This window comes from Arthrobacter sp. alpha11c (assembly GCF_054149985.1).
Genome location: NZ_CP196747.1, coordinates 57,672 through 115,342, shown reverse-complemented (window position 1 = coordinate 115,342; position 57,671 = coordinate 57,672). Strand labels below are relative to the sequence as shown.

42 protein-coding genes, 2 tRNA genes and 6 pseudogenes (2 of these 50 cut by a window edge) are annotated in these 57,671 nt (G+C 61.9%); 17 read left to right on the top strand and 33 right to left on the bottom strand.

The genetic code is table 11. The features are described 5' to 3' along the window. Nucleotides 1-366: the beginning of an ABC transporter substrate-binding protein gene (locus tag ACTAQJ_RS00540; protein ID WP_498699994.1), read on the bottom strand. 1,263 nt of this gene lie to the left of the window's left edge; 366 of the gene's 1,629 nt are visible here — the first part of the coding sequence; its start codon is at nt 364-366; its stop codon lies beyond the left edge, outside the window. Between the two features lie 319 nt (nt 367-685). Between ACTAQJ_RS00540 and ACTAQJ_RS00535 the strand changes: the two genes are divergently transcribed. Next, nucleotides 686-1,513 (top strand): caspase family protein, encoded by an 828-nt coding sequence (locus tag ACTAQJ_RS00535; protein WP_498699992.1) that lies wholly within the window; start codon nt 686-688, stop codon nt 1,511-1,513. 58 nt (nt 1,514-1,571) lie between these two features. On the opposite strand, the gene ACTAQJ_RS00530 is transcribed toward ACTAQJ_RS00535, so the two are convergent. Continuing rightward, nucleotides 1,572-3,203: a gluzincin family metallopeptidase gene (locus tag ACTAQJ_RS00530; RefSeq protein WP_431115740.1), complete on the bottom strand. Its 1,632-nt coding sequence runs from the start codon at nt 3,201-3,203 to the stop codon at nt 1,572-1,574. A 96-nt stretch (nt 3,204-3,299) separates the two neighbouring features. Then, on the bottom strand, nt 3,300-4,421 hold the full coding sequence (gene mnmA, locus ACTAQJ_RS00525) for a tRNA 2-thiouridine(34) synthase MnmA (protein ID WP_498702128.1): 1,122 nt from the start codon (nt 4,419-4,421) through the stop codon (nt 3,300-3,302). 196 nt (nt 4,422-4,617) lie between these two features. Between mnmA and ACTAQJ_RS00520 the strand changes: the two genes are divergently transcribed. Further along, complete coding sequence (locus tag ACTAQJ_RS00520; protein ID WP_498699990.1) at nt 4,618-5,871, top strand: NAD(P)/FAD-dependent oxidoreductase; 1,254 nt, start codon at nt 4,618-4,620, stop codon at nt 5,869-5,871. 52 nt (nt 5,872-5,923) lie between these two features. Here the strand turns inward: ACTAQJ_RS00520 and ACTAQJ_RS00515 are convergent, their stop codons facing one another. Both ACTAQJ_RS00515 and ACTAQJ_RS00510 read right to left on the bottom strand, forming a co-directional pair. Next, complete coding sequence (locus tag ACTAQJ_RS00515; RefSeq protein WP_498699989.1) at nt 5,924-7,153, bottom strand: cysteine desulfurase family protein; 1,230 nt, start codon at nt 7,151-7,153, stop codon at nt 5,924-5,926. 82 nt (nt 7,154-7,235) lie between these two features. Further along, a complete protein-coding gene (locus ACTAQJ_RS00510) occupies nt 7,236-7,919 on the bottom strand; it encodes a helix-turn-helix transcriptional regulator (RefSeq protein WP_498699985.1) in 684 nt (227 codons plus the stop codon). Nucleotides 7,920-8,010: 91 nt separating this feature from the next. Between ACTAQJ_RS00510 and ACTAQJ_RS00505 the strand changes: the two genes are divergently transcribed. Then, nucleotides 8,011-8,430: a hypothetical protein gene (locus ACTAQJ_RS00505; RefSeq protein WP_498699983.1), complete on the top strand. Its 420-nt coding sequence runs from the start codon at nt 8,011-8,013 to the stop codon at nt 8,428-8,430. A gap of 22 nt (nt 8,431-8,452) precedes the next feature. Here the strand turns inward: ACTAQJ_RS00505 and ACTAQJ_RS00500 are convergent, their stop codons facing one another. Both ACTAQJ_RS00500 and ACTAQJ_RS00495 read right to left on the bottom strand, forming a co-directional pair. Beyond that, nucleotides 8,453-9,151 (bottom strand): hypothetical protein, encoded by a 699-nt coding sequence (locus ACTAQJ_RS00500; protein WP_498699981.1) that lies wholly within the window; start codon nt 9,149-9,151, stop codon nt 8,453-8,455. A gap of 87 nt (nt 9,152-9,238) precedes the next feature. Further along, nucleotides 9,239-10,165, bottom strand: coding sequence for a diacylglycerol/lipid kinase family protein (locus tag ACTAQJ_RS00495; RefSeq protein WP_431115752.1), 927 nt, complete (start codon nt 10,163-10,165; stop codon nt 9,239-9,241). Between the two features lie 122 nt (nt 10,166-10,287). Between ACTAQJ_RS00495 and ACTAQJ_RS00490 the strand changes: the two genes are divergently transcribed. From ACTAQJ_RS00490 to ACTAQJ_RS00475, 4 genes are all read left to right on the top strand, one after another. Further along, nucleotides 10,288-11,232 carry a J domain-containing protein gene (locus ACTAQJ_RS00490; RefSeq protein WP_498699978.1) on the top strand — a complete coding sequence of 315 codons (945 nt, stop codon included), beginning with the start codon at nt 10,288-10,290 and terminating at the stop codon, nt 11,230-11,232. 85 nt (nt 11,233-11,317) lie between these two features. Then, nucleotides 11,318-11,785: a tRNA (cytidine(34)-2'-O)-methyltransferase gene (locus tag ACTAQJ_RS00485; protein ID WP_224088121.1), complete on the top strand. Its 468-nt coding sequence runs from the start codon at nt 11,318-11,320 to the stop codon at nt 11,783-11,785. Between the two features lie 189 nt (nt 11,786-11,974). Continuing rightward, nucleotides 11,975-12,580 (top strand): ECF RNA polymerase sigma factor SigK, encoded by a 606-nt coding sequence (gene sigK / locus ACTAQJ_RS00480; protein WP_431120277.1) that lies wholly within the window; start codon nt 11,975-11,977, stop codon nt 12,578-12,580. A 1-nt stretch (nt 12,581) separates the two neighbouring features. Then, nucleotides 12,582-13,415 carry an anti-sigma factor gene (locus tag ACTAQJ_RS00475; RefSeq protein ID WP_431115756.1) on the top strand — a complete coding sequence of 278 codons (834 nt, stop codon included), beginning with the start codon at nt 12,582-12,584 and terminating at the stop codon, nt 13,413-13,415. Nucleotides 13,416-13,519: 104 nt separating this feature from the next. On the opposite strand, the gene ACTAQJ_RS00470 is transcribed toward ACTAQJ_RS00475, so the two are convergent. The 6 genes and pseudogenes from ACTAQJ_RS00470 to ACTAQJ_RS00445 form a co-directional block, all read right to left on the bottom strand. Next, entirely contained in the window at nt 13,520-14,923 is a 1,404-nt protein-coding gene (locus tag ACTAQJ_RS00470) for a GntT/GntP/DsdX family permease (protein WP_498699976.1), read from the bottom strand. Further along, nucleotides 14,920-15,465: a gluconokinase gene (locus ACTAQJ_RS00465; RefSeq protein WP_431115759.1), complete on the bottom strand. Its 546-nt coding sequence runs from the start codon at nt 15,463-15,465 to the stop codon at nt 14,920-14,922. Before ACTAQJ_RS00465 ends, ACTAQJ_RS00470 begins: the two co-directional genes overlap by 4 nt. A 74-nt stretch (nt 15,466-15,539) precedes the next feature. Further along, nucleotides 15,540-16,319, bottom strand: a pseudogene (locus tag ACTAQJ_RS00460) (PIG-L deacetylase family protein). A gap of 5 nt (nt 16,320-16,324) precedes the next feature. Further along, on the bottom strand, nt 16,325-17,278 hold the full coding sequence (locus ACTAQJ_RS00455; protein WP_431115763.1) for an electron transfer flavoprotein subunit alpha/FixB family protein: 954 nt from the start codon (nt 17,276-17,278) through the stop codon (nt 16,325-16,327). A 12-nt stretch (nt 17,279-17,290) separates the two neighbouring features. Continuing rightward, nucleotides 17,291-18,095 (bottom strand): annotated as a pseudogene (locus tag ACTAQJ_RS00450) (electron transfer flavoprotein subunit beta/FixA family protein). A 273-nt stretch (nt 18,096-18,368) separates the two neighbouring features. Beyond that, nucleotides 18,369-20,030, bottom strand: coding sequence for a S1C family serine protease (locus tag ACTAQJ_RS00445; protein WP_431115765.1), 1,662 nt, complete (start codon nt 20,028-20,030; stop codon nt 18,369-18,371). Nucleotides 20,031-20,375: 345 nt separating this feature from the next. Here ACTAQJ_RS00445 and ACTAQJ_RS00440 point away from each other — a divergent pair, with 345 nt between their 5' ends. Both ACTAQJ_RS00440 and ACTAQJ_RS00435 read left to right on the top strand, forming a co-directional pair. Further along, nucleotides 20,376-22,430 carry a TPM domain-containing protein gene (locus tag ACTAQJ_RS00440; protein WP_498699971.1) on the top strand — a complete coding sequence of 685 codons (2,055 nt, stop codon included), beginning with the start codon at nt 20,376-20,378 and terminating at the stop codon, nt 22,428-22,430. Between the two features lie 99 nt (nt 22,431-22,529). Further along, nucleotides 22,530-23,318 (top strand): PspA/IM30 family protein, encoded by a 789-nt coding sequence (locus ACTAQJ_RS00435; RefSeq protein WP_498699969.1) that lies wholly within the window; start codon nt 22,530-22,532, stop codon nt 23,316-23,318. 117 nt (nt 23,319-23,435) lie between these two features. Here ACTAQJ_RS00435 and ACTAQJ_RS00430 read toward each other — a convergent pair whose 3' ends face one another. Together ACTAQJ_RS00430 and ACTAQJ_RS00425 are read right to left on the bottom strand one after the other, a co-directional pair. Then, complete coding sequence (locus tag ACTAQJ_RS00430) at nt 23,436-24,233, bottom strand: GntR family transcriptional regulator (protein ID WP_498699967.1); 798 nt, start codon at nt 24,231-24,233, stop codon at nt 23,436-23,438. A 131-nt stretch (nt 24,234-24,364) separates the two neighbouring features. After that, nucleotides 24,365-24,438: transfer RNA gene (locus tag ACTAQJ_RS00425), tRNA-Met, on the bottom strand. A 418-nt stretch (nt 24,439-24,856) separates the two neighbouring features. Between ACTAQJ_RS00425 and ACTAQJ_RS00420 the strand changes: the two are divergent. Both ACTAQJ_RS00420 and ACTAQJ_RS00415 read left to right on the top strand, forming a co-directional pair. After that, a pseudogene (locus ACTAQJ_RS00420) lies at nt 24,857-25,450 on the top strand (IS1/IS1595 family N-terminal zinc-binding domain-containing protein); the annotation flags it as partial. Nucleotides 25,451-25,584: 134 nt separating this feature from the next. Beyond that, on the top strand, nt 25,585-26,022 hold the full coding sequence (locus ACTAQJ_RS00415; RefSeq protein ID WP_498702254.1) for a hypothetical protein: 438 nt from the start codon (nt 25,585-25,587) through the stop codon (nt 26,020-26,022). Nucleotides 26,023-26,116: 94 nt separating this feature from the next. Here ACTAQJ_RS00415 and ACTAQJ_RS00410 read toward each other — a convergent pair. The 3 genes from ACTAQJ_RS00410 to ACTAQJ_RS00400 form a co-directional block, all read right to left on the bottom strand. Then, nucleotides 26,117-26,190 (bottom strand) — tRNA-Met (locus ACTAQJ_RS00410). 204 nt (nt 26,191-26,394) lie between these two features. After that, nucleotides 26,395-29,391, bottom strand: a complete 2,997-nt coding sequence (locus ACTAQJ_RS00405; protein WP_431115768.1) for a UPF0182 family membrane protein — start codon at nt 29,389-29,391, stop codon at nt 26,395-26,397. Nucleotides 29,392-29,521: 130 nt separating this feature from the next. Further along, entirely contained in the window at nt 29,522-30,658 is a 1,137-nt protein-coding gene (locus tag ACTAQJ_RS00400; protein WP_498699964.1) for a YlbL family protein, read from the bottom strand. Between the two features lie 211 nt (nt 30,659-30,869). Here ACTAQJ_RS00400 and ACTAQJ_RS00395 point away from each other — a divergent pair, with 211 nt between their 5' ends. Beyond that, the gene (locus ACTAQJ_RS00395) at nt 30,870-32,321 is read left to right on the top strand and encodes a zinc-dependent metalloprotease (protein ID WP_431115770.1); all 1,452 of its coding nucleotides are present in this window, start codon (nt 30,870-30,872) and stop codon (nt 32,319-32,321) included. 46 nt (nt 32,322-32,367) lie between these two features. On the opposite strand, the gene ACTAQJ_RS00390 is transcribed toward ACTAQJ_RS00395, so the two are convergent. The 3 genes and pseudogenes from ACTAQJ_RS00390 to nudC all read right to left on the bottom strand — a co-directional run bounded on the left by ACTAQJ_RS00390 (nt 32,368) and on the right by nudC (nt 36,116). After that, nucleotides 32,368-32,997, bottom strand: a complete 630-nt coding sequence (locus ACTAQJ_RS00390) for a M48 metallopeptidase family protein (RefSeq protein ID WP_498699962.1) — start codon at nt 32,995-32,997, stop codon at nt 32,368-32,370. Next, a pseudogene (locus tag ACTAQJ_RS00385) lies at nt 32,997-35,130 on the bottom strand (ATP-dependent DNA helicase UvrD2). The gene ACTAQJ_RS00390 and the pseudogene ACTAQJ_RS00385 overlap by 1 nt, the downstream one beginning before the upstream one ends. Beyond that, nucleotides 35,127-36,116 (bottom strand): NAD(+) diphosphatase, encoded by a 990-nt coding sequence (nudC, locus tag ACTAQJ_RS00380; RefSeq protein WP_431115773.1) that lies wholly within the window; start codon nt 36,114-36,116, stop codon nt 35,127-35,129. Before nudC ends, ACTAQJ_RS00385 begins: the two are co-directional and overlap by 4 nt. Nucleotides 36,117-36,295: 179 nt before the next feature. Between nudC and ACTAQJ_RS00375 the strand changes: the two genes are divergently transcribed. Then, nucleotides 36,296-37,597, top strand: a complete 1,302-nt coding sequence (locus ACTAQJ_RS00375; RefSeq protein WP_498699960.1) for a macrolide 2'-phosphotransferase — start codon at nt 36,296-36,298, stop codon at nt 37,595-37,597. A gap of 48 nt (nt 37,598-37,645) precedes the next feature. Here the strand turns inward: ACTAQJ_RS00375 and ACTAQJ_RS00370 are convergent, their stop codons facing one another. Genes ACTAQJ_RS00370 through ACTAQJ_RS00360 form a run of 3 tightly spaced genes read right to left on the bottom strand, consistent with a single transcriptional unit; the run spans nt 37,646 to nt 44,903 of the window. Continuing rightward, complete coding sequence (locus tag ACTAQJ_RS00370; protein WP_498699958.1) at nt 37,646-41,176, bottom strand: ATP-dependent helicase; 3,531 nt, start codon at nt 41,174-41,176, stop codon at nt 37,646-37,648. Beyond that, nucleotides 41,173-44,490 (bottom strand): ATP-dependent helicase, encoded by a 3,318-nt coding sequence (locus ACTAQJ_RS00365; RefSeq protein WP_498699956.1) that lies wholly within the window; start codon nt 44,488-44,490, stop codon nt 41,173-41,175. Before ACTAQJ_RS00365 ends, ACTAQJ_RS00370 begins: the two co-directional genes overlap by 4 nt. Next, a complete protein-coding gene (locus tag ACTAQJ_RS00360) occupies nt 44,487-44,903 on the bottom strand; it encodes an MGMT family protein (RefSeq protein ID WP_431115778.1) in 417 nt (138 codons plus the stop codon). The genes ACTAQJ_RS00365 and ACTAQJ_RS00360 overlap by 4 nt, the downstream gene beginning before the upstream one ends. 66 nt (nt 44,904-44,969) lie before the next feature. Here ACTAQJ_RS00360 and ACTAQJ_RS00355 point away from each other — a divergent pair. The 4 genes and pseudogenes from ACTAQJ_RS00355 (at nt 44,970) to ACTAQJ_RS00340 (ending at nt 48,463) form a co-directional block, all read left to right on the top strand. Then, nucleotides 44,970-45,679: pseudogene (locus ACTAQJ_RS00355) on the top strand (3'-5' exonuclease). Nucleotides 45,680-46,001: 322 nt separating this feature from the next. Next, nucleotides 46,002-46,952 carry an ABC transporter substrate-binding protein gene (locus ACTAQJ_RS00350; protein WP_431115780.1) on the top strand — a complete coding sequence of 317 codons (951 nt, stop codon included), beginning with the start codon at nt 46,002-46,004 and terminating at the stop codon, nt 46,950-46,952. A 12-nt stretch (nt 46,953-46,964) separates the two neighbouring features. Next, nucleotides 46,965-47,729 carry an amino acid ABC transporter permease gene (locus ACTAQJ_RS00345; protein ID WP_431115781.1) on the top strand — a complete coding sequence of 255 codons (765 nt, stop codon included), beginning with the start codon at nt 46,965-46,967 and terminating at the stop codon, nt 47,727-47,729. Continuing rightward, complete coding sequence (locus ACTAQJ_RS00340) at nt 47,726-48,463, top strand: amino acid ABC transporter ATP-binding protein (protein ID WP_431115782.1); 738 nt, start codon at nt 47,726-47,728, stop codon at nt 48,461-48,463. The genes ACTAQJ_RS00345 and ACTAQJ_RS00340 overlap by 4 nt, the downstream gene beginning before the upstream one ends. Nucleotides 48,464-48,605: 142 nt before the next feature. Here ACTAQJ_RS00340 and ACTAQJ_RS00335 read toward each other — a convergent pair whose 3' ends face one another. From ACTAQJ_RS00335 to hemG, 9 genes and pseudogenes are all read right to left on the bottom strand, one after another. Further along, a complete protein-coding gene (locus ACTAQJ_RS00335) occupies nt 48,606-49,886 on the bottom strand; it encodes a glycoside hydrolase family 3 N-terminal domain-containing protein (protein ID WP_498699953.1) in 1,281 nt (426 codons plus the stop codon). A gap of 145 nt (nt 49,887-50,031) precedes the next feature. Next, entirely contained in the window at nt 50,032-51,351 is a 1,320-nt protein-coding gene (hemL, locus tag ACTAQJ_RS00330) for a glutamate-1-semialdehyde 2,1-aminomutase (RefSeq protein ID WP_498699951.1), read from the bottom strand. A 53-nt stretch (nt 51,352-51,404) separates the two neighbouring features. Beyond that, nucleotides 51,405-52,532 carry an LLM class flavin-dependent oxidoreductase gene (locus tag ACTAQJ_RS00325; RefSeq protein WP_498699949.1) on the bottom strand — a complete coding sequence of 376 codons (1,128 nt, stop codon included), beginning with the start codon at nt 52,530-52,532 and terminating at the stop codon, nt 51,405-51,407. Further along, nucleotides 52,532-53,509 (bottom strand): porphobilinogen synthase, encoded by a 978-nt coding sequence (gene hemB / locus ACTAQJ_RS00320; RefSeq protein WP_498699945.1) that lies wholly within the window; start codon nt 53,507-53,509, stop codon nt 52,532-52,534. Before hemB ends, ACTAQJ_RS00325 begins: the two co-directional genes overlap by 1 nt. Then, nucleotides 53,506-54,291 carry a uroporphyrinogen-III synthase gene (locus ACTAQJ_RS00315; protein WP_498699942.1) on the bottom strand — a complete coding sequence of 262 codons (786 nt, stop codon included), beginning with the start codon at nt 54,289-54,291 and terminating at the stop codon, nt 53,506-53,508. Before ACTAQJ_RS00315 ends, hemB begins: the two co-directional genes overlap by 4 nt. A gap of 110 nt (nt 54,292-54,401) precedes the next feature. Beyond that, nucleotides 54,402-55,389: pseudogene (gene hemC / locus ACTAQJ_RS00310) on the bottom strand (hydroxymethylbilane synthase). After that, nucleotides 55,386-56,609: a ferrochelatase gene (locus tag ACTAQJ_RS00305; RefSeq protein ID WP_498699941.1), complete on the bottom strand. Its 1,224-nt coding sequence runs from the start codon at nt 56,607-56,609 to the stop codon at nt 55,386-55,388. Before ACTAQJ_RS00305 ends, hemC begins: the two are co-directional and overlap by 4 nt. Then, nucleotides 56,606-57,307, bottom strand: coding sequence for a hydrogen peroxide-dependent heme synthase (hemQ, locus tag ACTAQJ_RS00300; RefSeq protein WP_216924089.1), 702 nt, complete (start codon nt 57,305-57,307; stop codon nt 56,606-56,608). The genes ACTAQJ_RS00305 and hemQ overlap by 4 nt, the downstream gene beginning before the upstream one ends. 72 nt (nt 57,308-57,379) lie before the next feature. Beyond that, nucleotides 57,380-57,671: the 3' end of a protoporphyrinogen oxidase gene (hemG, locus tag ACTAQJ_RS00295; RefSeq protein WP_498699939.1), read on the bottom strand. Its footprint extends 1,202 nt past the window's final position; the window shows 292 of its 1,494 coding nt (coding positions 1,203-1,494); its start codon lies off the right edge, out of view; the stop codon is at nt 57,380-57,382.

The following is a 57,671-nucleotide window of genomic DNA, read 5'->3' as shown; positions in this document are numbered from 1 at the left end:
GACGTCCTTGGAGTCCAGCGTGTGTCCATTGGCCCATTTCAGGCCCGCCTTGAGTTTGACGGTGTATTCCGAAGGTGCCGTGAACGAGGACGACTCCGCAAGGTCCGGGACCGGTTCAGCACCCCCAGGCTTGGAGTTCAACAGGAACGAGTAGATCTGGTTCATCACCATGAATGAACCATTGTCATAGGATCCGGCCGGGTCCAATGACGTGACTTTGTCTGTGGTGCCGTAGGCGATCGGGCCGGCGGCAGCCGGGGCGGAGGAGGAACCGCCGCCGGAGGGCCCGGTGCATGCAGTCAAAGCGAGGGCGGAAACGCCCGCCAGCGCGATAACGCCATGCAGGGCCTTCTTCTTCAGTGCCATCTGTGAACCTTCTGTTCGATGGATTAGGCGCGCCGCCGTGGGATATTTGTGACGGAGCGCACTCTTGATTCCACGATTCAATCAGACTTCAGCGCCCCCGGGCCCTTGATTTTATGATTCGAGACACAATATTTACCTACGAGTAGGTTTTCCAGGGGACGCCAAAGCATTGCCCCCGAAGGATCGCCGGAATATCTTTATTCCGAGTTGATAAGCGCTGATCACGGACAGGCGGAACGCAGCCGTGGACAGCATCCAGGCGGCGGTTCCGGGGGCCGCCGAGGTAATGGGTGCAAGGACCAGTCCTAAGGACAGGAACATGAGCAAGGCAGCCCTCTGCGTGGGGATCAACAAGTTCAAGTATTTACCCGAATCGAGCTGGCTTCACGGTTGCGCTAATGACGCTGAAGACCTGGCCGCCCTCCTTGAGGCGCAGTATGGTTTCGCCTCCTCCAGCATCAAGGTCCTGAGGGATGCCAAGGCCACCAAAAAGTCCGTGATGGCCGAACTCAACAAGTTGGTCGATAGCGCGGTAGAGGGAAAGTCCAACCACATCGTCTTCACCTTCTCCAGCCATGGCACGCAGATACCCGATACCAGCGGCGATGAGGTGGATCGGCTGGACGAAGCCTTCGCCTGCTACGACATCAACAACGCCGGCGACTCCTGGGACCCGGAGACAGTGATCAGTGATGACGAGTTGGCCACGCTCTTCGGGCGGCTGCCGGAGGGCGTCCTCATGGACGTCGTCCTGGACACTTGCCACAGCGGCACTGGACTGAAGTCCCTGGACCTCTTGCCGGGCCGACGCCCGCGTTTCCTGCCTGCCCCAACGCCCAGGGCTGTGATCGCGAACGAGTTCAGCGACGCCCGCACCCTTCGCGACCTTGTGAAATCACCCATGCTGTCCAAGCCTGTGCTGATGGCAGCCTGCCGATCGGACCAGACGGCCGCGGACGCCCTCATTGAGGGCCGCTACAACGGAGCCTTCACGTATCACTTCGTGAAGTCCCTGCAGGGCAACGGCACAGCAGGGCGGGCGGAAGTCCTGAAGCTGGTGAGCAAGGGGCTCAAAGGCGGCGGTTTTGATCAAGTTGCCCAATTGGAAGGCACGACGGCGGCACGCAAGGCTGCCTGGGGCAGCTAACCTTTCGTCGGCGTCACCTCAGGGGCATCAGCTGTTCCCGCGTGCCTATTGCGCGTCCTTATTCGCCCGTGCCGTGGAACTTGTCCCTGACACCGGAAGATGCGGCTTCCTCGGCGTCGTGCTGTTGGTCGGAGCCAAACAGCATTCCTTGCCGCTCCCGGTCCATCACCGGTTTAAGGGCGGCATACACAAGCCGCCCACCGGCGTCGAATCTGAGGACTCCTCCTCCACGTACGTCCACGAATTCCCGCCGCGTCTTCAGGCCAAGGCGGACGTAGGCCTCCTTACGGCTCATCCGCACCGTTTGAATGAATGATGCCCCGATTTCGGAGATGATGAAACCGTCCGGCGACACGCGTTCGGATGTACGTACCCGGGTGGAGCTCAGTGGCGTGCGCCGCTCCAGCCGGGCCGCGTCCAGGAGCCTCGGGTTTTCCCACACGAAGCGTTGGACTTCCTGGGGGTCCGACCCCAGTGCCGAAAGGCGGATGGGATAGCGAAGCCCCTGGTAGCTATCCACCCCGCTGATGTTGTTCAGCGACACCCGGCGGATCCCAATGGCCGAGAATTCCGTTTGCAGGGCATCCCGATAGCCGTAGGTGTCTTCCGGGACCATGTCCAGGTCCGCGGCAATGATGCCACGTAAGAGATCCCGCCAGGTCACGTCCACGGGCGGCATGTAGGAAAGGCCCCGGATCACCATGCGCAGGACCCTCATGGCCACGATTGAACCGGATTCGGCCTTCTGCTGCAGGCTTTGGTTGTCCCCAAAACGCGCATTTCTCTCCGACCACAACCGCTGGACGGCCCGGAGTACTGCCCCCACCACCACAGCCCCGCGGGCGTGCGGGTCCAGCATGGTTTGCCAGCCCTCAGGAATGGCGCCAACGAATGGCTCCCTCAGTGGACCTCGCGCGAAAAGGTCCCTCGCAAAGTCAAAGAGGGACCTTATCAGGATCGCGTCGTCCACGACCTGCCCTGCCTCAAAGCCTTCCCCGGCAGCTTCAAGTTGCCGGAAGACCACCTCCCGGGATGAGAACACCGACAGTATGGCCACCAGATCTGCCAGGGCCTCGTGCATGGCAAGTTGCTCCATGGTGGCCAGCTGGTCTGCCCATGCAGGCCGGAAGCCGTCAAGGATCGCATGGGTGACTTCGTGGGCAACGATGTCCCTGTACAACGCAGTGGGAACTTTGTAGCCCATGCGGTCCACCGAACCGAAGCGGATGGTGTTGGTACCTCGCTCATATCCGGTATCGATGGCCGTGACACGATCCCTTGCCTTCAGGACCACCCGCCCCTCCGGGTTCCAGGGCATCCGCCGGCCGAGCGTGGATTCGAAGATATCCAGGGTGCTCATGGCCACGCCGTAGACGTGCTGGGCAAGGAAACGGGTATCGTCCAGGAGTTCGCGAAGGTCCGTGGGCGGAGGTTCTGAAATCAATTGCCAGGGGTCGCCTTGGCGCGTCAGGGTAACTGGCGAGACATTGGTTCCACGCCACTTTCGGATGTGGATCGCGTAGCGGTGTCCAGTGGGGCCACGCCGCAGCCGCTCTACGGGTATCCGTACTTGGGCTGTCAGCGGTGGCGCCCCGCCGCTGCCTATCGGCCCCTCTGCAAGGACCATCACGGAGACCATCTGCCCGGCTTTGATGTCTCCCGGGCTCTTCTTTGGAAATGCCACAGTCATCGCCATCCCGAGTGCGGACCCCAACACACCGCAGCGGTTGCGCTGCTTAGGCCAGTATGGGGGCCCTCAAACGCGGAGGCAATAATCCGGCAACGGCTAGAGAACTGCCCTCTGCAGGGAACGTGCGGCGTCGATGGTTGCCTGTCCCAGTACCCGGGTGCCCTGATACAGCACGACGGTCTGGCCAGGCGCCACTCCCCGCAGGGGTTCGGTCAGGGTGACCACGAGTTCGGCCCGCTCAATACCCTCTTCATCGGCAACCGGCTCAATGTGTGCACGGGCAGGAACGGGGTCGCCATGTGCCCGCACCTGGGCGTGGCACTCGAATTCCGCACCTGTCCCAACCTCGGAGATGGGCAAACCAGCCCAGGACACCTTGATTCCGCGGATTTCATCGATGGCAAGGAGCGCTTCCGGCCCCACAACAACCTTGTTTTCCTTTGGCCGGATTTCCAGGACGAACCGGGGCTTGCCATCGGAGGCCGGGGTGCCCAGCTTCAGTCCTCGGCGCTGGCCGACGGTGAAGGCGTTTGCACCCGGGTGCTCGCCTACCTTCGTGCCAGTTTCGTCCACGATGTCGCCGGTTGTCATTTCGATTTTCTCGGCCAGCCAGCCACGCGTATCTCCATCGGAGATGAAGCAAATATCGTGGCTGTCAGGCTTATTTGCCACCGACAAACCCCGCCTTTCGGCCTCGGCCCTTACCTCGGCCTTGGAGGGAGTGTCCGCCAGCGGGAACATGGAGTGCTTAAGCTGCTCGTGGGTCAGGACGCCCAGGACATAGCTTTGGTCCTTGGCCCAGTCTGCCGCACGATGCAGTTCGCGATTGCCGTCGGCGTCTTCGATTACTTTGGCGTAATGCCCGGTGCAGACAGCATCAAAGCCAAGGGCAATGGCCTTTTCCAGCAAGGCAGCAAACTTAATGCGCTCGTTGCAACGCATGCAGGGATTCGGTGTGCGCCCGGCAGCATATTCGTCAATGAAGTCCTGGACGACATCTTCCTTGAAGCGTTCGGAGAAGTCCCACACGTAGTAAGGAATCCCCAGGACATCACAGGCGCGCCATGCATCGCGGGAGTCTTCAATGGTGCAGCAGCCCCGGCTTCCGGTACGAAGGGTGCCGGGCATGCGCGACAACGCAAGGTGGAGTCCGACGACGTCGTGTCCGGCCTCGACGGCGCGGGCGGCGGCCACGGCGGAGTCGACTCCGCCGCTCATTGCTGCAAGTACTCGCATGCTGGCTTTCCGTGTTTTAGGGGTTTTTGGATAGTGATTCCGGCTGAGGCGAGCCGGCACGCCCAACTATTCTAGCTCCCGCACCAATGCCCGCGCTAAATCCCTTGACTGGGCATAGGACCAAATCTAAAGTCAAAGTAAGTTGTTTTAGAAAAAGCCAAGACTGAGGTGGGCTGAAATGACACATGAGCGAATGGTCATCGCCGGCGGCGGCCTGGCTGGCGCGACCACAGCAAAAACCCTTCGATCAGAGGCCTTCGCTGGGCCAATCACCCTCCTGGCATCCGAGGAGCGGATCCCGTACCTTCGGCCACCTCTGTCCAAGGAGTTCCTTCTGGGCAAGGCCGACGAGGATAGCGTCCCGGTGGTGCCGGCCGGCTGGTACGAAGAAAACGACGTCGAACTCCTCCTGGGCAACCCCGCGGTGGGCATCGATGCCAGGAACCGAACCGTAACCCTCAAGGACGGGCGAACCCTTGACTACGCCAAGCTGCTGATAACCACCGGGGCGCAGCCTCGGCACATCCCGCTTCCCGGCATTGACCTGGAAGGCGTGCTGACTTTCAGGACCTTTGAGGACAGCCTGCGCCTGCAGTCCCTGCTCAGGGACGGAGGCAAGCATGTGGTCATGGTCGGTTCCGGGTGGATCGGCATGGAACTTGCTGCGGCTGCCCGCAGCTACGGCAATGATGTGGTCCTGCTCGGCTTGGAAGAAATCCCCCTCAGTGCCGCCATCGGCCCTGAACTCGGCAACTACTTCCGGGCACTCCACGAAGAGAACGGGGTCAGCTTCAGGCTGCCCGCGAGCGCTGCTGCCATCGAGGGGAACGATGGCCATGCCTCCGCAGTGCGAACCAACACGGGAGAAGTCCTTCCCGCGGATATCGTCATCATCGCAGTGGGTGTAGTGCCTGACACATCATTGGCAGAAACAGCAGGGCTGAGCCTGGACAACGGAGTTCTGGTGGATTCCGCCCTACGCAGCAGCGCCCCGGACATCCTGGCAGCAGGTGACGTTGCCAACGCCCTGCATCCCTTCACCGGAGAGCATCATCGCAGCGAGCACTGGGCGAATGCACTTAACGGCGGCAAAGTGGCCGCCAAGACGATGCTGGACCAAAATGCCGCCCTGGATGTTGTCCCCTATTTCTATACGGACCAGTTCACGCTCAGCATGGAGTACTCGGGTTTCCCTTCGCTGACCTCCGGCGTTGAGCCCGTACTTCGTGGGTCGATCGATGAGGGCAGTTTCATCGCGTTCTGGATGCGCGATGGCCAGAAGAAGCAGGGCGAAGTGGTGGCCGGCATGAGCGTGAATATCCGCCGCGTGCAGAAGCCGATCAAGGCGCTGATTTCCGGCCGGGTCCCCGTGGACGTAGCCCGGCTGACAAGTCCCGACGTCCCCCTTGAGGAACTGTTGCCCCACGACTGATTTTTACCCTGGACTTTTGCCCGGAACGATTCCCGGGTTAAAGCTCTCCTGCTTAAAACTCCGCAGCGCCGCGCCGCGCTACCGTTGCCGCTGTCTGGATGCTGGATTCATGACCGGCCATGCCTGCTTGACGAGCCCGTGAACAAGCTTCGGGCAGCGCCTTAAGCAGGGCATCGACGTCGGCATCTGTTGAGCTGTGCCCCAGTGTGAAGCGTTGAGCACCACGGGCAGTATCTTCATCCAGCCCCATGGCCAGGAGGACGTGGGAGGGACGGGGCACCCCTGCTGTACAGGCCGAACCGGTGGATGACTCAACGCCTGCGAGATCGAGAAGGAACAGCAGGGAATCTCCCTCGCAACCAGGAAAAGTAAAGTGGGCGTTGCCGGGCAGCCGACCGTCCCCGGATGCCCCACGGAGCACCGCGTCCGGTACGGCCTCGCGAACCCCAGCAATGAGACGGTCCCGCAGCCTGCTGATTCGCTCGGCCTCCGTGGCCAGATGAGCCGTAGCGGCCTCCGCGGCTGCGGCGAAGGCGGCAATGGCCGCCGTGTCCAGTGTTCCCGAGCGCACATCGCGCTCCTGCCCGCCGCCGTGTTGAACCGGAGTCAACTTAATCGCCCGCCCGAGGAACAACGCGCCGACTCCGACGGGTCCGCCGAGTTTATGCCCCGATACTGACATCGCAGCGAGCCCGGAAGCCCGAAAGTCGACCGGAACGGACCCGAACGCCTGGACAGCATCCGAATGCACGGGAATCCCATATCGGCTGGCCAGCTCTACGATCTCAGCAACGGGCTGAATGGTGCCCACTTCGTTATTGGCCCACATCACCGTGACAAGCGCAACGGACTCGGGGTCGCGCTCCAGTTCGCGCTGCACGGCGTCGAGCCGCACCACCCCTTCTGCATCGACGGGCAGCCACACGGCCTCGGCTCCCTCATGACGCTCAAGCCACTCCACCGTGTCCATGACCGCGTGATGTTCGACGGCGGAACACAGGATCCGGGTTCGGCGAGGGTTTTCGTCATGGCGGGCCCAGAAAAGGCCCTTGACGGCCAGGTTGTCGGCCTCAGTCCCACCCGAGGTGAAAATTACCTCGGACGGGTGGGCTCCAGCAGCCGCCGCCAACGTTTCGCGCGCATCTTCCACCGCGCGCCTTGCCCGACGCCCGGCTCCATGGAGGGAGGACGGGTTGCCGGTTCGCGCCAGCTCGCGCGTCATGACAGCAAGGGCTTGGCCTGACATGGGAGTGGTGGCGGCGTGGTCGAGGTATACAGGCACGTTGTAATTCTACCGGCGCCGTAATTCCATCGACGGCGTCAGCGCTAGGTCTTTGGGGCAGATTTTGGGGTCAGGCCTGGGGTCAGGTTTTGGGGCCCGGTTCCAGGTTGCCAATCCGGGCACAGCAATGACCAGGGCCAGGTTCCGGAAGGACGTTGTCAGCACTTATTCCGGATGCGGTGGCCGCGCCCTTGAGGAACGCGCCATTCATGGCGCAGACCACCTCCTGGTGATCCTGCGAAAGCCGATGGAACGGACAGTTAAGCAGCCGGTATCCTCCGGCGTCATCAGCGGTTGGCTCATAGCCAAGGTCCGCCAAAGCACCCAGGAAATCGCCGGGCCGGCCGGCTTCCTGGCCCTTGCGGATTGCAACATCCATCAATGCGTCCCGCACGGGCACCTCCCCTGCCAGGGAACGCGTGATCGCTGTAGCCATCAGATCCCCGGCGAGATCGTACTGGCGCTCAGGGACAGAGGCAACAACCTCATCCATGGCCGGGCGGTAGAGCTTGGCGGGCCGGCCGGAACCGGGCCCGGCTTTGTCGGAGGACTTTCTGAACTCCACTTGAAGGACGCCATCCTTCACCAACCGATCCAAATGGAAAGAGGCCGTGCTTCGGGGAATGCCGAGAGCACGAGCCGCTTCGTCCCGGCCTACGGCGTCTGCAGCACCGCGCACGTAGGCAAACAACACCCGGCGGTTGTCGTCGTCCAAAGAGGCGATCGCCGAAATCCTTTGGAGCCAAGAGTGTCGTGCAGTGGTCATACAGTCAGAATATCTCTAAAAACAAGATTCGTTGCTTAATCTTCGGCAGAGATCTAAAATCAAGATACCTATTTTTAGAAAGGAATGCGTCATGGAAGCCGCGACCACCCACATGAGCCCCAAGTCCAGCCACAGCGACCTCCGGGACCCTTCCCGGCAGGCCTTTGTCTTCCTGAGGACGGTCTTCACGATTGCCCCGATCATTTTCGGGCTCGACAAATTCAGCAACCTCTTGGTGGACTGGACCGTCTACTTGGCGCCCGCAGCCACCGCCGTGGTACCTGTTTCAGCCCAGACCTTCATGTACGGCGTGGGAGTCATCGAAGTTATTGCCGGCATCCTGGTCGCCCTGCGTCCGCGCTGGGGATCCCTCATTGTCGCCGCCTGGCTGCTCGGCATCATCGTCAACCTGTTGGTGCTTGGCTCGTTCTTCGACGTCGCACTGAGGGACTTCGGCCTGCTGGTTGGAGCTCTCGCGTTGAACCGCCTGGCCACCGCGTTCAAGAAATAACACAGCGTTCAAGAAATAAAACTCAGGCTGGTGGGACCACAGCCAACTGGGACTGGACCTCAGCCCTGGCCTTGGCCAGGGTCCCACTATCAGGACAAGCAACCGATACATACACCGAGGAAGCCGGGCTGCTGAAAAGCCTGGCGAGGACCAAGGCAGCGGTGCCACTCGAAGCCGGAGCTGATTCCAAGGCCAATAATTCCACGCGGTGCTCCGGCTTGTCGGAGTCCTGGCCCCAGCGCAATGAGGCCGGCGTTAGCTTGTCCGCAGCGATGCCCGTATCCAAATAGCGAAACAGTTCCTTCGTGGACGCGGCGTCATCGCCCGGCACCACCAATGGTCCCTGGTTAACGCTGACCCGGACAACCACCATGCACCCATCTGTCTTCGCGTACCGGGTTTCACCTTGCAAGCCGGAGTGCACCACGGACCATCCCGGCGCCTCTTCCAGGCGGCTGGACACTGCTACCGGATCTCCAGGCGCCAAAGAGCCTCCCGCACTCAAGGGCAGATCCTTCGCGGCGAGAGCCTCAGCATCGTGTCCGGGCGTGATGGTTGGGGTGGACAGCGCCGACTCGGAAGGTGAAGGCTTCGGTACTGCCGGATCAGGCACGTTCACACTGCATCCGGCGAGCAGCGCACCCAAAGCAGCCATGGCCGCCAAACCGGGCATGGCGCCCACCGTCACCGGGACCTGCCGTCGTACAACACCCTGTGTCATCGGAGATCCTTTCCTTTGCTGGCGAGTCTTTTGCTGGCGAGCCGCTTCTGCCGCCATCGAGTCTAACCGCCTGCAACAGCCGTTCAACTAAGCAAGGACGCGGAGACCCCCGGGCACAACCTGAACCTCCACAGGCAGTCTGCCCACGCGCTCGCCGTCGGCGTAGGCCACCACACCTTTTGCCTCCAGCCGCACCTTGCGTACCCGGCGGATCTCCACGGCCGGATGGCCAAGGTGTTTGCCGGCGAAAACCTTGGGAAACACTGCCAGGAAATTCAGTCGCGATAACGGCTTGACCATAAACAAATCCAGCCACCCGTCGTCGGGCAAAGCATCGGGCGTAATTCTCATCCCGCCGCCGATCGATTGGCCGTTCGCCACCGAGATCAGCAACGCTGGCTGGCGCCACTCCTCGCCGTCGGCCGTCACTGTGTATTCGAGACGCCGGAAGGAACCGAGTTCCCGGAGCATCGCCAGGTTGTAACGGCTCTTTCCCTTGGGCCAACGCCAGGAGTTCGCCCTCTCATTGACGGCAGCGTCAAATCCAGCAGACAGAACCCCCGCAAAATAGGTGCTTCGCCCGCCGGCGGTGACGCGTCCGGCGTCGATCTTCCGCCCGCCGGATACCATTGCCGCCAGCAAGCGATCGCAGGCCGCCTTTGTGTCCGTGAGTGGCAAGCCCAGCAGCCTGGCAACATCGTTGCCAGTGCCAGCGGGAACAATTCCCAGCGGAATGTCCTTTCCGGCGAGCGCATTGACACCCAAATGGACCATGCCGTCCCCGCCCACCACAACCAGCGCACTGACGCCTGAAGTTAAGGCCTCATCAACCAGGGTCCGGAGGTCGTCATAGCTTCCCGCTTCCAGCACGACGACGTCACAACCCCCGGCGCGAAGGCAGGCTGCGGCCTCGTCCCCGGCAAGTCCGTGACGGCCGAACGATGCTGTTGGATTTATGGCAAGGGCGATCTTCTGCGCCGAGTGGGTGGGATTCTTGGGCGCCGGAGGATTCACCTGCTGAATTATGCCAGCCGGGAACCACCGCGCCCGCTGCCGACGTTCTCATAGTGGCTGGATAAACTGGCCATGCCGCCCCACCAATGGAGCGGACCACCATCCTAGAGAAGGGCCTGTGCTTGGCCGAGGGCAGCAGTTCCCACTATCAGGTTCTTCGCGTGTCCGTCACCGCGACGGACAAGGAGATCAAGGTGGCATATCGGAAGGCCGCCCGGAAGGCCCACCCCGATCACGGCGGCGAGGCCGAAATGTTCCGCCGTGTAACGCTCGCGTATGAGACCCTGATCGATCCGAAGCGTCGGGCCGAGTATGACAGGAGGTATGCCAGCGGCACTTCCGTCCGCTCCCAAGCGCGTCCGGGCGACTACACAGGCGCGCCTGCGCCGGGTCCGGCGACCAGCGCAGGGGTCAAGCGTCCGCAAGCCCCGCGCAACACGGCCGGCGATCCGCCCGTTTACGTTCCCGCCTTTGATGACCCTCTTGAGGTTCCCCTCATTTCGAAGGCAGAAGCTGCCCAACAAGTCCATGGCTTGCCCCGAAAGCGCGGCATTTTCGGAGCCGAAGCCCGCATCCAACGCGAGATGCGTACTGTTCAACTCATCAGCAGGCAGGTCCTGCCTGCCATCCCCGCCGCAAGGCTTATCAACGGGCTCCGCTCCCCCTCTGACAACAACCACATCGACCACGCGGTCCTTTCCGGCTACCGGCTGGCGTTGGTTGGTTCCATGCTGTTGCCCAAGGGCGCCTACGCATGGGACGGCAATTCGTTGCGCCACGGCGGTCGGTCGGTGGCTCCGCCGCAGCTCGCCCACATCGTCCGCCACATGCAGGACATCTTCCCCGAGTTGAACGTCACCGGCTGGGTGGTCCTGCACAGTCCTGACGGCAACCTGCACGAACCAGTCATTGACCAGTACGGCAAAGGGCAGTCCAGCCATAACGCGGTTGAGGTAGTCAATGGCGCAGGATTGGTCCGCGGTTTGAAGCAGTTCCTTGGTTCAGGACCAGCACCCAACACCGTCGTGGTTCCAGTTCTTGCCCGCTTGCTCCGCGGCATGCACTGACATCTTGCTTTCGCCGGCACTGGTTGAGTCAGTATGAAGCCAATGCGATGGGACTGGCTGGGACAGGACTGACTAGGATGGGACGGTGTTCCGCATCCTCTTCCACACTCCAGAAATCCCGGGCAATACGGGCAACGCCATTCGTTTGGCCGCCATCACCGGCGCCGAACTCCATCTGGTGGAGCCTCTGGGCTTTGACTTTTCCGATGCCAAGCTGCGCCGGGCGGGCCTGGACTACCACGACCTCGCCGTCGTCACGGTCCATAAAGACATCAACGCGGCCTGGGCCGCCCTGCAGCCTGAGCGTGTGTTTGCGTTTACGTCCGACGGCGAAACGTCCTACACGGATATCAACTACCGTGAGGGTGACGTGCTGATGTTCGGCCCTGAATCTGTCGGCCTCCCGGATTGGCTGAAGAAGGATCCGCACGTCACTGCCCGGGTGCGGCTCCCGATGCGGCCTTCCCTGCGTTCACTGAATCTGGCAAACGCCGCGTCCATTGCCGTTTTCGAAGCGTGGCGCCAGAACGGATTTGCCGGCGCCAAGGTGTAGCCCATCCGCGGTGCCCGCAGCTGCGAATAACCTATGCAGGATCAATTCCTGCTTTGGACATTCGATGAGGGAGCCGACGTGAGCGCGCTGGAGGCCCTGGTGGTGGCGGCAACCCGCTGCACTGCCGTGCGCACAACGCCGCGCCCTCGTGCTGCGGGTTTCAAACCGCACGACTTATGCTGGACAGTGATGGACATCCCCAACAATCCCGGTCCCCCGGTCGTTGAGACTTCGGGCACGGCGACAGACCTGAACCAGCAGCTCACCCGCCTGCTTGAATTGATTGCTGCGGGCGATCAGGTGGCGTTCGCCGAGTTTTATCGGCTGACCTCCAGACGCGTCTTTGGCATGGCCAGGCGCGTCCTGATCGATTCCGAGCTGAGCGAAGACGCCACGCAGGAAGTCTTCATCCAGGTCTGGCAGGGCGCCGCCAGGTTCGATCGCGCGTCCGGCAGCCCCATGGCTTGGCTGATGACCATCGCTCACCGCCGGGCCATCGACCGCGTCCGTGCCGTGCAGGCAGCTACGGACCGCGAAGCCCGATACGGCGCGGCAAGCCAGGACCCTGATCGCGACGTCGTATCCGAGGAAGCCGACTCGAACTTTGAGGCCGAGGCCGTCAGCCGGTGCCTTGGCACGTTGACGGATACCCAGCGCGAATCGGTCCGCCTTGCCTATTACGGTGGGCTCACTTACAGGGAGGTTGCGGAGCACCTTGGTGCCGCGGTCCCTACCATCAAGTCCCGCATCCGCGATGGACTACTGCGTTTGAAGACCTGCTTGGGGGTGGGCTGAAATGAGCGAAAACAACGGTGGAGGATTTGTCCGCAGAATGTTCGCCAATGACATCGCAACCGACTTGGCCGAGGGTCGTGTCCTCGAACTCGCGGAAATCTATGCATTGGACGCGGTCACTGAATCCGAACGTGCCCTGATTGACGATTACGTCAAGGACGCTCCGGAAGGTCCAGCGTTCCAGGAGCGGGTCCGCCAGGCCCGCGAGGCCCTGGTGGTAGGTTTCGCTCCTGAAGAAGAGCCTCCCGCTGCCGTCTTCGCCAACATCATGGACCGGATCAACCGGGAATCTGCCATGGACTCCCCCGCAACGCCCGGCATTAATGCAAAGCCGGAGCCCGTCGTCGACGAACTGGCACTCGCCAGAACCAAGCGCGGAGAACGCCGCGGCCTCGGGCGCGGACGCGCGTGGCTGGTGGGCGCAGCGGCTGCTGCCGTCATCGCCTTGGGTGGCGTGGGTGTAGGCGCGTACGTAGCCGGCCAGAATGATCCCGTGAACCAGGTCCTGCAGGCCCAGGACGTCCAGAAGAAGACGGCCCAGGTTCCAGGAGGCGGCACGGCAACCATTTCAGCTTCCTCCGCCAAGGACTCCTTTGTGGTGTTGATGGACGGCGTTGCCCCGGCCCCCGACGGTAAGGTCTACCAGTTGTGGACGTTGCCCAAGGATGGGTCAGCCCCCGTGCCGCAGGGCACTATGGACGCCGAGACGTTGTCCAAGCCGGCAGTGGTGAAGGGATTGTCCTCAGCTTCCTCAGTAGCCATTACGGTGGAGCCCGCCGGCGGATCAAGCTCACCCACGCAGCCGCCTGTGTTGGTGGTTCCGCTGAGCGCCTGATGTCAGCCAAGCCTGGCGTCAATGCTTAAAGCCGACGGCGGCCGCGCACCTTCCGTGAGAAAGGTGCGCGGCCGCCGTCGTTCTTGCCTGCAGTTGACCGGCAGCTACAACACGAGCGACAACAGCATCACGAAGCCAAAGCCAACCAGGGAGATCAAGGTTTCCATGACGGACCAGGTCTTGAAGGTCTGACCGACCGTCAGACCGAAGAGCTCCTTGACCAGCCAGAAACCGGCATCATTGACGTGCGAAAGGAACAATGAGCCTGCACCGATCGCCAAGGCGAGCAGTGCCGCGTGCGTCGGGGTCAAACTGCTGGCCAGGGGCGCGACAATGCCCGCAGCAGTAACCGTTGCAACTGTTGCCGAGCCCGTGGCGAGGCGGAGCGCCACCGCCACAATAAAGCCCAGCACGAGGACGGACATGTTGGCCCCTTCGGCCCACTTCTTGACGGCGTCGCCCACACCGGCGCCAATCAGTGTCTGCTTGAAACCACCGCCAGCCCCAACAATCAGAAGGATCGCTGCGATCGGGCCAAGGCTGTCGCCCAGCTTGGCAGTGATCTTGCTGCCGGTGAATCCAACTGCATACCCGAAGCTCACAATGGCAGCGAGTACCGCCAAAGTCATGGCGACCAGGGGCTGACCCACGAAATCGAAGAAGATACTGATCATCGGAGCGGTTGCCGCGTCCGGCCAGATGATGTCACCCAAAGCTTTAAGCAGCATGAGGACTACCGGGAAGATGATGGTCAGCAGCGTCACCAGGAACGAAGGCTGGCGCTTGACGTCGCTAAGGTCCGCGCGGTGTTTAGTGTCGATGCCACCCGCTACGGCGGGAGCGTCCACCGGAACCCAACGCGCAGCCAGCCGGGAGAAAAGCGGCCCACAAATGATGACCGTGGGAATGGCCACGAGGATGCCCAGGCCCAGTGTTGTTCCCAGTTCGGCTTTCACAGCGCTGATGGCAATCAGGGGTCCCGGGTGCGGGGGCACCAGGCCATGGAGCACAGAAAGGCCCGCCAAAGCTGGTATCGCGATGCGCATGAGCTTCATCCCGGATCTCTGCGTCACAAGGACAATCACGGGAAGCAGGAGCACAAGACCGATTTCGAAGAACATCGGCAGGCCAATGATCACTGCCACAAGCGTGATCATCCAGACGATCTTGTTGCCGGTGGCCTTGGCCAACAAGGTGTCCACTACCCGGTTGGCTCCACCGGAGTCCGCGAGCAACTTGCCTAGCATTGCGCCCAAGGCAATCAGGAGGCCGACTTCCTTGAGGACGCCGCCAACTCCGTCCTCGAAGTTGGTAATGACCTTGCCCAGTTCCACGCCTGAGGCGAGGCCGACAAACGCCGAGCCCAGCACCAGCGCCAGGAATGGGTGGAGTTTCAGCTTGGCGATCAGAACCACGATCAGCGCAATACCCAACGCCGCCACCACAAGGAGTTGGGTGTCGTGCGCGGACCACTCCTGTACCTGTGTGGACGTTTCCAGTGCGATCATGACGCTGCCGCTTCGGTACCGGCACCCAGGGGACGCAAGCCGAGCCGATCGATGACTTCGTCCGCCTCTTCAGCAGGCGAGGCCGAAACACACAGCGAGATGTAGTTCTCGTCTTCCGTGGGTTCCTCAAGTGCTTCAAACTGGGACTCCAGGAGCGACGGCGGCATGAAGTGGCCGTGCCGCGACGCCAGCCGGTCCGAGATCTTATCTTTGCTCCCTTGCAGGAAAACGAAGACAACGCCTTCGCCCCGGAGCACGTCGCGGTACTTCTTCTTCAATGCCGAGCACGTGATGATGGCCGGTGTACCGGCATCTGTATGTTCCCGGATCCACTGGGCAATGATGCCAAGCCAAGGCCACCGGTCCTCATCGCTGAGGGCCTGCCCCGAGTGCATCTTGGCCACATTCGCTTCAGGATGGAGATCGTCGCCTTCGGCGAGATCCCATCCAAGCTTTCCGGCCAGAACGCCGGCTACAGTCGACTTGCCCGAACCGGAGACTCCCATAATCACCAGTACGGGTTGCTGTGCAGTCTTCGCCATCAAAGTCTGCCTTCCTCGAATAAATATGATTTAACCGAGGTCCAGCATATGACACGGGTTACATAACGGCAATGTCAGAAGCCGGCGATAGTACTGGATCCGTTGACGGACACTACGTGGAAACTCTCAGCGCTGGCCCCGGCAGGAAGCCCTGCACGCGCACCGTTGGCCATCAACATGCCAAGGACCACGCGCTCCATCCCCTCGATGTCCGGGTGCTGGCTCGCGTGGATCCGGATCGCATCGAGCTTGGCATCAACATGCTTGGTGACATCCACGAAATGGTTCTCACGGTCCTCTGGACTGGAGATAAACCAGAGCCAGGGCAGCTTGTAGGCTGCCAATCCGGCCTCGGCCAACTCAGGATAGGCAAAGGGATTCTCCACGGCAGGATAAACCGCCCGGGTCACGGCTTCCCCTGCTGCGAGGTGGTCGGGGTGGCTCTTCTGAAGGCGGTCCCAGTTCCGTTCCGGGTGCATGGTTTACACGATGTCCGGGCGGATTTCCCGGATGAGCTTCACAACCTGCTTGATGACGTTGTGTGTCGGCTCGAGGTAGCCATCGTGTTCGTGCAGGTAACGGATGTCTTTGACTCCCACCAACTCTGCCGCGCGTTGCTGTTCCGTGGCACGGAGTTCGATAATGCGTTCCCGGTCTACGGGATCAAACCCGCCGGCGTCGCCGTCAGTCATGATGCAGTAGGTGACCTGTACGCCAGCAGCAGTCCACGCAGCTATGGTTCCTGCAGCTCCGAAGTCGATGTCGTCAGGATGGGCAGTAAAACAAAGCACCCGCTCAACACGCTCCGTGGAGGCGTTGAACGGGCTCTTTGCTGACGAAACGCCAGAAGTCAAAGGGATCAGCCTTTCCGCTTTTTGATCTCAGCTGTTGCCTGCGGCACAACCTTGAACAGATCGCCGATGATGCCGAAGTCCGCGATCTCAAAGACAGGAGACTCTGCATCCTTGTTGATGGCCACAATGACCTTGGACGTCTGCATTCCAGCCTTTTGCTGGATTGCCCCTGAGATACCTGCCGAAATATACAGCTGCGGAGAGACAGTCACACCAGTTTGGCCCACTTGCGCGTCGTGCCCAATCCACCCAGCATCGGTTGCTGCCCGCGAAGCACCAACCGCAGCACCAAGGGCATCGGCGAGTTCTTCCAGCGGGCCAAAGTCGCCATCGACGCCCCGCCCGCCGGCCACAACGATCCGGGCCTCGCTGAGGTCGGGCCGGCCACTGGCGGGCTTCTCCGTGCGGGAGGAGATCCGGGCCGCATACGCTGCAGCATCTGCGGGAACCTCAACCTTCGCTGTCGCGGGAGCTGTGACTGTGCCTGCCGGCTCTGGTTCCACGATGTTCGCTTTTACGGAAAAGACCGACACCGGAGTGGCGGCCTTCGCCGTGGTGTTGTACGAACCCGCGAGGACCGACTTGTGGGCGGTGCCGTCCGCATCCAGACCAACAACGTCCGTGATGACTCCGGCGTTGAGCTTAATGCCGAGTCGTCCCGCGATCTCTTTGCCCTCGGGCGAGTTTTCGATCAGGACAGCGTTGGCGCCTGAAGTCGCCACTGCAGCCGCGAGGTACGCGGCCTTCGGCGCAATCAGGTAGTCGTCCAGGTCCGCCACAGAGGGCTGGTAGATCGTCGCCACGCCATAGGCACCCAAGGTGGCCGCGACGTCGTCGGTCAATTCACCGTTGATCGCGACGGCGGTCTCCCCCAGCTTCCGCGCAAGGGTCAGGAGTTCCAAGCTGCTCTTCTTGAGCGCAGCCCCGGGGTTGTCAATGAAAACAAGTGCATTTGCCATGGTTGGAGTCCTTTAGAGCAGCTTCTGTGCGGCCAGGAAGTCGACGAGCTTGATGCCGGCGTCGCCCTCGTCGGTGATGATCGTACCTGCGGTCCTGGGCGGGCGGGCAGCCGCAGACTCCACAACCGTCCACGAGCCTGCCTGGCCTACCTCGGAAGGATCGACACCGATATCGGCAAGCGACAACGAGGCAATCTTCTTCTTCTTGGCTGCCAGGATTCCCTTGAAGTTGGGGTACCTCGGTTCATTGATCTGGTCTGTGACCGAGACGAGCGCTGGGAGCTGCGCTTCAACTGTTTCCGAGTGGGAGCCGGCGTCGCGACGTGCTACCACGGTTCCGCCGTTAACCTCGAGGCTGGAAGCAAACGTAAGCTGCGGGAGCGACAACCGCTCGGCCAGCTGAGCCGGGATGAGCGAGGTCTCGCCGTCCGTGGAAGCCATGCCGGTCAGGACCAGGTCCACCGGGCGTCCATCTGCGGAGAGATGGCGGATGGTGGCCGCAAGCGCCAACGATGTCGCAGCGGCGTCCCGAACCGGCCAACGCGTCATCGCTGAGGTGGACCCCGGAGTAGGCGCCAATCTGCAACGACTTCTTGACTGCGTTTACGGCACCGGAGGGCCCCATGCTGAGGGCAATGACCTCGTTGCCGGCTTTGGCTCCGCCACGCTCTTCAGCCAGCTGCAGTGCTGCCTCAAGCGCGTACTCGTCAAGTTCGGACAAGATGCTCTCATCGCGGTCAGTTGTGTTGCCGGGTCCGGTGATGTGCCGGTCGAACTGCGCGTCCGGGACGTGCTTGACCAGAACGACAATCTTCAATGTCTCTTCCACTGTCTTCGAAGCAGCCTTCCATGCTTGTGGACGGCCAACCGCAGGAGCGTGGCCGTGAATTGCCCAGCGCGTGGGCTTCCCCTAGCTAAGCATATTGCCCGCAGAAACCCGCAGAAAAACGATTGTGCGTTAACGCCTGTTTCATCCGCCACGGCAACTGCGGGCACAGACCGACGGCGGGCCACACCGATGAGGTGCCGCCCGCCGTCGGTCTGTGCCCGCAGGTTCCTGCTATCGCAGTGGTTCCTGCTGTTGGGGTTGTTACTGCTGTGCGGCGTCCAAAGTAACTTCTACTTCCTGCGACTGGCCGTTGCGCTGGATAGTTACCTTGACCTTGGCACCGGCGGACTGTTCGCGGACCGCCGCGGTCAACTGATTGGGGTCCGTCACCTGGTAGTCACCAAACTTGGTGACGACGTCGCCAACCTTGATGCCGGCCTTCGCCGCGGCCGAACCCGTTGTCACCGAAGCCACTTCGGCTCCAACGGAGAATCCGGAGTCGCTGCCCGTGGACGACTTCGATCGTACAGAGACACCAAACTGGCCATGGCTTGCCTTACCGGTATCGATAATTTCCTGCGCAACGCGCTTGGCGTGATTGATCGGGATACTGAAGCCCACACCGATGTTTCCAGTAGAGGAATCCGCTGTGCCGCTGCCGGCGGAAGCAATAGCCACATTGACGCCGATGATCTCGCCCTTGCTGTTTACCAGCGCGCCACCGGAATTGCCGGGGTTGATGGCCGCGTCAGTCTGGATCACGTTGATCGAGATGGAGCCCTCGTTGGCACTGGGCTGGCTCTGGCCGCCACCTGGAGGTGCAAACTGGAAGCCTTGGTCACCGCCCTGGGAATCGTCAGTGCCTTCCTTTGGGGCGGCCGAGGAGGCAACGCTGATGGTGCGGTTCAGCGTGGAGACGATACCGTCCGTCACCGTGCCCGTCAGGCCAAGCGGCGAACCAATCGCGACGGCGGTGTCGCCCACGTTGATTTTCGAGGAATCCCCGAGCGTGGCCGGCACCAAACCGGAAGTATTGTCCACCTTGATAACTGCAAGGTCCGAGAGCGGATCAGTTCCAACGACCTTGGCCTTGAGGACCTTTCCGTCACTGGTACGGACCTCGATGGCAGCACTGGATGTTGCACCATCCAGCGTGACGACGTGGGTGTTGGTCAGGATGTGGCCTTGGTCATCGATAATGATGCCGGACCCTGTTCCGCCCTCGTTTCCACTCGTTGCCTTGATGGTGACCACGCTCGGCGACGCCTTGGCTGCTGCTGCCGTGATGACGTTGACATCGTCCTTGTTGTTCACGATCACCGTGCTGGACTGGCCGCCACTTGAGGCGGCCGGTGCCGGGTTGTCCAAAAGGACAGTGCTGCCTGCGACCACACCGCCACCTACGAGGCCGGCGGCAAGGATGCTGGCAATGAGCGTTCCGATGCCGAATGCCGGCTTGCGCTTGGTGCCAACGGAGGACTGCTGGCCCGGAGCGCTGTGGAGGTTCGGGTTCCCAGGATTGGTCCCTCCGCCGTAAAACGGCTGGTGCTGCGGGTAGTTGGGACGCTGCCCCGGGTCCTGGTGCTGGGGACCGCCGTAGTACTGCGGCTGGCCGGTGCTTCCATGGGAACCCGGGTTGCCTTCAGGGCGCGTGGTGGGCTGGGGTTGGGTGTTGGGATGCACCTCTTGGTTTGCGTTGGTGTGAGGTGACGATTGGGCAGGCGGCTGAAAGGCCGGCAGCGGAGTCGTTGCATGCGTACCGGTTCCCTGCCCGGAGTTCCAACCAGGCTGCTGAGCGTGCTGCTGCGTCGGCTGCTGTGGCTGCTGGTGGCTGGCAGCGGCGTCAGGCCTCGCAGCGGGATCCCGCGGCTCGGACGGATCACGGTTCTCTGGTGCGGTGCCCTGCGCTGGGTTCTCCGTCATGGGTCTTCCTTTCATCCTTGTCTTCCATAACTATGGCCCTTCTTACTGGAACAAAATCGGACGTTCGCTGGGAGCTTCCTGAAAGCCAAAGGGTATGGTGCAGCAGAGCCGCATGGCGGGCCAACACAACCGACACAAAGAGCCTCAACGCGCGGGCATCGCGTGTTTCTCCTGTGTTTCGCTGGTGGCATATTCAAGGCTGTGGACGGGGTATGGGGTGCACCATAGAATCAAGTGGAATTGCCACAGCGACCTGCGGCTTTACAAACCATGCGTGGGGGCGCTGAGCATTCTGTGACGATTGGTTCGCCTTGTTCCAGTCGCAGACGTGCTGAAGGGTTGCACATGCGGTCAATAGTGAAACGTGTACTCGCCGTGATTGGCGTGGCTGGAATGTTGGCCCTCCCGGCCGGCGCCGCCTGGGCTGCAGATCCGGTGACCATACCGTCAGGCCAAAACATCGTGGATGATGCCAATGTCCTGGGCAGCCGCAAGGGTGAAGTCCAGGAAGCCATCCAGAAGACTCTCAAGGACCACAAGTACAACCTGTACGTGGTCACGGTGAACTCCTTCGAGAACCCTTCATCGCCCGCGGAATGGGTTAAGGCCGTTGCCACCAAGAGGGGCATGGGCAAGGCCGATGCCATTCTGGCCATTTCCACTGCTGGTCAGTACAACTTCACCCTGAACTCAGGGAGTTCCATTTACTCCAAGCAGTCCAACATCGCGCAGAACGCCGTTGTTGCCAACCTTGCCGGCGGTAAAAAAGACTATGCCCAGGCAGCGATTGACACAGCAGCAGCCATTGGAGACGCGGCCGGCGGTGGAAGCGGTACCGTGCCAAGCGGCAACGGCGGTGTGGGGGTCCTCGTCGGAGTTGGCGTAGTAGCAGCAGGCGGTGCGGCCACCTATCTCTACCTGCGAAATCGACGCAAGAAGGTTGGCCAGGCATCCAGTGCCAGCTACGGTCCCCAAGGAGAAGAGCTTGACCCTCTAGCCGCCCTGAGCATTCCGGAGCTGCGTCAGAAGAGCGGCTCGTTGCTGATCGAGGCCGATGACGCCATCAAGTCCAGCGAACAGGAACTCGGGTTCGCCCAGGCCCAATACGGTGATTCGGCGATCGGCAACTTCACCAAGGCCCTGCAGGAAGCCAAAGCCCACATGACCGAATCGTTCAAGCTGCAACAGCAGCTGGACGACCATATCCCGGACACCGAGGAACAACAGCGAACGTGGCTCGGAGAGATTATCCGCCGTTCAGAGGCGGCCCTGGCATCATTGCGCGACCAGAAGGAGGACTTCGATTCTCTTCGCGAACTGGAGAAGAAAGCCCCGCAAGCCTTGGCCACAGTCACCGCAGGTGCCCGGGAAGCCGACTCCAGGATCGCTTCTGCAGAGCAATCCCTGCAAGGCCTCCGCAGTAAGTACGCCGAATCTGCCTTGACGCAGGTCTCAGACAACATCCTGCAGGCCAAGGAACGCCTTGCGTTCGTGCAGAACGCTGCCACCACCGCCCAGGAAAAACTGGCTGCCGGCGAAAACAGCCTGGCTGCCGTAGCTGTTCGCGCTGCCGAAGAGAGCCTGCACCAGACGAACGTCCTGATCGATGCGATCTCCAAGACTGCAGGCAGCCTTGACGAGGCACGCGCCTCTCTGGAAAGCGCGGTTGCGGAGACCAGCCAGGATCTCGCGCAGGCCAGGGCCATGATCCAGTCGGGTGAACATCCTGAACTCGCTGGCCCGGTGGCTGGTGTGGAGGCGGCCCTGGGTCAAGTCAAGACTGAAATCCAAGGTGGGAAGATCGACCCCATTGCTACGTTGACCCGCGTTGAAACAGCGCACCAGGCGCTCGATCAGTCGCTGTCCGGCATCAGGGACCAACAGGAACAAGCACGCCGCGCACAAGCGTCCTTGCAGCAAACCATCATGGCGGCACAGGCCCAGATCAGTGCAACCTCGGATTACATCACGGCCCGTCGCGGCGGCGTTGGGACGGAGGCCCGCACCAGGCTCGCCGAGGCCCAGCGCAATCTCGACTACGCTTTGTCGATCTCGCGCAATGACCCGGTGACGGCTCTGACCTACGCCCAGCAGGCCCACTCACTCGCCGCACAGGCAGCACAGCTGGCGCAGGCCGACGTCGACCACTTCGGCTATGCCGACCAAGGCTACGGCCGCGGTGGCATGTTCGGGGGTGGCGGCGGAGGTGGCGGTCTTGGAGGCGCAATTCTCGGCGGCATTCTCATTAACTCCATCTTCAACAGCGGTGGCGGCGGTTGGGGCGGCGGCCACAGCGACGGCGGTGGCGGCGGCGGATTCTTCGGCGGCGACTCCGGCGGCGGCGGCGACTGGGGCGGCGGTGGAGGCGACTTCGGTGGCGGCGACTCCGGAAGTTTCTAGCCCCACAGTTTAGATGGGGTCCATGCCCCATCTAGGAGCGGTACAACAACTGATCACTGATTTCAGTGGCTTCCACTGAGCAGGACGAAAGGCAACACCATGGTTAAGCAGTCCATTTTCGGTCGGATCTCGCAGCTCGCCAAGGCAAACATCAACGCTTTGCTGGACCAGGCTGAGGACCCGCAGAAGATGCTGGACCAGATGGTCCGCGACTACACGAACAACATTGCTGAGGCCGAGTCCGCAGTGGCTCAGACCATCGGGAACCTCCGCATGCTGCAGGCCGACTACAACGAGGACGTCAAGAACGCCCAGGACTGGGGCAACAAAGCCCTTGCCGCGTCACGCAAGGCCGACGAATACCGTGCTGCCGGTGATTCCGAGGACGCCACGAAATTCGACAACCTGGCCAAGGTTGCCATCCAGCGCCAAATGACGGCAGAGTCCGAAGCCAGGGCCGCCGAGCCAAGCATTGCGTCCCAGACCGAGGTTGTGGACAAGCTCAAGACCGGGCTTGACCAAATGAAGAACAAGCTCAACCAGCTGACAGCGAAGCGCAATGAACTCGTGGCCCGTTCCAAGACCGCCGCTGCGCAGTCGCAGGTGCACGATGCCCTGAAGAGCATCGACATCATGGACCCCACCAGTGAAGTTGGCCGCTTCGAAGAGAAGATTCGCCGCGAAGAGGCCAAGGTCCTGGGCCAGCAGGAACTTGCTGCATCCAGCTTGGACGCCCAGTTCAACCAGCTGGAAGACCTTGGGGAGCAAACGGAAATTGAGGCGCGTCTGGCGGCCCTGAAGTCCGGCGGCAGCAAGCCTGCCATCGGGGCAGGTGCCCCTGCCTCCAGTGGTGCAACCATCGACGAAACCGACTTCGACAAGCTCTGACAATGCAGGACTTGGCAGCCTTGTGATGTGGCAGCCCTCTGATGTTGCCTGAAGCATGAGAAATGGCCGGATCCCTCTGCGGGATCCGGCCATTTTGTTCTCCGTGGACAACCTTGCCTAGAGCGAGGAGGCCTCCAACGGATCCTGGCTGGGACTGACATCTGTGGCCACTTCAGCGCGAATTTCGAAACCCTTTGGGTGGAAATATGTCACAGTGCATTCAAGGACTTCACCGCGCGCCCCCAGTGTGGTCCTTTCCAACCGCGGGACCATGGGAAATTCACGGACGTTCAGGGCATCGGCGAGGTGCTCCGGAGGGGCGTGCATGGTGACCGTGATTTCAGCACGCTGGAGGGGCTTGGACGTCCTGTCCTGGATGACCTGATAGATGGAATTGCGCTCCGCATCCGCGAGGCTGATGTGACGGCCAATGTGCGAAGGGATGAAGATTTCCGCGATGGCATAGGGCCAACCACCGCTTGAATAAGAGCGACGGATCACAAGGACAAGATTGTCATCGGAGACCAGCTTCGCTGGTACGGACCGATCCTTCTCCATCCATTTGTATTCAATCAGGCCTTTGACAGTCTTCATTCCCGCTGCTGTGAACGTCTCCATGAAGGGCGCCAAGCGGTTAAGCATCCGGACCGGACGTTGGGCCATGACGAAAGTGCCCTTGCCTTGCCGGCGAACAAGCAGCCCCTTCACGACGAGGGTTTCTATCGCCTTGCGGACCGTAGTACGACTGATCCCGTACTCGTCCATCAACGATTCTTCGGTCGGGATCCGTGCGCCCGGTTCCAACCGGCTGACTTGATCAGTCAGTACGTCTGCAACCTGCTGGTACACCGCTACGGGACTGTTCCTCTGCAGGGCCTGTCGATCCAGGCCCTGGTTGTAGTCTTCCTTGACCATCCGGCCTTCCCATCCATTCCCGGCCTACAGCCGTTCCGGATTTGATGCTAGCACCGGCACTTTCCAGGGCCTGGTGCAGCACAAAACAAAAGGTCCGAATCAGTGATAACTGATCCGGACCTTTTCTCCAGTTGCGGGGACAGGATTTGAACCTGTGACCTCTGGGTTATGAGCCCAGCGAGCTACCGAACTGCTCCACCCCGCGTCGCAAGAACAACTCTACCGCACCAGGCAGGGTGCTTATGACCATAGTGAGGTGAAGGTGCTGCAGATCACGGCACTGAGGGTTGGCCGGCAAATCGTCGCCAGGGTTTGCGACGGACTCGACCTTCCTGGCCTGCCCCTAACCCAATACCCGCCCACAGGTCGGAGCCCAGCGAGAGCCGTGCTAACTCCAGCCCTGTCCGGACGCGCCTCCCGCGGGAAGCGGATGGGGCCGGGAAGAGGATGGGGGCGCGGCTAAAGAGCAGGGGCCTAAACGCTGGTCCCTCAATCAACTGAGGGTTATAGGACAAAACGTGTGTATGGGAGGGGCTTGCTTCCCAGTGATAGCGCGGTAAATCCGGGGTAGCTAAGCTTTTGAAGCTTAGGGTGGCTGGGGTGCTTGCATATCTCTGGAGTGTTTGATTTGTGGTCACGGGCTGGTTCGGAACGGGAAAACAGCTGCCGGTAAGCAGCGGTACCGGTGCCTGGAGTGCGGGGCGAGCCGCTCGGGTGAACGTCCTGATGTGAGCCGCCGGGCTGAACTGGATGCGTTTCTGGGCTGGTTGCTGGGCACCTCTAACCAATCAGCCCCGACCTCGTTCGGCACGGCCCGTTCCTTCCGGCGCCGCACCGGGTGGTGCTGGAACATCGCCCCTGAGATCCCAGTCACGGGCGAAGTTCATGACCAGATCCAGGTCGACGGGATTTATGTGGGCTCGTGGTGCTGTTTGACCGCCGTGGCTGGGGATCACGTCCTGGGTTGGCAGTGGTGCGATACCGAGAAGAAGGCCGCATGGGCGGCCCTGCTCGCCCGGTTCCCCGCCCCCACCGTCGTGATCACCGATGGTGGCTCCGGGATCGCAGCGGCGCTGTCCGAGTGTTGGAGTGAGACCGCGGTCCAGCGCTGCCTTGTCCACGTCCAACGCAACGTCCGCACTTACCTCACCGGCCGCCCCAGGACTGAGGCGGGCAAGGCGTTGCTGCGGCTGGGACGGGCCCTGACGAGGATCACCACCGCGGCCGAAGCCGCCGCGTGGCTGGGCGGGCTCAATGACTGGCACCAGAGCTACGGGCACCTGGTCAAAGCCCGCACGTACCGCACCGGCACCGCCATCATCCCGGGGTGGGTTAGGGCAAATCAGACCTGGTGGTACACCCCCACGACAGGCTTCGTAAGGCCTATCGGCTGCTGGAACGACTTAGCCAGGCCGGGACGCTGTTCACGTATCTGCGCACCGAGTTCGCTGGCCTGCAGATCGCATCGACCACTAATCGCATTGAAGGCGGCACCAACGCCCAACTCCGGCTACTGCTGCGGGCCCACAGGGGCATGAGCGAAGAACACCGCAAACGCGCGATCGAGTGGTATCTCTACTTGCACAGCGAACAGCCCCTGCCGCCGGCCAAACTCATCAAAGCCGAGCATTGCCGTCCGGCCAGGACCGAAGCCATCATCACGACCGAGCAGGAGCCCGGCCCGAGCTCTACAGCACCGGACTCAGCGCCGACGAAGGACTCAGGCACCGGAAAGGATGGGCAGGACGAACATGACACACCCGGGATTTACACACGTTTTGTCCTATAACCCCTAAACGCTGGTCCCTCAATCAACTGATCCCAACGTCCGGGGAAAACAAAAGATCCGGATCAGTGAATACTGATCCGGATCTTTTCTCCAGTTGCGGGGACAGGATTTGAACCTGTGACCTCTGGGTTATGAGCCCAGCGAGCTACCGAACTGCTCCACCCCGCGTCGCAAGAACAACATTACCGTCCGGTGAATGGCAGACCAAATCCTGGCGACGTGATGTGCATCTCCCCCATCAATATCGCTCAATTGGACTCCCAGCAGCCTGCTTCCCCAAGGATTTTCTGCAAAGCAAAAGGGCCGTTGTCCGCTCCAGGAGGAGAGGACAACGGCCCTTCTAATCAGGCGGTGTCAACCATTCACCGGGTACTAGCTGCTCGGTGAAGGCGACGGTGTGGCGCTTGGTGTAGCACTGGGTGTCGCTGTCGGTTCCGGCGTGATGCCGAGACGGGTCTCGGCGTCGATCGCCCTCTTGAGAGCGTCGGAGAGCTTGGTCTGCTGTTGGCCGTAGCCGGCAAAGTCTCCCTTGGCCAGAGCTGCCTGGCCATCCACGATTGCCTTATTGGCGTCGTCCAGAGCCGCCTTGAGATCAGCTTTGGCGTCGGTCGGGCCGGCAGGAGGCGTTGTGGTCCCAGGCGGCGTTGCGGGCGTCTGGCCATTGTTGTCGGAGTCGCCAGCCTTGGCACCGGAGTTACCGCCGAACAATTGGTCCAGAGCCGCATCCAAGGTAGCTGCAAAGCCGATCTTGTCGCCGAAGGCCACGAGGACCCGCTGCAAGGTGGGGTAAGAGGTCTCGCCTGTTGACTTCAGGTAGACGGGCTGTACATAAAGTAGGCCGCCGCCAACGGGCAGGGTCAGCAGGTTGCCGTTCAGAACGTCCGAAGCGCCCTGACGCAGCAAGTTCAGCGCCTGGGAGACTGTGGGATCCGAGTTGAACTTGTTCTGCGCCTGGCCGGGGCCAGGAACCTGGGTGTCCGTTGGAAGCTGCAACAGCCTTAGCTTGCCGTAGCTGTCCGCCTTAACACCCTTGACGTTTCCGGCATCTGAATCTGCGGCCAGGAATCCGTAGAGGATATTCCTTGCGTTCCCGTTGACTGTTTGCGGAATGAAGGAAGACGTCAGCTGGAACGCAGGCTTGTCTTGGTCAGGCATCTGCAAGGACATGTAAAACGGCGGCTGCTTGACGGCTTCCGAGACCGTGGGGTCGTTCGGAACACTCCACGCATCGTTGTTCTGGTAGAAGTTGTCAGGGTTCGTGACGTGATAGCGACCCAGAAGTTCACGCTGGACCTTGAAAAGGTCCTCGGGGTAACGGACGTGGCTCATGAGGTCGCCAGACATCTCTGTGTAGGGCTTGATCGTGGTGGGGAACACCTTCTGCCAAGCCTTCAGCAGAGGATCGTGGTCGTCCCAGGCATAGAGCGTGACTGAACCGTCGTATGCATCAACCGTGGCCTTGACCGAGTTGCGGATGTAATTCACTGAGCTGTTGGGCAGGGTCACCGTCCGGCCTGCACTGGTCTGCGAATCAACAGTTGCGTTCTGCAACTGCTGGGGTTGGGAGTACGGGAAGTACTGGCTGGTGGTGTAACCGTCAACGATCCACTTCACGCGGCCATCGACGACGGCCGGATAGGCATTGCCATCAACCGTCAGGTATGGGGCGAGCTTCTCAACCCGTTCACGCGGATTGCGGTCGTAGAGAATCTGGGATTTCTCATTCACACCGTCAGACAGCAACAAGTCCGAGGACTGGAATTTGATGGAGTACAGAATGCGGTTGAGCCAGTTGCCTACGACGGGACCGCCGTTCCCGGTGAAGGTGTACTGGGTTTCTCCCCCGCCTTCGCGTCCCGCTGGGCGGTCCTGTTCGCGATGCTGGGCACCCTCGGGAGCTCCAACGATCGAATATTCGGGCGAGTTCTCACCGAAATAGATGCGTGGTTCGTACGAGGTGTCGTTGCCGAGAACGCCATTGGATGGAATGCCTGATTGCAGGAATTCCGGCTTGCCATCAACCGTGAATTTGTTGCCCTTCGCTGCGACCACACCGTAGCCGTGCGTATAAACAATGTGCCGGTTGACCCAGGTCTGCTGGTTTGCGCTCAGGCCGTCGGGGTTCAGCTCACGAACAGCGATGACGGTGTCCTGCACTTTGCCATCCACCGTGTAGCGGTCCACGTTCAGTGTTTGAGGGAACTGGTAGTACGGACGGTACTGCTCAAGCTGGGCGAACGCCGAGGAGATGAGGTTCGGATCCAGCAGGCGGATGTTGGCCGCGGTCTGGGCGTCTTTTGCCAAAGCTCCGCTTGTGGCCGTTGTTGTGGCGTTATAGGCGGAGACATCAATCTTGTCCAGGCCGTAGGCGGCCCTGGTCATCTTGATATTGCGGTCAATAAACTCCCTTTCCAGGGTGTTCTCCGAGGGACGCACCTGGAACTGCTGGATAACCCATGGGTAGACGCCACCAGCCAGGATGGCCGTGATGATCAGCATCGCTGTACCGATCACGGGCAGGCGCCAGCGGCCGATAACCGCAGCAATGATAAAGAGAATCGCAACCAGGCCAGCGGCAACCGCCAGGATGGCCTTGGTGGGCACAACGGCATTGACGTCCGTATACAGGGCACCCGCCCACCGTCCGGATGAGCTCTGCACTGTGGAGTACCTGTCCAGCCAGAAATTCACGCCAAGCAGCAACAGGAAGAATGCACCCGTTACGGCAATGTGGATCTGGGCGGCACGGCTGGTGAATACACCACGCTCCATGAGCCGGATGCTTCCGTAGAGGTAATGCGTGAGGATGCCCGCAATGCCAGCCACTACGGCGATGCTGATGAGGAATCCGGTAACAAAGCCAAGGAACGGAAGCGACATCAGGTAGAAGCTGATGTCCAGGTTGAACAACGGATCCGTTTGGCCGAAGGGTTCCTGGTTGAAGAAGAGGAGGACCTTCTGCCACTGGCTTGCCGCGGCGCTGCCGGCAAAGAGCCCGAACAGGATGGGCAGGCCCACCATGACGACCCGGCGGACAGGCTCAAGCTGGGCCTGGTAGCGGTTGAGGTTGTCACGTGACTCAGCATCCGGAGCGTAGACAGGCCGGGCGTGGTACGCGATCCTGATGGCGAAGTAGACGGCAGCGAACATCATGGCGAACCCGACCAGGAAAGTGACGATCCTGGCGAGGTTCTCGCGGACATAAACTTCGAAGAAGCCGAGCTGCTGGTACCAGAGGACGTCTGTCCACACATTGGCGAAGAAAATGAATCCAACGACGGCCACTGCCACGACGATGAGTGTCGGAGTCAGGGCACCTCGTCTCAGCGGCGATCTTCCGGGCGGGTTGGAGCTGGCGGGACGGGACAAACTCTGTACCTCATTGGTGGTCGTCAGTTAAAAGTCGGTGTGCGCGTGTTCGACGATCTCTGCCCCTGGGCGATGGCGGAGTCCGTCATATATGCCACGAGTGGCGGTGGAGCTAAGTTCCACCGTCAGTCTAGTTGTTGGTGCAGGTGGGAAGGCCCGCCGTGTCCTGTCCTGAACCGAGTCGTTCCACCGCCGCAGTTGCATCGGCCAAGGTTTCCACCTTTACCACCTGCAGGCCATCAGGAATGTGCCCTACGACGTCGGCGCAATTCGCGGCCGGAGCCAGGAACATGGTGGCTCCATGCTGACGCGCTCCAATCATCTTCTGCGCAATGCCGCCGATGGCTCCCACTGCCCCATCAGCGGTGATGGTTCCGGTCCCTGCCACATGCTTTCCCCCTGTGAGGTCCCCTGGCGTGAGATTGTCCACGATGCCCAGGGCAAACATCATTCCGGCGCTCGGACCGCCCACATTGTCCAAGGAAATCTTCACGTCAAACGGGAAGGTGAAGTCGCTGCCCAGGAGGATGCCCAGGACATAGCGGCCAGCGGGATTCTTCGTGGGCGTTATGGTTTCCGTGACTGCGGAACCGTTCCTGTCCACGACGAGCACCGCCGGGGCGCCGTTTCCGGCTGCCAGTTCAGCCTGGACCATGCTGAGGGAGGAGATTGGCTTTCCGTTAATGGAGGTCAGCCGGTCGCCCTCCTGGAGTTTCCCCACTGAAGGAGACGGATCCGAGAGGCCCGCCACCTTGAGCCTCTGTTCAAAGGGGATGTCCAATTGCCGCAGCGCTGCGGCAACAGCGTTTTCCTGGGAAGTCTCCATGGCAATTTCGCCTTGCTGGACCGTCTCCTCCGCTGTGGTGCCTTTGGGATAGATCAATTCCTCGGGATAAACGGCCTTCGATTTGTCCAACCAGGCCCGAAAGACCTCGAAAATCGTTGCAGGAGTCTTCGGCCCGCCCGCCATCACCACCGTCGTCAGGTCCAGGTTCCCCTTGGCCGGGAAAGACTCATGTCCCGAAATGCTGATGACCGGTTTGTCCCCATCCTGCCCCAACGTATTAAAGATCGGTCCGGCAGACTCAACAACGTAGGGAACCGGCAAAGCAGCCGCCCCGATCCCAAGTCCCAGTGCCAGCAGGCCCGAAACCACCATGATCATGTACCGGCCGCTGCCGGGAGGTTCCGGCGATTCCGGGGAGGAATCGGCGTCGTGCGTCTGACGCGGGTCGAGCGAGCCCTCCGGGCTGGGCGAAGTAAGCATTGAGGCCTCTCTTTACCGGCACTGAGCGACCGGCATTTTGGCTCCTGCCGCTGGCCGCGGCGACGGGCACATACCAAACATCCACATTACGCGGTCGGAGGTAGTGGGGATGCTTTGCCTACAGCGAACGACGCCGCGCACAGGCAGACAGCCTTCCCACTGCGCGGTACGGTGAAAGTGATCACCAGCCAGTTCGACGATCGGCGGCACCATGACTTCCAATCCCAACAACCCGTCAGATGACGATGAGACGCCCAAGGACCCGCTGGCGGAAATGCTGCAGAACCTGATGGGCGGCCAGGGCATGGGCAACATCGATCCCGCCGAACTGGCCAAGGCCGCAGGGCTGCCCAACGATCCCCAGCTCCTGCAGCAAATGTTCGCACAGGTCCAGGCCATGATGAGCTCAACGTCCGAGGGCCCGGTGAACTGGCAACTGGCCCATGAGAACGCAAGGCGCGTTGCGGCATCCGGGAGCGATCCCTCGGTGAACGCCCAGCAGGCCCGGGACATCGATGAAGCACTCCGGCTCGCAGAACTATGGCTGGATCCGGTAACAGATCTTTCCGCTACGGGACTTATCGGCCGTGCGTGGTCCCGCGCGGAATGGGTTGAAGCAACGCTTGGAACGTGGAAGCGGCTGACCGAGCCAGTTGCCAACAGCATCGCCAATGCCTTGTCCAACGCATTGACCCAGCAGATGCCCGAGGAAATGAAGTCCATGATGGGTGGGGCGTCGTCAATGCTCCAGAACATGGGCGGCGCCATTTTTGGGATGCAATTGGGCCAGGCGATTGGCGCGCTCTCGGCTGAGGTAGTCAGCTCCACGGACATTGGTGTTCCCTTGGCTGACCTCGAAATGGCTCTGCTCCCCGCCAACGTCGCCAAGTTCGGCGAAGGACTCAGCCTCCCCGAAAATGATGTCCGGCTCTTCCTCGCCGTCCGCGAGGCAGCCCACGCCCGGTTGTTCGTGCAGGTTCCGTGGCTTCGCGGCCACTTGCTCGGCGCCATTGAAGCCTATGCACGAGGCATCCACATTGACATGTCCCGAATCGAGGATCTCGCGCGGGATCTTGATCCCGGCAATCCTGAAGGAATCCAGGAAGCCTTGTCCCAGGGTGTCTTCACTCCGGAGCGGACGCCGGTGCAGACCGCCGCCCTTGAAAAGCTCGAAACGGCGCTTGCGCTCGTGGAGGGATGGGTGGATGAACTCACCGCAGAAGCCACGGACAAGGTACTACCCTCGGCGACCGCCCTGCGCGAAACTGTCCGTCGTCGCCGTGCCACTGGCGGCCCTGCCGAACATGCTTTCTCTTCGCTTGTGGGGCTGGAACTGCGCCCCCGGAGGCTTCGGGAGGCCGCTACCCTCTGGGCAACCCTGAAAGCAGAACGCGGTATTGCCGGCAGGGATGCCATTTGGCACCACCCTGACCTGTTGCCTACGGGAGAAGACCTGGACGATCCCAAGGGCTTCTCTGAACGCCGCAGGCTCGCCGAGGCGAGCGACACCGAAGTTGACGATGCTCTGCAGAAGCTGTTGAGCGGTGGCTACGATGAGCCTGGGGACGCCGCATCTGAGGATGAAGGCTCCCAGGACGAAGGCTCCCAGGACGACACCGGGCCTGACTCGGGCAGCACAGACCCGAAGTCACCATCCACATAATGTCAGCAATGGTCGCCATGGATTTCATGGCGATCATTGTCCGTCTCTAGCCCGTTGCGTCCGCGTCCGCGCCCGTTCCAGCAGATTGGTTGGCCTCCCCGCTCATCCCACGGGACGTCGCGAACGCGACCCCCTCCAAGAATGCTTTGGCGCGCTGTGTCTCCGGGTAGGCCTCCAGCAAGCGCCAAAACTGCGCGTTGTGTCCAGCTACCAACAAGTGGGCAAGTTCGTGCAGGAGGACGTAATCGATCACCCACTGGGGCATCGCCTGAAGCTTGTTTGAAAGCCGGATGGTTCCATCCGCTGGAGTAGCCGAGCCCCACCGTGAGTTCTGGTTCGTCACCCAGCGGACCGACGTCGGAACCGCCCGTCCTCCAAGGTAGGTCCGCGAAAGATGCCCTGCATGCTGGGCAAGTGCCTCATCCGTGGCAGGCCTGCGCCGATCTGTTTTACCCGCCCGGCGCTCACCTTGCTTCTGCAGCTTCGCAAGCATGCGCCGTACCCACTCGCGCTCCTGCGATTTGGTAAAGCTTGCCGGAATCGCGACAACGGCATTACCGTCTTCCCAAAACGCAGCTACCGTCCGTCGGCGCCGGGCTGAGCGCCTGACGACTACCGGAGCGCCGTCATCGGTGAGCATCGGAACGTCGGCCTGCCCGGCTGTTGAGCGCGGCATCAGAGGTTGGTGCTCTCTGCGAGGACGGCGAGGACGGCTTCTCCGTAGCGCTCCAGTTTGGAGGGCCCTACCCCCGCCAGTCCGGCCAATTCCTCCAGCGACGCCGGCCGGGCTTCGGCTATTGCGGTTAATGTGGCATCAGTGAAGACAACGTAGGCGGGAACGTCGGCAGATTGCGCTTCATCGCGCCGCCACTGCCTCAAGGCGTCGAAGGTCTGTTCCTCGTAGGTGGGCGGGCATTGGTTGCAGCGACCCACCTTTCTCTCGGCTCCGGAGGCAAGCATGCTTCCACATACCCTGCACGACGCCGGCGCGGCAGCTTTGCGGCGCGTGGAACCTGCCCGACTCGTGGCGTTCGCGGACGCCACCGAGTCAGGCCGGAGTCCATCGAGGAAGCGGGAGGGCTTGCGGTTGGCGCGACCACCCGGAGTACGCGCAGAGGACCACGACAGGTTCAGATGCTCACGCGCACGGGTGATCCCGACGTAGAGCAGCCGGCGTTCTTCGTCCACATCCTCCGGCGTGTCAGCGAAGGAGATCGGCATGAGTCCTTCGCTGAGGCCCACCAGGAACACGGCATCCCATTCAAGGCCCTTTGCCGAGTGAAGGGAGGCAAGCGTCACACCCTGAACTGTGGGAGCATGCTGGGCCACCGAACGTTCCTGGAGCTCGTTGACGAACTCAGCCAACGTGAAAGACTCTCCGCGGCTGACTGACAACTCATCAGCCAAGGCCACCAGGGCCGCCAGCGATTCCCAACGCTCGCGAAGGGCTCCCCCGCTGTGCGGCGCGGCTTCGCTGTAGCCAAGCGAGGCAACAATGTCACGGACAATCTGGCCCAAGGGCTCCGGAGGGCCTTCCGCCACAGCCCTGGTTGCAGCCCTCAACTGCAGGATGGCATCCCGGACCTCCTTGCGCGCGAGAGAACCTCTCTCCGCCGCGAAGCTGGTAACCGATCCCAGCCGACGCCAGCGCTTGCTCGTAAGCTTCGGATTGCCCGTTGGTGCGGAACAGTATGGCGATCTCGCTCGCCTTGACTCCCGTGTTGAGTAGCTCCTGGATTCTGCCGGCAACGACCGCGGCCTCCGCTTCGTCGTCCGGACATTCCATGAACCGAGGCTCCGGGCCGGCCGGCCTTTGGGCGACAAGCTTGAGCGGAGGCGCCCACGCAGCATCGGCAACCGGTCCGCCACTTCGCCGGGACCCGAGGAGATCATTGGCCAGCTTAACGACCTGCGGCGTGGACCTGTAGTCACGGATGAGCTTGACCACGGTGGCACCTGGATAGTGCGCCTTGAAATTCAAGAGGTGCTTGGGCGAGGCCCCCGTAAAGGAGTAGATAGTCTGGCTGGCATCGCCCACCACGCACAATTCGTCACGGCCACCCAGCCAGAGATCCAGGAGCCGCTGCTGAAGAGGGGAGACGTCCTGGTACTCGTCGACGACGAAGTGGCGGTATTGCTCCCTGACCGTAGCTGCCACCTTGGGATCCTCCTGGAGGATCCCAACGGTAATCAACAGGACGTCTTCGAAGTCAATGACGTTGCGGTCAGTCTTAATATCCTCGTACGCCTGGAACACCCTGGACACAGCCGTGAGGTCGAAGCCACCCGGAGTCCCGCGTCCTTGTGCATTCTCCAGGTAGTTGGCAGGTGTGAGCATAGAGACTTTTGCCCACTCAATCTCTGCAGCCAAGTCCCTGATGGACGCGCGATCAGTGCTGAGGCGAAGCCTGCGTGAGGCCTCAGCGATCATGTTCGCCTTGTGGTCCAGCAGGCTGGGCAGGGTGCCGCCGATCGCCTGAGGCCAGAAGAACTGTAATTGCCTCAGGGCCGCAGCGTGGAATGTCCGTGCTTGGACATTGGCCACGCCAAGATCCCGAAGCCTGCTACGCATTTCGGCCGCCGCCCTGGCCGTGAAAGTCACGGCCAGCAGCCTCTGGGGTGAATACACCCCCGAGTGCACTCCATAGGCGATGCGGTGCGTGATGGCGCGGGTCTTGCCTGTGCCTGCACCTGCAAGTACGCACAGGGGACCGGTCAGAGTGCTGGCCACTTCACGTTGCTCATCATCCAGGCCGCTGAGGATTCGCTCCTCAAGTGAGCCCCCGACGTCGAAAATTCCTCCTGTCACGGCTGGAGGTCTTCGATGACGCCGCCGTACCAATGCTCAATCAACGAGCGCGCAATCGACAGGCGCGTGGAGATGGTGATCTCGCCACTCAACACGGCCTCCTGCAACTCTTCCCGGCTGAACCACCGCGCGCGGGTGACCTCGACGCCGTCGGGGCGGGCAACGGCGTCGTTCGTTATTGCCGTAAAGCCCAACATGAGCGAGGCAGGGAAGGGCCACGACTGCGAACCGAGATACTGGCACGCAGTAACGCGGACACCTACTTCCTCGCCGATTTCGCGGACAACAGCCTGCTCAAGCGATTCCCCGGGTTCAACAAATCCAGCAAGGGTGGAGTAGTTCCTGGCGTCGGCAGGCCCGCCGCCACCCAAGAGAATCCTGCCGTCAGGGCCGACCACCGTAACGATGATCGCCGGGTCAGTGCGCGGATAGTGCTCAGAGTTGTCTTTGGGACACCGCCGCACCCAGCCCCCGGTTTCGATACCAGTTGGCGTGCCGCACTGCGGGCAATGCGTATGCGTCGCGTGCCAGTTGGAGATGGCACTGGCTTCGATGAACAAGGCGGTGTCAGTAGCATCGAGACGTCCGGCAACTTCCCGGAACCCGGCCCACTGCGCATCGGAAGGGATCAGGGCTGTCCCCGGCACGGGCGGCTCAGCAACTGTAAACAGCAAAACAGGCGTACCCTCGGCCACGGAAGAAGGCTGCAAGGTGGTGCCCAGGTAGATAGCAGTCAGGGCGCCAGCTTTTGCTTCGCCGAGGGCAGCCCACAGAGGACCAGCGTCCCCGAACCAGAGGCCGTCCCTGCTCACCAGCGCCTTGCGTTGGGAAATGACCATAGCCTTGGCCTTGCCGGAGACGATGAGGTCCTCAACCATGCCAGGCTTCATGCGCTCACTGGAGCCTCGGTCCACCAACGCCGGGCGCACTGGAAGAACAGTTTCCATCAAGTGGTTGGCCAGCGCCGGAGACTCCGCATAACTCATGTATCTACCGTACTGATTCGCACCGACAAAGAACATTTGGATCGGCCGCTTGTGCATATCGCAGCATTGCCGGCCGCTGAACTGACCGATGATCCACTTAGGCCTTGTTTTCGTGCGGATCTGAAGACTCGCCGCACTGCATCATGGCCATGGGCGCCACTCAATCTACCGTGGAAGACGTGAGAAGAACACCGCTCGAACTGGCCGCTGTAGCAACCGCGGCGGTGCCCGGACTGGCACCGACGGCTACAGCCTATTCCCCCGACGACGACGCCGACTTCGATTCGGCGTTGTTGCTCGACGCGGAAGGCAAGCGCTGGCGCGTCCGTTCGCCGCGCCATCCCGAGGCCAGTACCCGCCTCGAAACGGAATTCATGGTCCTGCGGGCCTTCGCGCCCGCCATCCGTGCCGAGCTTCCTTTCCATGTGCCAACCGTCGCCGGCACAGTCCGGCAGGGCGCCCTCACAACGTTCGTGTACGCCCATCTGCAGGGTTCCACGCTGTCCATTGACGAGCTATCCGCTGGCAGCCCGGCTTTGGCCCGTGATATTGGCAATGCCCTTGCCGCCATCCACGACCTCCCCCTGGCACTGGTCAACAACGCAGATCTGCCCAGCTACTCGGCCAACGAGTTTCGGCAGCGCAAGCTCAACGAATTGGACCAGGCGGCCACTACCGGCAAGATTCCTGCCATTTTGCTGCGGCGCTGGGAACATGCCCTTGAGGACGTCGCACTCTGGCGCTTCAACCCCTCGGTGGTCCATGGGGATCTTCATGAAGACAACCTGATGGTCCAGGACGATACCGTCACCGCCTTGACAGGATGGACCGATCTCCGCATCGGTGATCCCGCAGATGATTTCGCCTGGCTGGTGGCGTCCAACGAATCCTCGTTCGTTGAGGCCGTGCTGAGCCGGTATACCGAGGCGCGCCGGGACACGCCTGACGCCCATCTGCTTCGACGGGCCGCTTTGCTGGCTGAATTCGCGTTGGCGCAGTACCTGGTGAAGGCAATGGCCGTTGGGCAGGAGGATATGACGTCCGAGGCAGTATCAATGCTGCAGTCCCTCGCGGACGACATCGAAGAGCAAGCGCGGCAGGACGAGGCCGTTCTGGCCGCCGAGCAGGCAGCAGCAGCTGAGGCTGAGGCCGAAAGCGCAGCACTACAGGGTGCGTCGAAGCAACAGGCGAGCACTCAGCAGCCCGCCGTTACAGTCGTGCCGATTCCCGACGCCGGGACTTCAGTCCCAGTGACGCCCCTGCCTCCAACATCTTCTAAGGAAGTCCCCCATGTCGGAGTGCCTGACGCCGAAGCGCCTGGCAAGGAAGCGGCTGGCAAGGAAGCGGCGTCAGACGCGGATGCCGGAACCGCGTCGGACAAGGTGGCAGAAGAATCCACCTCCCGGCCTCAGGATGACGCGTCGACTGCAGCTTTGAATGTTGTCAATGTGACACCGCTGCATGCCGGCGAGCGTTCCTAGACCAGCGCTTCCAGACCCCAGTTTCGGGCCCTGCCTCCAGGACTCCTTCTATTTGGAGCTCCCACCCGTGGGATCGTTGTTGAGGGCCTTGCCGATGATCTGCTCGAGTTCCTCGGCGCTGCCAAGGTCATGCGGGCGCACGACAGCATCCTCCGCGACGTAATAGAACGCCGCGCTGACTTCCTCCAGGGGAACGCCCTTCAACCGCGCCCATGCAAGACGGTACACAGCCAACTGCACGGCTCTCGCTGCGAGCTGTTTGCCTGCAGGCCGGCGACCTGTTTTCCAGTCGATAAGTTGCCAGCGCCCGTCCGCGTCGCGGAAAACGGCGTCGATACGTCCGCGGACCACCACGTCACCGATCCTCGTTTCCACAGGCACTTCCACAAAGGCTGGAGCCCGATGCGCCCACTCGGATTGCTTGAACGCTTCAACCATGTGATCCAAGCCGTACGCTTCGTCAATATGGGCATCCGAGCCAGGTGCTTCGTCGATGTCCAACATGCCGGTTGTTCCGAAGTACTCCTCCACCCAGGCGTGGAAGGCTGTGCCCTTTCGGGCCGAAATGCCTGGTTCCCGGGGCACGGGTCGGCGCAGTTGGGCCAGCACCGCTGCAGGATCTGCGCCAAGGTCAACGAACAGGGACGCCGAGATGTGGCTGGGCAAGTGCACGTCCTGATGAAGCTTTCCCTGGAGCCGGCGATCCAGTAGCAGCTGGGCTTCGTGTGACCACCGCCCCGGGTTGCCTGTCAACGCTTGCGGTGATGCTTGGGAAGCGGATTCCTCCATGAATTCAAGCACCCGGGCTGCAGCCCGGTCCATGGCGGCACGGCGGCCGGGCACGAGCCTGATGCGGGCTCCGGTACGGGGATCGGACGGGCCTTCGAGTGGATCATACGGAAATTGAGCCACTTCCAACGTTGCTGTGAGCGGACTGCTATCGGGCAGTGATTCTTCGTCTACTGACTCAGGGTGGACCACAACGCTCCGCCCGGCCGCGACGGCGAGGGCGTCCCCGGACGAGGAGGGCACTCCCGCGAGTGGCGCCAGCTCGGAAAGGAACGACGACATCCCTGCCATACCGGACCTGGACCCATTCCACGCGGAGCTGGACACCATCAAAACGAACTTGGCCCGCGTGTAGGCGACGTACGCAAGCCTGCGTTCCTCGGCTTCGCCATGATGTTGAACGTCCGATTTGAAGTCCTTCTCTGCGTCCAGCCAACCCTTTTGGTCCTGATGGTCAAGATCCCACTGCGGCAGATCGGCTCGGTCACCCCGCAACGGCCACGGCAAGGCAGCTGCGCCGCTGCTCCACCGTGAGTCCCTGTTGCTGGGGAAGGAACCCGCGTTGAGCCCGGGGACAAAGACGACGTCCCATTCCAGCCCCTTGGAGGCATGGACTGTCAAGAGTTGGACTGCTTCGCGGTTGGTTTCAAGAGGGGCAATATCCAGGCCACCCTCTTCGGAGGCCGCCGCTTCCAGCCAGGACAGGAATGCCAGGAGGTCGATCCGCTGCGAGGTCTGCAGGAATCCGGCGGCTGCGTCCTGGAAGGCATCCAGGTTTCGCCGTGCCTGATGAATGCTCACTCCCGGCTTTGCCGCCACCTCGATATCCAGCAACATGGCACGTTCAACCTCGCCGAGCAGTGTAGTCAGGTCATCCCCGATGTACGTTCGAAGGGAGCGCAATTCCTCCGACAACCTGGTCAATCGTTGCTGGGCTGAAAGGCTCAGCGTTCTCCCATGTCCGGATGTCCAGCCCGGCCGCGGCAGGAAGTCCAGGGCTTCCACGAGGCTTGCGGCGTCAGTGATATCGCTTTCCATCACGACAGCAGCCGGGTCTTCGTCGGCGACCTCAAGAGGATTGCCAGGTCCTGACCTCCGCTTGGCAAGGAAACGGGACCAATCATTAAAGGCCATAAGGTCCGCTGGTCCAATGCGCCATCGTGCTCCAGCGAGAAGCCGCATCAAAGCATCGGAACGGCCAGGATCAGCCAGAACCCGCAGTGTCGCCACCAAGTCCACTATTTCAGGAGTGTCCAAGAGACCGCCGAGGCCGACGATCTCGTAGGGAATTCCTTGAAGTTCGAATTCCCTCCGAAGGCATTCCATCTGCGCACGTCGCCGGCACAGAACCGCCATGGTTGGCTTGACCGGAGTACCGTCTTTCTCTTCCTCGAAGACGGTCCTCTGGTACCGCCGGATGACGCGGGCAATAGCGCCAGCCTCGTCTTCGTCAGTGCCAAAGCGACCGATAACAACGCTGCCTTCGGCCGCGGCCGGACTCGGCACCAGGGGCGGAACAGCAACGCCACTGACATTCCCCCTCTCCCCTGCCGGACCGTCGGTGGCCGCGGCTTTGTTCAACGGGGCCGCAATCGTGTTGGCCGCTTGCAGGATGTTCCGGCCGTTGCGCCAAGCCGTGGTCAGGTAAGACGTTGGGGCCACAGAATAGGCCTCGCCGCCTGACTCTTGATCGTTCTGCCTCACAGGGAACTCCTGCACAAAGTGGAAGAGCTGCCCCGCCGAGGCACCGCGGAATCCGTAGATCGACTGGTTGGGGTCCCCTACCGCGGTAACGGCATGGCCGAGGCCGAAAAGGCGCGAAAACAAGACAAGCTGAGCATGCGATGTGTCTTGGAACTCGTCCAGCAGCACCACCTTGTAGCGTGCCCGCTCAGTGGCCGCAGCCAACGGTATTTCCCGCGAAATACGGGCCGCAAGGGCCACGAGGTCCCCGAAATCCAGCACTCCCCTTTGTCGTTTGGCATCCTGGTACCGGAGAACCATATCTGCGACGCTGGCCCGGGTGCGCAGCATGGCAGCGAGCTCGCCTGCCGCCTGCGTCGGGTTCTTCTTTGCGCCGGCCACATAAGGGAGTTGTTCGAAGGACTGAACGCGCTCCAGCACCCAGTCGCGGACGGTGGCGGGGTCCTGCAAGTGTTCCGCGCATTCGCCGGCGAGCTGGATGACGGCATTGACGAGCGTCGACTTTGCCGCGGTGAAATGCTCATATTCGCCGTCGTAGGCCTCAACAACCTCGCTTGCCAACTGCCACGACTGGGCCCCACCCAGCAGGACGACGTCCCGCTCGATGCCCAACCTCAATCCATAGTCCGAAACGATTCCGCTCGCGTACGAATGGTAGGTGGACACCTTTGGCTCGAGGTCATCAGCACCCAGAAGCCCCTTCGGGAAGCCGATGCTGCCATCGTCCTCATTCGCTATTCGCTGGAGGGTGGCCAGTTTTGTCCGGATTCTGCTGGCCAGCTCGCCGGCGGCTTTACGGGTAAATGTCACGCCGAGGACCTCCTCCGGCCGGACCCAACCATTGGCCACGAGCCACACCACGCGATCCGCCATGGTGGCGGTCTTTCCCGAGCCCGCGCCGGCAATCACAAGCCGCGGCGTAAGCGAGGAAGCAATGATGCTTGCCTGCTCTGAGGTGGGGTGGTTCTTTTCGCCAAGAATGTCTGCCAACTCCGACGGGGAGAACCTGGGAACAGGCAGCCCGGACTCCACATCCAGGATTCCGGCGTCCCTGGTCTCGGATCCTTCAAGAAGATCGGTAGTCATTCAGTGACCTGCTTTCCTCTGGCGCACAGTGGGCAAATATCGGGTAGACGGCAGCCATGTCCACCGTGTCCCCCTTTGCTCGGATCGTGCCGGGCCTCGAACGTTGCGCCGGCCATGAGTTCAGCGGCCTCGTTGACCAAAGCCTCTGCCCAGTTGTCGTCGGGCTCGAGCGGATCCTGCTGTTGAACCCCGGGGCTTTTGGTCTTGGTTCCCAGCTGTGCAAGGACGGCCCCACCGGGAACAGGGTTGCCGATATCCCCAAGCTTGCCCGCTTCCTCAAATGCACCTTTGAGCACGGCAGCCTGGTACGCCCCCAGCTGAGGGTGCCTGGCTACTTCCGCTTTGCCCGGCTGGCGTTTCCCGGTCTTAAGATCGACGATCACCAAACGGCCTTCGGCGTCGATTTCCAAGCGGTCAACCTGTCCGCGAAGCACAGCGTGCCGAGTGGCGGTGGAATCATCCGCATCCTCATCCAGACGTGCAGAACGTAGGTGGACGTCAGGAAGTTGGACTTCGAAGTCGCGCTCCACCGCCAGCAGGCTCCTGCCCTCGCTGCGCATGATAAGTACGTATTGGGCCAATTTACGAACCATCAGTTCCGCGCGCTGGTAATCCAGCTTTCCTTCCCAGTTGTCTTTCATTCCAAGCGTGGGCCAGCGGCGAACGAGTTCCGCAACGTACTGCGCACCTGAAGCGTCCGGCAGCTCTTGTGCAATGGTGTGGACCAGTGTGCCAAGGCTCCGCGCGAAGTCAGTGGCAGCTTCACCCCCTGCCGCTTGCACAAACCAGTCCAGTGGGGACTTGTGGACGGCCTCCACCTTGGATGGCGATACCGATACAGTGCCTCCCGCCGGGACCACCGCTTCCTCGGAGCTCAAGGGAGCCAAACCCCACCAGGTATCCGGATGCGCTCCCGCGACTGGTGGATCAACCGAGGCGAGGCGAGCCAGCACACGCGCTGCCTCGCGCGCGGTCGACGACTCTCCGTTGGCGTCCTGATCATCAACCTGGGCATGCTGTCTCAATTCAGCCACCAGCGCGCGCAGAGTCATCGGACGATCCACCGGGGTGTAGTCGCGCCGGTACTCGCCAGAAGCCAACGGTGCGACGTAATCCAGGAAGGCCGAAGGTTGTTCGTCCTCGGAAGAGACAGCCGTGCAGATGAGGACCTCCCTGGCGCGTGAGACCGCAGTTGAGAAACTCCTGAGTTCGTCGTAGCGAATATCCCTCAGCCTGCTGAGGGGGCCGCGGCCCAGCGCGTAGTCAACTCCATGCTCCACGGCGTCAGCAAACAGGGTACTGCCCAGGAGTTCTCCGCGTAGACGGGTGTTCGGCCAAACACCTTCCTGGAGGCCGGCCACGATCACCACAGGCCATTCGCGGCCCGCAGCGCTGGCGGGAGTCATGATTTCCACGCATTCCTCAAGCTGGGCCCTCGCCGCAAGGGTGTCCATCGGAAGTTCCTGGTTCAACAAGTAATCGAGGAACTGTTCAGGGCCGGAGCCGGGCAGTTGATCCACAAAACGCTCCGCTGTGTGGAACAGCGCCATCATGGCGTCAAGGTCGCGGTCAGCGCGGGCCCCGGCACTCCCTCCTTCCAGCGCGGCGGCAGACCAGCGCGAAGCCAAGCCGGTGGCGTGCCATAGCGCCCAGAGGACGGATTCCGCGTTGGCCCCTGGCTCGGCTGCTGCGGCGGTGCCGGCAGCAATCATCCGTGCAAGTCGTCGGGCAGGGTTGCCTTCAATCCCCAACGAAGTCAGCGCTCCCGGTTCAAGCAACGCCTCCACCAGCAAACCGTCACTGGAACGTCCGCCGCCGCCAAGTAGCTCCTCGCGTCGGAGAGATTGCCGGAGGCGGCGCAGCTCAATGGCGGAGGCTCCACCAATGCGCGAAGTCAGGAGGGAAACAGCGGTTTCAGGAGTGAGCTTGGCCGGATCAAGGATGACGGCGAAGACCTCCAGGAGGGGCCGGACGGCCACCTCATCCCGGACTGCAGAATCAGCCACAGGAACGCGCACGGGAATTCCCTGTCCGTTGAGGTAGCGCTGGAGCTGCGAGATCAATCCACCATTGCGGACAATGACCGCAATATCGCCAAAGTCCCGGCCCTCACGCAACTGCGCTTCCAGAATCCGCTGTGCGACATACCGGAGTTCATGGACGGGAGAAGGCAGCACATGTCCTTCCACCCGCCCACCGTTGCTGATTTCCTGAACGCCTTCGATGGACTCCGGCTGTTCAAGGCGCCGCGCCCTTTGGCCCCCGGATCGTTGGGAGATACGTGCGGCAACCCTTGTCCAGGCCTGCGCCACCTCGGGGCGATGACGATGCGTGGTCCACAATGGCCGCTCAAGAACCCCGTGCCTTCCTTCCAGAAGCAAGGGCAGCTCAGCGACAAGGTCAGGCCGCGCTCCGCGAAAGCCCTGCACCACCGTGTCAGGCGAATATGTAACCAGGGCGTCCTTGCCCTCGGCAATATCCGCGAGGAGTTCAAACACGGCAGGGTTGGATTCCTGGGCATCGTCCACGAGAATCAGCTGCAGCCGGTCACGCTCAGCGGCCAGGAAAGCGGGCGAGTCCTGAAAAATCTGGCGCGCCGTGGTGATGATCCCCGCGGGATCGAAGGCCTCGGGCATTCGGAGGTCCAAAACATCCCGATACTCACTGTAGAGCTCGGCGGCTGCCATCCAATCCGGACGCCCACATTCATAGGCGAGCCCCACCAGGTCCTCTGCAGTGCGGCCGGACTCGATAATGCGATCAAATAATTGGCGGATCTCGTGGCGGAAGCCACGGGTGGGCAGTGCTGCGGAGAGGTCTTCGGGCCAGGGCAACTGATGCCCCGGGCGGGAATGGCCCTCCAGTAACTCCTTGATGATCAGATCCTGTTCCGGTCCGGACAGGAGCTTGGGCGGCCGGGGCAAAGGCAGGACGCCTTCGGCTTTGGCCCGCCGGATGACGTCGAAGGCGTACGACGCCCAAGTGCGTGCCGGCGTCGTACTGAGGCTTCTGTCCAGGCGACCGGTGAAGGTATCCCGCAAGGCGGCCGCGGCGTGCCGCCCAGGAGCGAGAATAAGTATCCGTTCGGGATCCACGCCGTCTTCATTAACACGGCGGACCGCTGATTCGACCAGCACTGTGGACTTTCCCGTGCCCGGGCCTCCAGGGACCAGGACAGGTCCGCCTCCTTGCCTGACTGACACAACCGCACGCTGGTCCGGAGACATGTCAGGTGCCGCGTAGTGGATCTCGCGCGGCGGAAGCAGGCGAAGGGCCGCCGGGGCTTGGCGGGTTTTGGTAGCTGATGCGGTCACACAGTCATTTCATCATCGGGCACTGACAAAATATGGAGCTGACGCTCCAACTGGTCCGAGATCACATCAATAAGATCGAAATCAGCATCCGTTGGCGCCCATCGTGCAGTGCCTAGGTCCACGCGCCAGCGGCCCTCACCTGTCCGCAGGAATTCCTCAAAGGCGCCGTGCAACGGCGTGGACTCCAGCACATAATGGCGCAGGGCCTCTGCTTCGTGGCCGGGCGGGGCATCCCCGCTTGCCCGAAGGACACGCCACCAAGCTACGGAACTGCCGTAGTGGCTCATCACCGCGCCCACCTGCCTGGGTCCGCCGGCTCCAAGGAGCTCTGCGACGTCGCCATATGACACGGCCGTGCCGGGCGGAACAAGGTCCACGACAGCCAGTACCGCCGTCACATACTCCATCCGCATGTGCTCCAGCGTAGCCGCAGGAGTGTCGTGCCCAGTACTGTCGGTGCCAGCCGGTAGCGTGAAAACATGAGCTCCTGGAATACCCTCCCCGCGCTGCCTTCGACCTCGAAACCACTGGGAAGAATTCCCGTTCCGCCCGCATCGTCACGGCTTCAATCACTGTGGTGGATGCGCACGGACAGCTCATCAAAGAGCATGAATGGCTGGCGGACCCCGGGGTGGAAATTCCCCTGGAGGCCAGCGAGGTCCACGGAGTGACTACGGAGAAAGCCCGCGCTGAAGGCCGCCCGGCGGCCGAGGTCACCCGCGAGGTAGCGGCCATTCTTCAGAAATTGTTCGACGACGACACGCCGGTCATTGCATTCAACGCCAGCTACGACTTCACGGTGCTCGCTGCCGAGTCCGCACGGCATGGTGTCCCGCAATTGACCCGTTTCCCGGTGCTGGACCCCTATGTGATGAACAAGCAGGTGGACCGGTACCGCAAGGGCAAGCGCACCTTGACAGCTTTATGCGAGGAATATGGTGTGATTCTGGACAATGCCCACACCTCCGCTGCGGACGCCTTGGCGACGCTGCGCGTTTTGGATGCCATGGCTGGCAAATTCCCCAAGTTGCAAATGCCTGCCTCCAAGCTGCACCATTTGCAGGTGGACTGGGCAGCATCCCAAGCTGCTGACTTCCAGCAGTATCTGCGGCGAAGCAAGCCCACCGCTGTCATCGAAGGCGAGTGGCCCGTGCTGCCGCCCGAGGACGCCAGTCGAGGCGGCTTCTGAGGCAGGCTCCGGCACGGGCGACCCGCAGTTGGGACGCAAGTCACACGAATTCCGAAAGTCCCCGGGCACGAGCGTTGTGCGCAGGGATTCCACCACTTTGCCCATCGCCGGAATAGTTCGGGAGATCAGGCTTCGAAGCAGGAACTTTCTTCGGAAAAAACGAGCCAGAGCAATCAGTTGTTCGATTCACCGCGCTTCAGTGGGCTGGTGACATAATTAAGTTTGGCGGGTTGAAGTCTGCTAGGGCAGCCATCCCCATACTTGCTGCCACGTTCCCCGCCCACCGCGAACGTCTCTGTGACCCGACGAAAGTGATTTCTTCATGAAATTCAAAGCCCTCAAGTGGCTGTCTGCTGCGCCCGTAGCAGCGGCCCTGGTGATCTCCTTGGCAGCATGCGGCGGAGGAACCTCCCAGCCCAGCGGCTCGCCCACCGATGCCCTTGCCGGCAGCGACCAGCAGACGCTGGACAAGTACACCACCGCGGACGTCACGGCGCTGGACAAGATCGACAAGTCCAAGTTGGGCCTCGTCACCGATGGCACCCTGCGTGTCGGCACCCTGTCCGATGCACCGCCGAACATCTTCATCGATCCTTCGGGCAAGTTCACCGGTTATGACAACGAACTCCTTCGCGCCATCGGCGACAAGCTTGGCCTGAAGGTGGAGTTTGCGTCCACTGACTTCTCCGCCCTGCTCTCGCAGGTAGCAAACAAGCAGTTCGACGTCGGATCCTCCTCGATCTCCACCACGGATGCCCGTCGCAAGACAGTCGGCTTCACCAACGGCTACGACTTTGGCTACATGGCCGTCGTAACCAAGAGCGACGCCAAGGTCACCGGCTTCGCCGACCTCAAGGAAGGCGTCCGGATCGGCGTCGTCCAAGGCACCGTTCAGGATGACTATGTCACCAACACGCTCAAGCTCGAGCCCGTGCGTTTCCCTGACTACAACACCGTTTATGGCAACGTGAAGAACGGTCAGATCGACGCTTGGGTGGCTCCCTCCCAGCAGGCTTCCGGCCAGGTCAAGGACGGCGACGGTACCAAGATCGCCGAAAAGGTTGTCAACACGCAGAACTTCACCGCTTACGCCGTGAACAAGGACAACCAGCCCCTCCTCGATGCACTGAATGCCGGGCTGGACGCCGTCATTGCTGACGGTACGTGGACCAAGCTCACCTCCCAGTGGTACACCGATCGTCCCACCGCGGCCGAGCAGACTCCGCAGGGCTGGAAGCCGGGCAGCAAGGCCGTCCAGATCCCGGCCAAGTAACCCGGGCGTTCCATGGATATCCTCAAGCAACTAGCTGACACCTTCCTTGACTGGGAAGCGATGGGCGAAGTCATTCCCAAGATGTTTGCCGTCGGCCTGCCGAACACCCTGGTGCTCGCTGTCATTTCGGGCATCATCGGGACCCTGCTGGGCATGGCCCTGGCCCTGATGGGGATTTCCCGGAACGCCGCTGCCCGATGGATTGCACGCATCTATACGGACGTCCTCCGCGGACTTCCGCCCGTGCTGACCATTCTGGTCATCGGTTTCGGATTCGGTCCCATCATCCGTGAACTGACCGGTTCCACGAGCCCCTACCCGATGGCCATCGCAGCTTTGTCTTTGATGTCGGGAGCTTACATCGGCGAGATCTTCCGCTCTGGTATCCAGAGCGTGGACAAGGGACAGCTCGAAGCGTCCCGCGCCTTGGGGTTCGGCTACGGCGCATCCATGCGCTTGGTAGTGGTTCCCCAAGGCATCCGCAGGGTGCTTCCTGCCTTGGTCAACCAATTCATTGCCCTGATCAAGGAATCCTCCCTCGTCTTCCTGCTTGGCCTGCTGGCCACGGAGCGCGAGATCTTCCAGATCGGCAAGGACGCGGCCGCCACCAATGGCAACCTGTCGCCGTATGTGGCTGCGGCCATCTTCTACCTGGTACTCACGATTCCGCTCACGCACTTCGTGAACTGGATTGATGCCCGCTTCCGTTCAGGCAGGCCTGAAAAGAAAGAACCGGACGAGGCCGCGGCGGTCGTCGGGAAGGGAGCTCACGCATGAGTGAATTTACATCAGGCACGTTGACGGCAAAGAACATCCATTTGTCGTTCGGCACCAATCATGTCCTGCGGGGAATCGACCTGCACGTTGAGAAGGGCACCACGGCTTCGGTCATCGGCCCCTCGGGTTCAGGCAAGTCAACGCTGCTCCGCGTGATGAACCGGCTCATCGAACCGGACCAGGGCGACATCCTGTTGGACGGCCGTTCCGTCCTCAAGGACAATCCCGACGAGCTCCGGCGTCGCATCGGCATGGTGTTCCAGCAGTTCAATCTCTTCCCCCACAAGACTGTGGCCGAGAACATCTCCCTGGCGCTGCGCAAGATTCGTGGACTGTCCAAGGAACAGGCGCGAGAGGAGGCCTTGGCCCAACTGGACCTGGTCGGCCTCAAACACAGGGCAGATGCCCGCCCTGCCAACCTTTCGGGTGGCCAGCAACAGCGCGTAGCGATTGCCCGTGCGCTTGCCATGAAGCCCGAGGTTATGTTCTTCGATGAGGCCACTTCCGCGCTGGACCCGGAACTCGTCAAGGGCGTACTTGCCCTGATGACCGATCTCGCGCAGGGAGGCATGACCATGGTGGTGGTTACCCATGAGATGGGCTTCTCCCGCAACGTCTCAGACGTGGTGACGTTCATGGACGCTGGCGTAGTTGTGGAATCCGGTCCGCCGGAGCAGCTGTTCAACAGCCCCCGGACAGAGCGGCTCCAAGGCTTCCTCTCGGACGTCCTCTAGTCCCCGTAAGGCAGCCAAACAGCAGTCCCCGCCTCCAGACGGTCGCCCTAGTGGTGAAAAGTCAGGGAGCGGGGTTTCCTGCATTAAGCGCAACTGCGGTGAGGCACCGGCCAGTCTCCGCCCCCTTGACTTGTTTCCAGCATTACTTCCCGAGTTTCACCGACAACACCGTCAAGGCCGCAGCATCTACCTTGGTACGGAAATCCGGCTCGGACTGTGCTTTCTGGAGTACGGCGTCATACAAAGCGGGAATGCTTCCCGGGTCCGCGCAAACCAGCATCGTGCCGCCCGCTGCGAAGAAGTTGATGGCGCGGTCTGCGATGGCCCACGGCTTCAACTGTGCTGCACTACAGACGTCATCCGAGAGGATAATGCCTTTGAAGCCAGCGTCCGCGCGAAGCATCTGCCCCATCACCACGGGCGAGAACGGCGCAATGTTGGCGGGGTCGATTTGGTCGTAGTAGGCATTGGACACCATGACCCATTGCACGCCGTTCGTCATGGCTGTGCGAAATGGCTCCAGGGCGGGATCATTCCGCGTAGTTTCATTGTCCCTGACGTTCTGGCTGACATCGGTGTTGGGAACTACCCTGCCGAGTCCTGGGAAGTGCTTTACGACCGGTGCAACCCCCGCATCCTTCATGCCTTGGGCAAAAGCATTTCCAAGGTTGGACACTTGCCCCGGCACAAATCCGTACTCGCGTTGGAATTGTCCGATGGGTGCATTGGACGGCGCGAATTCAGGGCTCGTCACAGTATCAAGGACCGGAGCCAGATTGACGTTGACGCCAGCGCTACGGAGTTCCTTCCCCCAAACGGTGGCGTCTGCCCGCAGCTTCGCGGGACCAGCTCCGGCTTGCACCAACGCGGCAGGAATGGCGGAGAAACCCGGACCAGCCAGGACTTGGACGTATCCACCTTCCTGGTCGGTGGCCACGAAGAGAGGCAGCCCACCGGTAGTTTCGGCGGAAACTGTCCCGGTCAGGGAGGCCACGACGGCAGCTGTGGCAGCAGTCCCGGCCTTGCTGCGACCACTCAAGTAGACGTTGCCTGCGTGGTATTTGGTGAGTGCTTCCATGGTGCCCGGCTCCGCACCTGTCGCCTTCGCGGCAACCATGAAGAGTTGCCCGACACGCTGCTCGAGGCTTAGCCTGGCAAGCTGTTGTTGCGCCGTGGACAGTGCTTCACGGGTGGGTGCTGCCGAAGGTGCCCGGGAGTCCTGGGGTTCGGTTGAAGTCCCGGAAGTGGACTTGCCCGGAACAGGGGTGCTCGTCGGCGAAGAGGTAGTTGCAGACGGCGTAACCGGTGCAGTTGTGGGGGTGGCGGTTTCATTTCCACTTGAGCAACCAGGCACCGTTGTGACGAGGATTCCGGCCGCCGCGGCCCTCACACCAAGGGATGCAATTGACTGGATCTTGCGCATGGTAAACCGTGAATTCGTTGGGGTTGGGTTTCCCTTACGAGCCTACCTCGGGAAGTCGCAGTGCCCCAGCCTGCTTCGAACAGCCAGCCTGCTTCGAGCAGACGGCCGGGGCACCGCGTTGTCCTTGACCCAGGCGACCGCGGACTTAGGCGATCGCGGCGGCTGCAGCCTTCGCAGCAGCCGGGAGTGCGTCAACGATTCTGTTCATGGCAGCGTCGTCATGCGCCGCGGACAGGAACCATGCTTCGAAGACTGATGGCGGCAGGTAGATGCCGGAGTCCAGCATCGAGTGGAAAAACGGTGCGTAACGGTAAGCTTGCTGGCCTTGGGCGTCATCGTAGTTGTGCACACCGCGGGGCGAGGTACCGAATGCAACCGAGAACAGGTTGCCTGCACGCTGGATGGAGTGGTCCACGCCTTCCGCATCAAGTGCCGAGGAAAGAGCAGCGGACAGCTCCAGCGAACGGGCGTCCACATAGGCGTAAACGTCGGGCGTGGCATGGGTAAGCGTTGCGACACCGGCAGCCATGGCCACAGGGTTTCCTGACAGCGTGCCTGCCTGGTACACCGGACCAACGGGTGCAAGGTAATCCATGATGTCGGCACGTCCGCCGAGGGCCGCCGTCGGCATTCCGCCGCCAATGACCTTGCCGAAGGTCAGCAGGTCCGGCGCCCATCCTTCCTGACGGCCCGTGAGTCCCCAGTAGCCTGCGTAACCGGTGCGGAAACCGGTGAGGACTTCGTCCAGGATGAGGAGCGCCCCGTGTTCCGTGGTGATGCGGGACAGCCCGGCGTTGAAGCCCTCGCCCGGGGTGACGACACCCATGTTTGCCGGGGCAGCTTCGGTGATCACGGCCGCGATGTTGTTGCCGTGCTTGGCGAAGGCAGCTTCGACAGCTGCGAGGTCGTTGTAGGGCAAAACAAGCGTCTCAGCGGCGGTGGCTGCCGTGACGCCGGCCGAACCGGGGAGGGCCAACGTCGCGAGGCCGGAACCTGCTGCTGCCAGCAGGCCGTCCAGGTGGCCGTGGTAGCACCCGGCAAACTTGATGATCAGGTTGCGGCCGGTAAAACCACGGGCGAGGCGAACCGCCGTCATCGTGGCCTCGGTGCCCGTGGACACCATGCGCAGGCGTTCGACGGCGGACACGCGCTCCTTCACGATCTCGGCAAGGTTGGCCTCATCCGGGGTGGACGCTCCGAAGGACAGGCCTCGGTCCACAGCAGCGTGCACGGCCTCGAGAACGGCGGGGTGGGCGTGGCCTAGCAGTGCCGGGCCCCACGAGCAGACGAGATCCACGTATTCCTTGCCATCGGCGTCTGTGAGGTAGGCGCCCTTGGCCGAAACCATGAATTTCGGAGTGCCGCCAACGGATCCGAAGGCACGCACGGGCGAGTTCACTCCGCCGGGCATGAGGGACTGGGCTCGATCGAAAAGCTGGTCGGACACAGGGGTGTTTGAAGTCATGGTTCCTATTCTTTCAGTCATTCAAAAGCGTCTTCGGTGATTCAGGAGCGCAGCTATGAGGCGTTCGCCAGCAGCTCAGCGACCCTTGGGGCCACTTCGGTGCCGTACAACTCGATGCAGCGCATCATGGATCCGTGCGGCAGGGTGCCGTTGCTGTATTTGAGGTCGAAGCGGTCCACGCCGAGGTTGCGCTTGAGCAGGACGATTTTTTGGGCCACAGTCTCAGGAGAACCCACATAGAGTGCGCCCTCCGGGCCGCACATTGCGTCGAATTCCCCCCGGTTTCCTGGACCCCAGCCGCGCTCGGCGCCTATTCTGTTGCGTTGCTCCAGCCAATGCGGAAAGAGTTCTTCCCGGGCATCCTGGTCAGTGTCTGCAATGAACCCGGGCGAGTGGGTTGCGATTTGTCGCATGGGGTGACCGTATTTGGCCATCGCGTCACGGTAAAGATTGACGAGCGGAGCGAAACGGCGGGGCTCTCCCCCGATGATCGCGAAGATGATGGGATAGCCATATTCCGCACACCGCAAGACAGATTCAGGCGTCCCACCCACACCTATCCATGCCGGCAGCAAATGGTGCTGCAAACGCGGGTAAATCTGGAGTCCGTTCACGTTGGGGCGGGTCCGCCCTTCCCAATGAACCGGCTTCTGGGCCCGTACTTTGTCAAACAGTTCAAGCTTTTCTTCGAACAGGACGTCGTAGTCTGCAAGGTCCAGTCCGAACAACGGGAAGGACTCAACAAATGAGCCCCTGCCCAACATGACCTCTGCCCTGCCGTTGGAGATCGCGTCAACAGTGGCAAAACGTTGGAAGACCCGGATCGGATCGTCCGAACTGAGCACCGTCACTGCCGATCCGAGCCGGATCCGGGATGTCACTGCGGCAGCTGCCGCGAGGAAGACCTCGGGAGCAGATACAGCAAAATCGCGGCGGTGATGCTCTCCGACGCCAAAAGCATGAATGCCCAGGGCGTCAGCCAGCTTTGCTTCCTCAAGCAACTCCCGCAGGACCTGGGCGTGCTCCTTGGGATTACCGTCGGCATCGAGGCCCACGTCCCCGAAGGTGTTCAGGCCGAGCAGGATTTCTGCAGCGCCCACCGGTGCGGTGGGGTCGGAGTCAGCCCTGGATGCAGACGCGGATGCGGACGGAAATCCCGATTCGGAAGGCACGGCGGTCATCAGGACTCCTTCAGCCAGCCTGCCAGTTCGGAGGCCCAGTAGGTCAGGACGGTATCGGCTCCGGCCCTCTTGATGCCGAGCACCGACTCCGTGATGGCGCCCCGATCGATCCAGCCGTTGGCAGCGGCCGCTTCGATCATTGCGTACTCCCCCGAGATTTGGTAGGCCGAGACGGGCACCGGGCTCATAGCCGCAATATCCGCGAGGATGTCGAGGTAACTCATGGCTGGCTTGACCATGACCATGTCGGCGCCTTCTTCAAGGTCCAATTCCACTTCGAGAATGGCTTCGCGACGGTTGGCTGCATCCATTTGGTAGGTTCGGCGATCACCCTTCAGCTGGGAGTCCACCGCTTCACGGAACGGACCGTAGAAAGCTGAGGCGTACTTCGCGGCATAGGCCAGGACAACGGTGTTCTTGTGGCCGGAATCCTCCAATGCCTGGCGGATGACGGCGATTTGTCCGTCCATCATGCCTGAAGGTCCCAAGACATGGGCGCCCGCCTCCGCCTGGGCAACGGCCATCTGGCCGTAGATCTCCAAGGTGGCATCGTTGTCCACATATCCTTCGGCATCCAGAACGCCGCAGTGTCCGTGGTCAGTGAATTCGTCCAGGCAGACATCGCCCATGATCACCAGGTCATCGCCTACTTCGGCCTTGACGTCCCGGATCGCCTTGTTCAGGACACCTTCCGGGTCCAAGGATGCGGTGCCCCGTGCGTCCCGAACCTCCGGTACGCCGAACAGCATGATGCCGCCCACGCCCAGTTCCACGGCTTCCGCGGCTGCGCGCTTAAGAGTGTCGGTGGTGTGCTGGACGACGCCGGGCATCGAATTGATGGGGCTTGGCTCGCTGAGGCCCTCACGGATGAAGGCCGGAAGTATGAGGTCTGCGGGGGCCAGACGTGTTTCAGCCGTGAGCCTGCGCATCGCCGGGGTTGTGCGCAAGCGGCGGGGACGGTGGTTCGGAAAGCTCATCTGGGGTTCCCTTCGTTGGCGAATACTGTTTCCAAGGCGGCCGCGATGCCGTCCGGGGTAGGTTCTTTAGCGGTGGCTCCGACGGTGATTCCAAGGTGGGTGGCCTCTGCCGCCGTCGGACGTCCAATGGCTATGAATCGGCAGCTGCCCAACGGCAGGAGGGTCTCCGCAATCCTCCGGGCGGCACTCGGGGAAGCGGCCACGACGGCGTCCAGCATCCCGGCGTCAATGGCAGCGCGGGCTTCCGAGGGAGTCACTTCCTGCGGCTGTCCGGTACGGGAACCAGCACTGCCGGAGCTAGAACTGCCGGACTGCACGACGGCGGCGGGCAGTTCGGCTTCGAGGCGCAGTCCCGCCCGGGCCGGGTAGTCCACCGTGTGATAGGCGGTCACGGACGTTACGTCTGCACCCTTGGCGGCCAATCCATCATGCAGGCTGGGGCCCGCGATGTCGGCTTGCGGGAGTAGAACGCGTGCCGGAGCCGGTTCCCATAGGGCGACGAGGCCTTCGGCAGATTGAAGGTCAGTGGGTGCCAGTGAGACGGTCAGGCCGATAGCTTCCAGGATCCTCCGTGAGGACGGACCGATCGTGGCCACGCGCGTCCGCGACGGCACGAGGTTTGCCGGAAGCGTGCCACGCTCGGCAGCCTTTTCGAGCAGGACACGCACGGTGGTGATGCTGCTGATCACCATCCAGTCAAAATATCCAGCGGAGAGGTGGTCCAGGGCGGCGTCGAGGGAAGCCTGATCCTCCGCGCGCTCGAAATCGATGAGGGGAAGCACCAAGGGCTCCGCTCCGAGCGTGTGCAGGAGCGAAGCAAGTGGCCGGGCACGGTCGGCGCTCCTGGTAATCAGGAACCCGCCGACCTGCCAAAGCCGATGCTTGAGTCACATCAGGACGCTGCAAGATCCGCGATCTCCGCGGCACCAGCAGCGAGCAGAAGCTCCGCAACTTCAATGCCGAGCAACGTCGCCCCTACTTCGGTCAGGCCATCAGTGGCTTTCTTCTCGCGCACAGTCTTGGTGCCGTCAACGGCGCAGACGACGGCTTCAAGGTGCAGCATGCTGCCCTTCCTGAAGGCGTAGGCGCCAACCGGCGCGGCACAGCCAGCTTCGAGCCGGGCCAGGACGGCACGTTCAGCTGTCACGGCAAGCCGGGTGTCGTCGTCGTTCAATGCAGCGAGAGCCTGGGCGAGAACACCATTGGAGCCTTCCACCTGCGGGGCGTCCGCCGTGCGGCATTCGATGGCCAGCGCACCCTGACCGGGGGCAGGCAACATGACATCCGTCTCGAAGAACTCGCTCACGGTGTCCAGCCGGTCCATCCGTTCCAGCCCGGCCGCAGCGAGCACTACGGCGTCCAGGTCGCAGGACTTGCCGGGAACAACTTCGTCGGTGACATTGCCGGGAAGTCCGGGGACGCGCCCGAGGCGCGTGTCCACGTTTCCACGGATATCCAGCACCTCGATGTCAGGCCGCGCCGCCCTTAGCTGTGCAGCACGTCGGGGTGAACCCGTACCTACCTTGGCGCCGCCGGGCAATTCGGCAAGGGTAAGGCCATCCCCGGGCACACAAGACATCCCTGACATCCACGCGCTTGGGGGTAGCGGCGATGCTCAATCCAACTGCAGCCCCCGTGGGCAGGTCCTTCAAAGAATGAACAGCGACATCGCAGGTCTCAGCAAGCAAGGCATCGCGCAGGGCCGCAACGAAGACACCCGTGCCGCCCATCTGTGACAGCGAGCCGGTCCTGACATCGCCCTCGGTCTTGATATGCACCAGCTCCACCGGGAAACCACCAACGGCTGCCAGCTGATCGGCGGTCTGTTGGGTCTGGGTCAGCGCGAGCTTGCTGGCCCGGGTGCCAATGCGGATGCTCACTTGCTGACCTCCGAGGAGGTGTAAGCCTCATGCCCGACGCCGATAGTGGAGCCGACCTCGGCAATAACCGGCTTTGCTCCCCGGAAGTTTTCGCAACAATTGGGGCGGCAGACGTCGTACCAAGGACCAAGGTCCGTCACGTGGGGACGCTCGGCGATGTTGTTATCCAGGGTGCGTTCACAGATCAGGTCAACCAACCCGGAAACAAAGGCTGCATGCGTTCCCGGGGTGGGGACGCGCGTGGCTTCCATCTCAAGGTTCCTGCAGGTTTCCAGGGCTTCAGTGTCCAGGTCCCAGGCAACTTCCATATGGTCACTGACGAAGCCGAGGGGAACGATCACAACGCCGCGCACGCCTTCGGGGGCGATTTCTTCGAGGTGATCGTTGATGTCCGGTTCCAACCAAGGAATGTGCGGTGCTCCGGAGCGGGATTGATACACGAGGTCCCAGGCCACGTTCGGGGCAACGGCATCCATGATGGCCTGGGCGTTTGCCAGGTGCTGTGCCGCGTAGGCAGATCCTTCTGCGAACTCGCGCGGCTCGTCCTCGGACCTGCCGGCTGCTTCGGCGTCGCGCGTGGGGATGGAGTGGGTGGCAAACAAGACCCGGATTTTTGAATCGGGATCGGATTCGCCGGCAGCCATCAACTTGCCGCGGATTTCCTCGAGGCCGGCGGCGGTACCTTCAAGGAAAGGTTGCACAACGCCGGGGTGGTCGAAGTACTGACGGATCTTATCCACCTCGAGCCTGCCGTCCAGCCCTGTTTCGGTCAGCGCGATGCCAATGTCTTCACGGTACTGGCGGCAACTGGAGTAGCAGGAGTAGATGCTGGTGGTGAGCATCAGGATCCGGCGGTGGCCGGCGTCGTAGGCGTCCTGCAGGACCGGAGCGATGTACGGGTCCCAGTTCCGGTTGCCCCACAGGACCGGAAGCTCAATGCCGCGTTTGGCCAACTCAGCCTCGATCGCGGCCTTCAGCTCACGGTTCTGCTGGTTGATGGGGCTGATACCCCCAAAGGCACGGTAGTGGTGTGAGACCTCTTCAAGGCGTTCATCCGGGATGCCACGGCCACGGGTGACGTTGCGGAGGAAGGGAATGACATCTTCCTGGCCTTCAGGACCACCAAAGGATGCAAGGAGCACGGCGTCGTACTGCTTTGCTTCCTGGCGACCACGCTCGGTGACCTGGTTGGGGGTGGTGGAGACGGCAAGGCCACTCATGCGAGGACCTCTGCAATCTCGGCAGCAGTCACGCGGCGGCCTGTGTAGAACGGGATTTCTTCGCGGACATGGTTGCGGGCGTCGGTTGCGCGCAGGTGGCGCATGAGGTCAACGAGGTCAACGAGTTCAGGGGCCTCCAGGCCCAGGATCCACTCCCAGTCACCCAGCGCGAACGAGGAAACAGTGTTGGAGATGACCTGCGGGAACTCCCGGCCCAGCATTCCGTGGTCACGCAGCATTTTTCCGCGTTCTTCCGCGGGGAGCAGGTACCACTCGTAGGAGCGGACGAACGGATAAACGCACAGCCAGGTGCTGGGCTCGACGCCCCGCGCGTAGGCCGGGACGTGGCTCTTGGCAAACTCGGCTTCCCTGTGGACGCCCATGGCAGACCAGACGATCTCGGTGCCGGCGAAGAGCTTGCTGCGGCGAATGGAACGGACCGCTGACTGAAGGTCTTCCGGCTTTGATCCGTGGAGCCACACCATGATGTCGGCATCCGAGCGCATGGCGGAAACGTCGTAACTGCCCCGCAGGGTCACGCCTTCTTCGGCGAGCTTCCCTTCAAGGGCTTCAAATTCCTGGGCAGCATCGCCGCTGCGCAGGACGTCGGCCGAGCGCTTGAAGACGGTCCAGAGCGTAAAGAACTGCTCTTCGGTTCCAGCAGTTTTAGTGACAGATTCGGCAGAAGTGTGGCTCATGGTTCAAGTTTGCCCCGTGCCAGCCACTAAGTCGAAACGGATCACTTCTACAAGGCGTAGAAGTGACACAAATCACGAAATTGGGCGAATATCGCCGATGGCTTGGGCGAGCTGCGAGCGGGTATCCGCCACTACGGCGGCAAGGCCATTACCCGCCAACCAGCCACCAACCACCGTTAGTCCATCGGCTCCGGCACACACCTGCCGGACCTGCCCTACGCGCTGTTTATGACCGACGGCGGCAAACGGCAAGGCGCCTGCCCAGCGCACCACATCCCAATCGACAATGTCCGCGCGCGTCACGGGCACCGTCAACAACGCCGAAGCATCATCAAGCGCTGCGGCCAGCAACTCTTCATCGTCC

Excerpts from the sequence above, each read along its gene's own strand:
- ACTAQJ_RS00345 (WP_431115781.1), top strand. The coding sequence starts at position 46,965 with ATGGATATCCTCAAGCAACTAGCTGACACCTTCCTTGACTGGGAAGCG.
- ACTAQJ_RS00360 (WP_431115778.1), bottom strand. The coding sequence starts at position 44,903 with ATGCGGATGGAGTATGTGACGGCGGTACTGGCTGTCGTGGACCTTGTT.
- ACTAQJ_RS00305 (WP_498699941.1), bottom strand. The coding sequence starts at position 56,609 with ATGAGTGGCCTTGCCGTCTCCACCACCCCCAACCAGGTCACCGAGCGT.
- hemQ (WP_216924089.1), bottom strand. The coding sequence starts at position 57,307 with ATGAGCCACACTTCTGCCGAATCTGTCACTAAAACTGCTGGAACCGAA.
- ACTAQJ_RS00440 (WP_498699971.1), top strand. The coding sequence starts at position 20,376 with ATGCGGTCAATAGTGAAACGTGTACTCGCCGTGATTGGCGTGGCTGGA.
- ACTAQJ_RS00350 (WP_431115780.1), top strand. The coding sequence starts at position 46,002 with ATGAAATTCAAAGCCCTCAAGTGGCTGTCTGCTGCGCCCGTAGCAGCG.
- ACTAQJ_RS00340 (WP_431115782.1), top strand. The coding sequence starts at position 47,726 with ATGAGTGAATTTACATCAGGCACGTTGACGGCAAAGAACATCCATTTG.
- ACTAQJ_RS00470 (WP_498699976.1), bottom strand. The coding sequence starts at position 14,923 with ATGATCGCACTGGAAACGTCCACACAGGTACAGGAGTGGTCCGCGCAC.
- ACTAQJ_RS00455 (WP_431115763.1), bottom strand. The coding sequence starts at position 17,278 with ATGGCAAATGCACTTGTTTTCATTGACAACCCCGGGGCTGCGCTCAAG.
- ACTAQJ_RS00335 (WP_498699953.1), bottom strand. The coding sequence starts at position 49,886 with ATGCGCAAGATCCAGTCAATTGCATCCCTTGGTGTGAGGGCCGCGGCG.
- ACTAQJ_RS00475 (WP_431115756.1), top strand. The coding sequence starts at position 12,582 with ATGAGCGAAAACAACGGTGGAGGATTTGTCCGCAGAATGTTCGCCAAT.
- ACTAQJ_RS00390 (WP_498699962.1), bottom strand. The coding sequence starts at position 32,997 with ATGCCGCGCTCAACAGCCGGGCAGGCCGACGTTCCGATGCTCACCGAT.
- ACTAQJ_RS00530 (WP_431115740.1), bottom strand. The coding sequence starts at position 3,203 with ATGACTGTGGCATTTCCAAAGAAGAGCCCGGGAGACATCAAAGCCGGG.
- ACTAQJ_RS00500 (WP_498699981.1), bottom strand. The coding sequence starts at position 9,151 with ATGACACAGGGTGTTGTACGACGGCAGGTCCCGGTGACGGTGGGCGCC.
- ACTAQJ_RS00430 (WP_498699967.1), bottom strand. The coding sequence starts at position 24,233 with ATGGTCAAGGAAGACTACAACCAGGGCCTGGATCGACAGGCCCTGCAG.
- ACTAQJ_RS00510 (WP_498699985.1), bottom strand. The coding sequence starts at position 7,919 with ATGACCACTGCACGACACTCTTGGCTCCAAAGGATTTCGGCGATCGCC.
- hemL (WP_498699951.1), bottom strand. The coding sequence starts at position 51,351 with ATGACTTCAAACACCCCTGTGTCCGACCAGCTTTTCGATCGAGCCCAG.
- ACTAQJ_RS00535 (WP_498699992.1), top strand. The coding sequence starts at position 686 with ATGAGCAAGGCAGCCCTCTGCGTGGGGATCAACAAGTTCAAGTATTTA.
- ACTAQJ_RS00400 (WP_498699964.1), bottom strand. The coding sequence starts at position 30,658 with ATGCTTACTTCGCCCAGCCCGGAGGGCTCGCTCGACCCGCGTCAGACG.
- ACTAQJ_RS00370 (WP_498699958.1), bottom strand. The coding sequence starts at position 41,176 with ATGACTACCGATCTTCTTGAAGGATCCGAGACCAGGGACGCCGGAATC.
- hemB (WP_498699945.1), bottom strand. The coding sequence starts at position 53,509 with ATGAGCTTTCCGAACCACCGTCCCCGCCGCTTGCGCACAACCCCGGCG.
- ACTAQJ_RS00520 (WP_498699990.1), top strand. The coding sequence starts at position 4,618 with ATGACACATGAGCGAATGGTCATCGCCGGCGGCGGCCTGGCTGGCGCG.
- sigK (WP_431120277.1), top strand. The coding sequence starts at position 11,975 with ATGGACATCCCCAACAATCCCGGTCCCCCGGTCGTTGAGACTTCGGGC.
- ACTAQJ_RS00435 (WP_498699969.1), top strand. The coding sequence starts at position 22,530 with ATGGTTAAGCAGTCCATTTTCGGTCGGATCTCGCAGCTCGCCAAGGCA.
- ACTAQJ_RS00465 (WP_431115759.1), bottom strand. The coding sequence starts at position 15,465 with ATGGCGAAGACTGCACAGCAACCCGTACTGGTGATTATGGGAGTCTCC.
- mnmA (WP_498702128.1), bottom strand. The coding sequence starts at position 4,421 with ATGAGCGGCGGAGTCGACTCCGCCGTGGCCGCCGCCCGCGCCGTCGAG.
- ACTAQJ_RS00325 (WP_498699949.1), bottom strand. The coding sequence starts at position 52,532 with ATGACCGCCGTGCCTTCCGAATCGGGATTTCCGTCCGCATCCGCGTCT.
- nudC (WP_431115773.1), bottom strand. The coding sequence starts at position 36,116 with ATGAGTTATGCGGAGTCTCCGGCGCTGGCCAACCACTTGATGGAAACT.
- ACTAQJ_RS00395 (WP_431115770.1), top strand. The coding sequence starts at position 30,870 with ATGACTTCCAATCCCAACAACCCGTCAGATGACGATGAGACGCCCAAG.
- ACTAQJ_RS00505 (WP_498699983.1), top strand. The coding sequence starts at position 8,011 with ATGGAAGCCGCGACCACCCACATGAGCCCCAAGTCCAGCCACAGCGAC.
- ACTAQJ_RS00445 (WP_431115765.1), bottom strand. The coding sequence starts at position 20,030 with ATGACGGAGAACCCAGCGCAGGGCACCGCACCAGAGAACCGTGATCCG.